The sequence below is a fragment of the Rhizobium aethiopicum genome (assembly GCF_900094625.1).
GTDB lineage: Bacteria > Pseudomonadota > Alphaproteobacteria > Rhizobiales > Rhizobiaceae > Rhizobium > Rhizobium aethiopicum.
Map to the genome: position 1 here is coordinate 280,268 of NZ_FMAJ01000002.1, position 56,220 is coordinate 336,487.

Here is a 56,220-nt window from a genome sequence, read left to right on the forward strand (position 1 = left end):
CCGGGCTCGCTATTCACCACTGTTCGCGACGATCAACCAGTACAAGACTGCGGTTGCCGATATCAAACAGGCGCATGCGCTTGGTGCGATATCTGCCACCGAGATGGCGACTGCGATCAGCCGGGAGCGGCAAGCGGCACTTGCGTCGACGGCCGCTATCAAGGGCCGAAATGCGGCTTTGGCCGCAACACCATCGCAGCACGCCGGCGGCGGCTTCCAGACGGCGAACATAGCGGCGCAGTTTCAGGACATCGCCGTAACCTCTGCGATGGGCATGAATCCCCTGCAGATCGCTCTTCAGCACCCGGCTCGACGGCGCGCCGAGCGTTGGCCGTATTCATGTTCACCGGGCTTCGCCTTTCCGATGCGGCAATCTTGGGCCGGCAGCACTTGGAAAATGGATGGATTCGCATCCGACCAGGAAAGACGCGCAAGTCGAGCGGTGTCGAGGTCAATGTCCCAATCCTGCATGACCTCGCCGCGGAGCTCGACCGAGTACCAGCGGGTCAGATGACCTTCCTTGTAACGGAATACGGCAAACCGTTCTCAGACAAGGGCCTCGGGAACAAAATACGCCAGTGGTGCGACGAGGCCGGACTCTTTCACTGCTCGGCGCATGGCCTTCGAAAGGCAGGCGCCTCGATCGCCGCTGAAAACGGTGCCACGAGCGACCAGCTCAAGGCGATCTTCGGATGGACCACGAGCCAGCAAGCCGACTTGTATACCCGGGCAGCTCGCCGTAAGAAGCTGGCCGGAGCGAGCGCAAAGCTGCTTCTGCCGGACCGGAACGAGAACAAAAGTGTCCCACTTGGTGGGTCACACTCCAAAGAGTGGGACCTTGAAACGAAAGATGGGCAGGAAAAACAAGTGCTTGCAGTAAATAGTGGTGGGCCCGGAGGGACTCGAACCCCCAACCAAGCGGTTATGAGCCGCCGGCTCTAACCATTGAGCTACAGGCCCCTGGCGCCGGTAATGGCACCTTGGTGCCGGATGCCGGCACCGGGATGCCGGGGCAATGGTTCCCACGGCATCGGTTCGCTCTAGCTCAAATTGCACGTAGCCACAAGCGGGCAGGGCAACATCTGTGGATGATGCATATTTCCTGGGCAGTGGCACTGGAACCTTCGCACGGCGGATAACTTAATTCGAATCACAGACCGCATGAAAAGGGCGATTGCAGATGGTGGCTTCGAACAGTGCCGTGGTGCTCATCGTGGAGGATGAACCGCTGATCCGGTTCAATATCCTCGATGTGCTGGAGGATGTCGGGCATGTGGCGCTGGAGGCGGCGAATGCCGATGAGGCAATGGTGGTGCTGAAGGGCAGGCAGGATGTCGATATCCTGTTCACCGACGTCAACATGGCCGGTTCGATGGATGGAATCCAGCTTGCCAAGCGGGTGAGGGCGATGCGACCGAACATCGGCATCATCATCACCTCGGGCATGGTGCGGCTCGATCCGATGGCGCTGCCCGCCAATACTGCCTTCCTGCCCAAACCTTACATGCACGATACGCTGATAACGACGATCGATTCCTTGATGGCGTAACGGACTTCCCTAATGGCGTGACGACCCCGACGAGGTGACGAGGGGCGCGCAGCCGCAAAACGGGGACAGGTTTTGCGGCTGCGCGCGGAGGCGCCGGGAGGCGTGCCCCTTTCAGGCGCGGCGGAGGGGGCCCGCGCCCTCAACCGAAGCTGCTCTTCAGCGCCTCATTCTCATGGTGAGCCTTCTTTTCGTAGATCGTGAACAGCGCCATCGAAAGGAGATAGGAGAGGAAGGGATCCCCTATCTGCGTGGCGATGTCGCGGGATGCGAGAACATGGCGCTCCAACGCGCCGATATCTTTCTGTGTTGCGGTTTCAACGACGCGTTTCATGCTGCCATCTCCAGGAATTGCGTTACGACCGAGCGGGCCGGCACGTGTCTGACATAAAGGGGTAGGGTCAGGCCGAGGGCGGCGCGCATCTTGCGCAGCACGCGGTCCGACACTTCGAAGGCGCCGCAGCAAACAGGGTACTTGCCGTAGCCGTCTGCGCGGCCGAGTTCTTCCACTTCGGCGCCTGCGCGTTTGTAGACGCGCTTGAGGTAGGGTTCGTAGTTGGAAATCATCGTATGGATGCCGTGGTCGAGCGCGCATTCGCACAGCGCAAGCAGCATCATCGAGAAGGCGCGGCCGGCATCGATGTTGGGGAAATCGCTGGCGATCGCTTCCTCGTCGATGCACATGCGCGTGCCTTCCCAGATGCCGGGGGCGACGAGATCGGCGGCAGCCGGAAAGGTCTCACGGAAGACGTCGTAGAGAAGCGTCGGGCCGGTCGTCGGCATCAGACGCATGCCGCCATAAAGGCGCGTGCGGCTGTCGTTGCACCAGACGAGGTAGGCGGGAGACAGCGAATCGTAGCTGTCACGCTCGTAGGGACCGATGACGGGAACGTCCCAGCCGAGCTGGTCGGCGAAGACCTGCTTGCGCAGGCGGAACATCTGGTCGAGTACGGCAGCGTATTTCTGGTACTCATGTGCCTGAATGATAACGAACATTTTGCCCTCCAGCGTTTGCAAGTTCGTGGAGAGCAGAATGGTTCAGGCGGGCCGGATCGGAAATTCCCTCAGATGGGCCCCCCCAGATGGGGGGATTAGCCCAAAAGTATGAGAATTGGCCACGGCACGCCTCGACCAGGCGCGGCCAGGTGGCGCGCCGGGCTTATGAGGCGACGCGCGTGCCCTCGGAAACACTGTTCCGATTTTCAGGCGATTTTTCAGGGATTGATAATGCGCAGCTGCACCGCCCGCGAGGCGGCCGCCGAGATCGTGGCGCAGCCGAGCTTGAAGCGCGCGGTCTTCAGGTAATCGCGCGTCGTATGCTCCGATATGCCGAGAATGACCGAGATGTCCTTGTAATCCTTGCCGAGTGCCGTCCAGTGCAGGCACTCGATCTCGCGCGGCGATAATGTCGGAACCGGATCATTCTCGCCGTGCAGTTCATAGACCGCCTTGCGATGGATCAGATGGGCGATCTCGATCCATTCGTTGCGGCAGCGGCGCACGAGTTCGGACCAGTCGTCGGCCGGTATGCGGGCGTTCAGCGACAGAAGCGCGCGGCGCTGCGCCTTGTCGGCGACAGGAATGGAATAGCCATTGCCGCCGATGCCGTGCTTCTGGGCGTCGACCAGCATGGCGTAGGCTTCCGGCGTCGGCTCGACCTCGCTCCAGTCGAAGGGCAGCTGGCGCTCGAAACCCTGCTTGACGATCGGATCGACCTTCACATAGCTGTTCAGCAGATAGCGCGAGACCCAGGCATCCGGATAGGTGGTGCGCACGAAGGGGGAATCGATCTTGCTCGCGATCGTCTGGGCGAGATGATAGGTAACGAAATCGAGGGCATAGTCCGCCTGCAGAATGCGGATGGCGGCATCCACATTTGCCGCAGCTTTGATCTGTTCGAAAGCGGGTTCGAACTTGTCGCTGTAGTTATTCTCGATCATTTCCAACGTCCCAATTCCCTCAATCCTACCGTGAGGACCGTCTAAAATACAAGGCATCCCCGCATATGCGGGGAATGACAATCCGGCCGCCACCTGCTAGCGCCTTCATGAGGAGACCTCATATGGACAGCAAGAGACCGTTCGAGATTGCCGAGTGCCGACAGGCCGCCAAAGGCCTGAAATCCAGCTGGCAAGACATGGCAGGTTCCGAAGCGTTGATCCGGGCCCTTGTTGCCGAACGCAACGGCGACACCCCGCTGGCGCTGTTCTGGACCGAGGTTCACCGGGCGCTTTGCCAGGAAAACAACGCTTTCTGACATGGCCCGGCCCGGCGGGCGGTTTGAGACTTCCCCCACATTAAAGGCCCGGCCGGCCATCGATCAGCGCCGCGGCCAGATGAAATCATGCTTTGCGCGTGAGCACGGTTCATTCCTATCCCGTTTCGGATTTTGCGAGGAGAGTGTCGAGCGGCAATGTCGCGGGCGGGTGAAAGAAAGACCCGTACTCCATGGATTTGTGCCAACATGCTTGACGAAGTGTTTCAAGCGGGAACAGTGATGTTCAGGGAAGCCGTTGGACTGTGCCATTGTTGACGCTTCACCGTCCAGCCCAATCACCGCCTCCGTCCTTCGAGGCTCCGGCCATGGCCTACGCGCCACAGGATGAGCTGGTGTGCCGTGCGCCTGATTGGGTTGATCGGTTTGCCGTGTGGCAGGTCGGTTGGAGGATAAGCCAACGCGAACCCTCCCTCCGCCCGCATCCTGAGGTGCCCGCAGGGACCGCGAAGGACGAGGCTCCGCCACCACCGCCGCCCGCCTTTACTTGGCCCCGACCGGCCCCCGGCTGGACAAATCCGGCAAGGTCTTGTAGTCCATGGCGATCAGCGCCTCCTTCTGGCGGCGCGACCAGCCCTTGATCTGCCGCTCGCGGGCGATGGCGCCGATGATGCGGTCATGGGTTTTCGGTAAAGACGAGTTCGACCGGGAGGGGCTTGGCAGCGTAGCCGTCATGGGTCCCGGCGTTGTGCTCCCACATGCCTCGATCTCCTGCTTTGCTCAGCCCGGTATTTAGGAGCCGTCGCTCCAGCGGAGGATATAGACAGTGACTTCCATGGCTGCAGGCTAGCACGGGGAGCAAGCACGAACAGCAATCGTGCGGCGCCGGAGTGCTCCCGCCGCCGGGAGGCAAGCCGCACCCTCTCTCCGCCCTCTGAGGCGCCCTGCCGGGGCCTCGAAGGATGAGGCCGGCCACCGGGATCCGGGGATGTATTGTGGTTAAGCGGCCCCGGTCGCTGAAGCCCGATCAGCCAGCCTTGGCCGGGGGAGTGACCCAGCCGTCGCGCGGCAGTTCCGGCCGCTGCGGCTTCGGGCGAAACTTTACCAGGACCTCGCGTCCGTCGACCGAGGCCTGGGTGCGTTCCAGCGCGTCCCGCTCGGCAACCGCCTGGCGCCAATGTTCGCCGTCCCGGCCTTCGGGACGGCCCTGTTCCTCCCAGATCGCATAGGCCCTTTTGCTGATCCATTCGTGGCGTCTGTCAGTCATTTATCCGGTCCGTTCGTAAAGGGCGTTATTCGGCAATTCTGTCCGGCAGAACAGGCGCGCGGCGCTTGGCTGCCATCAGCAAGTCGAGTTCGATCGAGGAAGGCCCGAAGCGGGTGAACAGGCTCTCGGCCTGGTCGCTGCGCAGGCCGTATTTGGAGGCGAATTCATCAAGGCTGTAAGGGCGGCCGCGCAGGACTCGGCTCCGCCGCTCCGGTTCACGGATCTGCGTCATTTGTAGTAACCCCATCTGCTTTTACGAAGTGCGCGAACAAAACAGATTTCAGCCGCAAAAGTTCCGTGATTTTTCAGGGTTTTTTCCGCCTCTTCAGCCGTTTCCGCACGGCTGGCATGGATTTTCAAGAAGAGGTGGTGCTGAGAAAATTTCGCCTAAAACATGCAGGAATTTCATGCCTTTAGGAAAAGGGATGCCATCCCGGGCGAGAAATGGGCTTTATCCCCAGCACGTTACTCTATAGAATCAATCGTGTTATTCGGTCCGCAGGGGCAAAAAAACGCTGTGTTCCCCGCGTTCATGCCGACCGATCAGGAGGAATTTGGCTTAATCCATCAAGAGGAGACAGACATGATGAATGCCCTGCCGCCACTTCACAACGGCCACGCGCCGTTTACCCTCCAGCAGCTGTTTCGCGAAGCACTTTACGCCTTCGAGGAATGGGACAGCGAATTGACCGAACCGATCGTGACCCATGAAGGACGGGTCATTCCGATCAGCTTCGTTTTTGAAGCCATGCGCGAATGCACCGATATCGTGCCGATGAATATCGTCGGCGCCGTCACCGAGCGGCTGACCAAGCCTTGGGAGGGCGAAGGTCCGCTCGATCAAATGACGTTCTCGACGGCGGCCCGCGTCATGCGCGTGCTGGTGCGCAAACGCCTGCTTGCCAACGGGACCGCTGATCTCGTCACCGTCTCGGCACATGCGGCCGAAGAGCAGAGCCGCGACTGACGGGAAAGGATCGCGGCCGGAGCATGTCGCACAAAACTGTGCTGCGGTTTTGATGTCGGCTTGTCTGATCAATAGACCTGAAGCGCAAGGGGCGATCTGAAAGACCGCGATGCGCTTTGGGGGCTGCGATCCTTTTCAGCTTCTTCGGAACCTCCCTTATTTCCAGCCGTTTACTGAATGATCCCAATTCGCACCGAACTGGGAATTATCAGTTATTCGGCGCGTTACAGCGTTCCTGCGCGCCCTGAGAGGCGCGGGCGCTCCAATGCCGCAGTCACAGCCCGCGAGATGACGGGCGAGGAATAACATCATGCTAAGATCCATCGTTCATGAAATCATAGGCGCATCGAGACGTGAGCCGGAACTTCCGCAGTCGCTCGAACAGTTTCGCGATAGCAAACGGGTGCTGATCATCTTCGCTGATGCGCAGGATGACCGGGCGGCAATCCAGGATGAATGGTTGCGCAGCGCTCATATGCGTCTCATCGAGGAAGACGTGGAAGTGTTTCTCATTGCCGGCGGCGGCGCTTTCTCACTGTTTGACGACGCCTGGGAGCTTGATGCAGACGATATCCGCGAGCGGCTGCAGGGGCCGCCCTATAGCGAGTTCGGGCTGATCCTGATCGGGCGTGACGGGACGGTGAAGCTGCGTTCGAGTGAGCCGCGCACGGTCGACGAAATTTTCGCCGCGCTGGACAAGCTGCCGAAGAAGGCGTCGTGATAGCCGCCGCCGGCGCGCCGTTCAGAGTTCGAAGGCTTCCTTGAGACCGAGACTTTTGCGTTCGCGCAGGTCGAGATCGGCCTCGATATGGGCGATGTGATGCAGCATCAGCTGGCAGGCGCGATCGAGTTCGTTGTCTTCGATCGCCGAGATAATGTCGCCATGTTCTGAATGGCCGCAGCTGGAAGCGGTCGACTGGCCGTAGAGCGCGATGACGAGGGATGAGCGGGCGACAAGCTCCTCCATGAAGCGCTGCATGATCGCATTCCCGGAGATTTCCGCCAGCATCAGATGGAAATCGCCGGATGCCTTGATCTCGGCGCGCCGCGCCGTCTGGCCGCGCTCGCTCATCAGCCGGCCTTCTTCCCGCAGCAGCTCTCGCAGGTTCCCGATGTCATCAGGCGTGATCCGCGTCGCCGCCTCGCGCAATATGCCGGGCTCGACGAGGCGCCGGGCGGCAAAGATCTGGCGGGCCTCATCAGGAGAGGGATAGGCGACGAAGGCGCCGCGGTTCTTCTCGACGCTGACCAGGCCCTCATAGGAGAGCGCCTGCAGCGCGGCGCGGGCGAGCGTGCGGCTGACGTTGAAAAGATTGCCGACATCGCTTTCGGAAAGCTTGGTGCCGGGGGAAAGCCTGCGCTCTACGATTGCCTCGCGAATGGCGTCGCGGATCTGGTGCGCGCCGGTTTCGGCGACTTCTTCGGCCTGCATGGCCTTGGCGGCGGATTTCATGAAAACTATTCCCTGATGGCGGGCAAACCATATCCGGCTTCGCGGCAAAAGTTAAACGGAATTTGTGATCGAAACGCTCGGAGGATTGTATACGATTTTTTGCGTAAATTGCAGACAATAGCCTAAATGATGTGCAGGCGATGTTGTGCTCATAAATTGCGCCCGCACGGATTACAAGCCTAATATCCTTTTCTGTCAATGGCTTGGCTGGACTCGGCGGCGATTGGCACGGCAGATGCATCACCCTTTCCGAACAGGGGAAGGCATGATGTCGAAAGCGGCAGAGATCGATATAGTATCCGTTTCGAAGGTCTACGGAACGACAACGGCCGTTCACGGGATTAGCCTGAAGATTCCGGCCGGTTCCTATTGCTGCTTCCTTGGCCCGTCAGGCTGCGGCAAGACCTCGACGCTGCGCATGATCGCCGGTCATGAGAGCATTTCCTCAGGCGATATCAGGCTCGGCAAAACGGTCGTCACCGATCTCCCGCCGGCCAGGCGCGGCACCGCGATGATGTTTCAGTCCTATGCGCTCTTCCCGCATCTTGATCTGATCGACAATGTCGCCTTCAGCCTCAAGATGAAAGGCGTCGACAAGGCGGAGCGGCGGGCAAAGGCGCTCGAGATGCTGAAGCTGATGCAGATGGAGCCCTACGCCAACAGGCGTCCGGCTCAGCTTTCCGGCGGCCAGCAGCAGCGCGTGGCGCTGGCCCGCGCCTTGATCACAGATCCGGAGGCGCTGCTCCTCGACGAGCCGCTGTCGGCGCTCGACCCTTTCCTGAAGATCCGCATGCGCGCAGAGCTCAAGAAGCTGCAGAAGTCGCTCGGCATTACCTTCGTCCACGTCACCCACAGCCAGGAAGAGGCGATGGCGCTCGCCGACGTGATGGTCATCATGAACGATGGCCGGATCGAGCAGGCGGCTGCCCCGCGCGCGGTTTTCGAGAAGCCAGCAACCGCCTTTGTCGCGCGCTTCATGGGCGATCACAATGTGCTCACGGGCCGGGTGACATCGAGCGAAAACGGCGTGCTCGTCATGACCGTGGCGGAAGGCCAGAGCTTTTCCGTGCGGGGCGAGGGCAGGGATGTCGGCGAGCCTATCGATATCGGCATCCGTACCGACCGCGTGCGTCTGCAGGTGGCGACCGAGTGGACGCTCGGCTTCAACGGCATCGTCTCCAACGTCGAATATCGCGGCTCCTCGGTGAAGATCACCGTTTTCGGCGCCGGCAGCGACGACTTCACCGTCATTGCCGATGACGGGGACTATTTCGCCCGGCCGGTCGCCGTCGGCGACGCCGTCTCGCTGAGCTGGGCGCTCGAGGATGCGGTGCTTCTTGGCCGCGCTGCCGCTTAAAGAAGCAAGAACCATCAATTTCAACGTCAAGAAAAGGGGAACTTAAATGACGACTGAAACGACATCGACCAAGGCGGAAAAAGGTCTTTCCCGCCGCACGCTTTTAAAGACGGGTGCCGCGGCTGTCGGCGCCATTGCGGGCTCCGGCGCGATCACCGGCTTTCCCACTATCTGGGCGAAGACAAACATCACGCTTCGTCAGTTCGGCACCGGCGTTTCCAACATCAACGCCATCGCCGAGAAGTGCAAAGCCGACCTCGGTATCACGCTCGAGATGACGGCGACCGATTCCGACGCCGCTGCCCAGCGTGCCGTCACTCAGCCCGACAGCTACGACATCGCCGACATCGAATACTGGATCGCCAAGAAAGTGTTTCCAACAGGCGCGCTGCAGCCGATGGACGTCAAGAAGCTGAAATATTACGACAAGATCGTGCCGCTGTTCATCGATGGCAAGATGAAGCCCGACAGCGTCATCGCCCAGGGCACGGCGCCACACACGGTCGGCTTCGTCGAAGCGCAGGGTTCCAAGAAATTCGCCAAGGAGCCGACGCAGTGGATGACGATGGTTCCTACCATCTACAATGCTGATACGCTCGGCATCCGCCCCGATCTCGTCGGCCGCGACATTAGCAGCTGGGCCGACATCATGGATCCGAAGTTCAAGGGCAAGACCTCGATCCTCAACATCCCGTCGATCGGCATCATGGATGCGGCGATGATCATGGAGGCCATGGGCAACCTAAAATATGCCGACAAGGGCAACATGACCAAGGAAGAGATCGACAAGACGATCGAATTCCTCATCAAGGCTAAGGGCGACGGCCAGTTCCGCGCCTTCTGGAAAAGCTTCGACGAGTCGGTCAACCTGATGGCATCGGGTGAGGTCGTCATCCAGTCGATGTGGTCGCCTGCTGTCGCTGCCGTCCGTTCCAAGGGCATCGCCTGCAAATACCAGCCGCTCAAGGAAGGCTACCGCGCCTGGGGCGGTGGCCTCGGCCTGGCCTCGCATCTCAAGGGCGCGGAGCTCGACGCGGCCTATGAATACATCAACTGGTATACGTCGGGCTGGGTCGGCGGCTACCTCAACCGCCAGGGTTACTATTCCGCCTGCATGGAAACCGCCAAGGGTTTCATGACGGCAGACGAATGGGGTTACTGGATCGAAGGCAAGCCGGCGCAGGGCGATATCCTGTCTCCGGAAGGCAAGGTCATGGAGAAAGCCGGTGCGGTGCGCGACGGCGGCTCCTTCGAAGCCCGCATGGGCGCCGTCGCCTGCTGGAACTCGGTCATGGACGAGGACCGCTACATGGTCCGCCGCTGGAACGAGTTCATCGCGGCTTAAGCGCTTCCCGCTTTCCCCTCCCCAACCCTCCCCACAAGGGGGAGGGAGCTCGGAGGCGGTGCGGCAAAGAAACTCCCTCCCCCTTGTGGGGAGGGTTGGGGAGGGGTCTTTTTTGAGTCCTCCCCAACCGACGCAAGGTTTGCGGTGGCCGAGACGCCGCCGCGATTCCTCTTCTCTCCAGCGGGGAGAAGGTGCCGGCAGGCGGATGAGGGGCGACACGCGCCTTCATTCAACCTGCCGTAATCAGAACGGAGAACGGGATATGGCAACCATCGCAGCAGAAACGGAAGAGGGCAGCCACGGCGCCCGCCGCAGGCGTTCTTTCCGTCTCTCCCCCTCCGCCATCTCCTATCTCCAGGCGACCCCGCTGATCGCCATTCTCGGCTTCTTCTTCCTGCTGCCGATCGCGATGATCGCAGTCGTCAGCTTCTGGGATTATGATTTCGCCGGCCTCTATCCCGATTTCCTCACCATGAACTACACCGATACGCTCGGTTCGTGGGTGACGTGGAAGACATATCTCAACACGCTGAAATTCACCGCCATCGTCTGGGCGCTGACGCTCGTCATCGGTTTCTCGGTCGCCTATTTCCTGGCCTTCCACATCCGCAAGACCTCGACGCAGATGATCCTCTTCCTTGTCTGCACCGTGCCGTTCATGACCTCGAACATCATCCGCATGATCTCGTGGATACCGGTGCTCGGACGCAATGGCCTGGTCAATTCGGCGCTGATCGAGATGGGCGTCATCCCGCAGCCGATCGAGTGGCTGCTCTATTCCGATTTCGCCGTCGTGCTCGCCATGGTGCATCTCTATACGCTGTTCATGGTGACGCCGATCTTCAACACGCTGATGCGCATCGACCGGTCGTTGTTCGAGGCGGCGCGCGATGCCGGCGCTTCCGGCTGGCAGGTGCTGTGGAACGTGGTCATTCCGCTCGCCAAGCCCGGCATGGCGATCGGCACGATCTTCGTCGTGACGCTCGTGATGGCCGATTTCTCGACGGTGCAGGTGATGTCCGGCGGCCAGAGCGCTTCGGTCGCGCTGATGATGAAGAACCAGATGTCGCTGCTGCAGTATCCGGCGGCGGCCGCCAATGCCGTGGTGCTGCTTGCGGTGGTGCTGTTGATGGTCGCCGCGATCCTGCGCGTTGTCGACATCCGCAAGGAGCTTTGAGATGAACCACGAAAAACGCGGCCTCGAATTCTATCTGCTGGCGATCTTCTTCGCCGTCTTCGTGCTCTTCCTCTACGGCCCGCTCTCGGCGATCCTGATCCTCTCTTTCCAGGGACCGGACGGCGGTCTGACCTTCCCGATGAACGGCGTTTCCACCCACTGGTTCTTCAACCTGTTCGAGAAGCAGGCGGTCGGCGATTTCGGCGCCTCCTTTCGGCGCTCCTTCACCCTGGGGCTGATGGTGATGGTGGTGACCGTCGTCGTGTCGCTGCTTGCCGGCCTTGCCTTCCGTCGCCGGTTCCGCGGCTCAACCGCCTTGTTTTACGCCACCGTCGCAAGCCTCGTCGTGCCCTCGATCATCATCTCACTCGGCATCGGCGTCGTCTTTCAGGAGGGCGGGCTGAGGCCGGCCTGGTATTCGTCGGCTTTCGGCGCGCATCTCACCTGGACGCTGCCCTTCGGCGTGCTGATCATGTTTGCAGTCTTCAACCGCTTCTCCCCGGCCTATGAAGAGGCGGCGCGCGATCTCGGCGCCACCTCATGGCAGACCTTCCGTCACGTCGTGCTGCCGATGATCGCCCCGAGCTTGATCGGCGTCGGCCTGTTCGGCTTCACGCTCTCCTATGATGAATTCGCTCGCACATTGATGACGTCGGGCAGCTACAATACGCTGCCGCTCGAAATCTACGGCATGACGACCAACGTCACGACGCCGGTGCTCTATGCGCTCGGCACGGTGACGACGCTGTTTTCCTTCACCATCATTCTCATCGCGCTCGGCATCATGATGATGCTGGGGCGAAGGCAGGCAAAAAGATAGACAGATATGCGCATCCTCATCGTCAATCCGAATACGACGGCCTCCATGACCGAGAAGGCTGCGGCCGCCGCTCGCGCGGTGGCGGCTTCCGGGACGGAGATCATCGCCGCTACATCGAGCATGGGGCCTGTCTCCATCGAGGGGCATTATGATGGCGCGCTGGCGATCCCCGGGCTGCTCTTGGAACTCAAGGGACGACAGGCTGCTGGTTATGACGCGGCTGTCATCGCCTGTTTCGACGATACCGGGCTCGAAGCGGCGCGAAGCTTCGCCGATGTGCCGATCCTCGGCCTTTGTGAATCCGCCATCGCCACGGCGGGCTTCCTGGCGCAGCGTTTCACCGTGGTGACGACGCTGGAGCGGTCGCGGGTGCTGATCGACAATCTGGTGCGCCGCTACGGCATGGGCGCGCGCGCCAAGGTTCGCGCCTCCGACATCCCGGTGCTGGAGCTGGAGAATGCGGCCTCGGATGCGATCGGCAAGCTCCGGGCCGAGATCGAGCGGGCGCTTGCCGAAGACGGCGCCGAGGCAATCGTGCTCGGCTGCGCCGGCATGACGGATCTCGCGCGGGAACTGCAGGAAATTTACGGCGTGCCCGTCGTCGACGGTGTGGCGGCGGCCGTCAAGCAGGCCGAGGCGCTGGTGTCGCTCGGGCTTTCCACCAGCAAGCGCGGCTCCTATGCCTCGCCGCTGCCGAAACGCTTTATGGGCGCGATGAGCGGTTTCTCGCCGGCGTCGAAGATCGGCTGAGCCATGGCTGTTTCCTTCGATTTCAGGCAGCTTTCGGAGCGCGAGCGTTACAAGCTGATGATCGGCACGATCATCCCGCGGCCGATCGCGCTGGTGACGACGGTCGACGAGCACGGGCGGATCAATGCGGCGCCCTTCAGCTTCTTCAACTGCCTATCGGCCGACCCGCCGATTCTGGCGATCGGCGTCGAGAACAATGCCGACATGTCGTTCAAGGATACCGGTCACAATATCCGCATGACCGAGGTCTTCACCGTCAACATCGTCTCCCTGGCGATCGCCGAGGCGATGCATGTCTGCGGCGCTAAATATCCGCGTGGCGTCGACGAGTTGCAGGAGGCGGGTCTGACGGCAGTGCCGGGCGCGAAGGTGGCGTCGCCCTTCATCGCCGAGGCGCCGGCCGCCTTCGAATGCAGACGGCATGTGACGCTGGAGCTCGGCCGCTCGCGGCAGATCGTCATGGGTGAGATCGTCTACGCGCATTATCGCGCAGGTGTCGTCGATTCGGAACGGCTGCACGTCGATCCGGCGGCGGTCGATGCCGTTGCGAGGCTCGGTGGCGATACCTGCGCTACCATCCGCGACCGGTTCGAGATGCTGACGCCGAAGCTTTGAAGTCCCCATAGCCCCAAGTTCTGCTTTACTTTATTGCTTCCGGCGAGAATGGTCTGCAACGGATCATTGCCGCAGAGGAGCCCCATCATGACCATCGACGACGATCTCAACCGGATCGCGGAGCAGGAACAAGCGTTGAGCTTCGACGCCTTCGATCTCACGACGGCATGGCAGCTCGGCAAGCTCCTGCAGGAACTCGGCACCGAGCGCGGCCTCGGCATTGCGATCGACGTGACGCTGCATTCGATGCCTGTTTTCTATGCCGCGCTCCCAGGCGTCACACCCGACAACGTCAATTGGGTCAGGCGCAAGCGCAACATGGTGATGCGTTATTTCCGCAGCAGTTATGCCTCCGGGCTGAAGCTCCGGAAGGACGGCAAGACGGTCGAGGACAACGGCCTCGACGGCGCCGACTACGCGCCGCATGGCGGCAGTTTTCCGATCAACGTCAAAGGTACGGGGTGTATCGGCGCCGTCACCGTCTCCGGTCTGCCGCAGCGCGACGACCACAATCTCGTGGTCGAAGCTCTGGCGCTGATGCTTGCAAAGGACCTCGACACGTTGCGTCTCTCTGCGCTGTGACGCGGCCGCAGCTGCCGGAACAATCCGAGCGCCGGACGGTCGGCGCCGGAGACTGAAAACAGCTGTCAGAGCCTGCCGCCGGCCTCGGCGATGCCCTTCGTCAGGCTGCCCGTTGCCGGGAAGAGCGGGATGAGGCAGGCCTGCAGCGCGTGATAAATGTCGCCCTTGCCGGGGAAGAGTGCGTGCGAGGGAAGGAGATCCTCCGTCAGCTCCTCATGCCAGCCGCCATTCCTATGGTCGATGAAGGCGCGTTCGATCACGTTCCAGATCTTGCGGTAGCATTCCTCATGATAGTCGCTCGGCAGGTGCTCGTTGAGGAAATGCGCGGCGGCCGCACCCTCGCAGGCCGGCCACCATAGCTTGTTGCGCTTGGCCGGCTTGTCGTCCCAATCGAGCGTGTAGAAGAAGCCGCCCTTGGCGTTGTCCCAGCCGAGCGCCATGGACTGAGCGAAGAGGGCCTTGGCCGCATCCGGCATCCATTCGATTCGTTTGCCGCCAAGCGCCCAGAGCTGCAGGATGAGGCGGGCCCATTCCAGCCAGTGGCCGGGTGTCGTGCCGGCCGGGCGGAACATTTCGTTCGGATGATAGTATTGCTTGTCGAGGTTCCATTCGGCATCGAAGTGCTCGGCGACGCGCCAGTCGACCGAACCGGCCGAACGGCGGATGACGAGATCAGCGATGCTTTCGGCCTTGGTGAGGTAATCCGTGTCGCCGGAGGCTTCGAAGGCGGCCATCAGCGCCTCTGTCAGGTGCATGTTGGAGTTCTGGCCGCGATAGGCGCCACCGTCGAGCGGCTGCCAGTCGGCGGTGAATTCCTCGGCGATCGCGCCGTGGCGCGGCTCCCAGAACTTGGTGTTGAGGATTTCGGTGATATCGGCGAGCATGCCGTCGGCAAGTGGATGGCCGATCGTCTTGGCCGACGAGGCGGCGAGCAGCACGAAAGCATGGCCGTAGCCCTGCTTGTTGGAATCGATCGGGCCGTTGTCATCGAGCGACCAGAAATAGCCGCCATTCTTGCGATCGCGATGGTGATTCCAAAGATAGTCCATGCCGTGATCGACGACGTCGGCGGCGCCGGGACGGCCGAGCAAGGCGCCGATTGCGAAACAATGCACGGCGCGTGAGGCGATATGGATGCTGCGGACTTGACCCGCGGCATCAAGCGGCCCGCCGGTGTCGTCGAGATCGTAGAAGCCGCCCTTGGGATTGATCGAATTGTGCTGGAAGAAGTCGAAGAGGCCATTTGCCTGCGCCAGCAGCCAGCTGCGGTGATAGGGGCGGCTTGCCCAATTTCCAAGCGCGGCGATGCCGGTTGCGGGTGCCATGATACTCCTCCGATTTCGTGCACAAGCGTAGCAAAGGCTATATAGAGGTCGGGCGAGCCTGTCATCGGGCAAGCTGGCAAAGCACGAAATCGATAGCCATATATTGACATAAAGATATCTTTATGTGATCTGGAAGTCTGGTCTTATGACGTCAAGGAGCCCTCCCGTGTTTGACAATCTCTTTGGTCCGGAAACGGGCAAGCGTGACGGCAGTGAAGTTTTCGCCGCTTTGAAAAAAGCCGCGAGCGAGCGCATCCTTGTTCTCGACGGCGCCATGGGCACGCAGATCCAGGGGCTGGGCTATGACGAAGACCAGTTTCGCGGCACGCGCTTCATCGGTTGTGCCTGCCATCAGAAGGGCAATAACGACCTTCTGATCCTGAGCCAGCCGGATGCGATCGAAGAGATCCATTACAAATACGCCAAGGCCGGCGCCGATATCCTCGAGACCAACACCTTCTCCTCGACCCGCATCGCCCAGGCCGATTACCAGATGGAAGGTGAGGTCTATGCGTTGAACAAGGAAGGCGCGGAGATCGTGCGCCGCGCGGCCATCCGCGCCGAACGCGAGGACGGCCGCCGCCGCTTCGTCGCCGGCGCCATCGGCCCGACCAACCGCACCGCCTCGATCTCGCCCGACGTCAACAATCCCGGTTTCCGCGCCGTCACCTTCGACGACCTGCGTGACGCCTATGGCGAGCAGATCGACGGGCTCATTGATGGCGGCGCCGACATCATCCTCATCGAGACGATCTTCGACACGCTGAACGCCAAGGCGGCGATCTTTGCCTGCGAGGAGCGTTTCGAGGCAAAGGGCATTCGCCTGCCGGTGATGATCTCCGGCACGATCACCGACCTTTCCGGCCGCACGCTCTCCGGCCAGACGCCGTCGGCCTTCTGGAACTCGGTGCGCCATGCCAATCCTTTCACGATCGGTTTGAACTGCGCGCTCGGCGCCAATGCGATGCGCCCGCATCTGCAGGAGCTTTCAGGCGTCGCGGACACCTTTATCTGCGCCTATCCGAATGCCGGCCTGCCGAACGAGTTCGGCCAGTACGACGAAACGCCGGAGTTGATGGCGGCGCAGATCGACAGCTTCGCCCGTGAAGGCCTGGTCAATATCGTCGGCGGCTGCTGCGGCTCGACGCCTGAGCATATCAGGGCGATTGCCGAGACCGTGGCGAAATACAAGCCGCGGCCGATCCCCGAGCATCGCCCGTTCATGTCGCTGTCGGGTCTCGAGCCCTTCGAGCTGACCAAGGACATTCCCTTCGTCAACGTCGGCGAGCGCACCAACGTCACCGGCTCGGCGAAATTCCGCAAGCTGATTACCAATGCCGATTACACGGCCGCACTCGATGTCGCGCGCGACCAGGTCGAGAACGGCGCCCAGGTGATCGACATCAACATGGACGAGGGGCTGATCGATTCGGAAAAGGCGATGGTCGAGTTCCTCAACCTGATCGCCGCCGAGCCTGACATCGCCCGCGTGCCCGTGATGATCGACTCGTCGAAATTCTCGATCATCGAATCCGGCCTGAAGCGGGTGCAGGGCAAGCCGATCGTCAACTCTATCTCGCTGAAGGAAGGCGAGGAGAACTTCCTCGCTCAGGCGCGGCTCCTGCGCAATTACGGTGCTGCCGTCGTCGTCATGGCCTTCGACGAGACGGGGCAGGCTGATAATTACGACCGCAAGGTCGAGATCTGCACGCGCGCCTACAAGCTCTTGACGGAAAAGATCGGCTTCCCGCCCGAGGATATCATCTTCGACCCGAACATTTTCGCGGTCGCGACCGGTATCGAAGAGCACAATAATTACGGCGTCGACTTCATCGAGGCGACGAGGACGATCCGTGAGCGCATGCCGCTCGTGCATATCTCCGGCGGCGTTTCGAACCTGTCCTTCTCGTTCCGCGGCAACGAGCCGGTGCGAGAGGCGATGCATGCCGTGTTCCTCTACCACGCCATCCAGGCGGGCATGGACATGGGCATCGTTAATGCCGGCCAGCTCGCCGTCTACGACAACATCGATCCCGAGCTGCGTGAGGCCTGCGAGGACGTGGTGCTGAACCGCCGCGCCGACGGCACCGAGCGGCTGCTCGAGGTGGCCGAGCGTTTCCGTGGCGCTGGCGCAAGGGAGGGCCGCGTCCAGGATCTCTCCTGGCGTGAATGGAGCGTCGAGAAGCGTCTCGAACATGCGCTTGTCAACGGCATCACCGAATATATCGAAGCCGATACGGAGGAGGCGCGCCAGCAGGCCGCCCGTCCGCTGCATGTCATCGAAGGGCCGCTGATGGCCGGCATGAACGTGGTCGGCGACCTGTTCGGTTCCGGCAAGATGTTCCTGCCGCAGGTGGTGAAATCAGCCCGCGTCATGAAGCAGGCCGTTGCCGTCCTTCTGCCTTATATGGAAGAGGAAAAGCGCCTCACCGGCGGCGACGACCGGAAATCGGCCGGCAAGATCCTGATGGCGACCGTCAAGGGCGACGTGCACGACATCGGCAAGAACATCGTGGGCGTCGTGCTTGCCTGCAACAATTACGAGATCGTCGACCTTGGCGTCATGGTGCCGGCGACGAAGATTCTCGACACGGCGATTGCCGAAAAGGTCGACGTCATCGGCCTTTCCGGTCTGATCACGCCGTCGCTCGACGAAATGGTGCATGTCGCCGCCGAAATGGAACGTCAGGGCTTCGACATCCCGCTGCTGATCGGTGGTGCCACGACCAGCCGCGTGCACACGGCCGTGAAAATTCATCCCGGCTATCATAAGGGCCAGGCGATCTACGTCACCGATGCGAGCCGCGCCGTCGGCGTCGTCTCGGCGCTGCTCTCGCCGGAGACGCGGCAGGGTTATGTCGACGATGTAAGAGCTGAATATGCCAAGGTGGCGGCTGCGCATGCCCGGAGCGAAGCGGAGAAGGTGCGTCTGCCGCTGTCGCGGGCTCGCGAGAATGCGCATAAGGTCGACTGGTCAGCCTACAAGCCGACGAAGCCTGAATTCTTCGGCACACGGGTGTTCGAGGATTACGATCTGGCCGAACTCGCGAGATACATCGACTGGACACCGTTCTTCCAGACCTGGGAACTGCGCGGCCGTTTCCCCGCCATTCTCGAAGATGAGAAGCAGGGCGAGGCGGCGCGTGCGCTGTGGGCCGATGCGCAGGCCATGCTCAAGAAGATCATCGACGAGAAGTGGTTCCGCCCGCGCGCCGTCATCGGCTTCTGGCCGGCCGGCGCCGTCGGCGACGACATCCGCCTCTTCACGGACGAAAGCCGCAGCCAGGAGCTTGCCACTTTCTACACACTTCGCCAGCAGCTCTCGAAGCGGGACGGGCGTGCGAATGTGGCGCTTTCCGATTTCGTCGCGCCTGTCACAAGCGGCGTGCGGGATTATGTCGGCGGCTTCGTGGTGACGGCCGGCATCGAGGAAATCGCCATCGCCGAACGTTTCGAGCGGTCGAACGATGACTATTCCTCGATCCTCGTCAAGGCGCTGGCCGACCGCTTCGCCGAAGCTTTCGCCGAACGCATGCATGAGCAGGTGCGGCGTGAATATTGGGGCTATGCGAGGGATGAGCACCTCAGCAACGAAGATCTCATCGGCGAAGCCTATGCCGGCATCCGTCCGGCGCCCGGGTACCCGGCCCAGCCCGACCACACCGAGAAGAAGACGCTGTTCAAGCTGCTCGATGCGGAACACACAGCGGGCGTGAAGCTGACGGAAAGCTATGCGATGTGGCCCGGCTCGTCCGTATCCGGTATCTATATCGGCCACCCCGACTCCTATTATTTCGGCGTGGCCAAGGTGGAGCGGGACCAGGTGGACGATTATGCCAAGCGCAAGGGCATGGAGGTTTCCGAGGTTGAGCGCTGGCTCGGGCCGGTGCTGAATTACGTGCCCCGAAAGGCGGACGAGGAGATTGAGGACGCCGCCTAGGGTCGCTGTCGTTCTTAATGCAATGAATCAAGAGACATTGAAGCCGGAAAGTGATTCACTTTCCGGCTTCATTCTCTTGATACTGCTCGATTATATGCGCTGGCCTACGCCGCCCCGATCGTCAGCTCGGCAACGAAGTCGTAAGCATCGCCGCGATAGAGCGAGCGGGTGAATTCCACGGCGCGGCCGGAGCCGAGATAGGAGATGCGTTCGATGGACAGGCCGGCTGCACCGACGGGCACGCCGAGGAGCTGGGCGTCGGCTTCCTTCATGTTGGTGGCCGAAATGCGCTGTACGGCGCGCACCGGGCGGACGTTGAGGCGTTCGAGTTCAGCGTAGAGCGAATTGGTGACGGCGGACGGGTCGGGCAGGAATTCGCCGGAGACGCTGGCGTTTTCGATCGCCAGCGGCTGGTCGTCGGCGATGCGCAGGCGGGAGAGGCGCGAAACCTTCACGTCTGTGCCGAGGCCGAGGATCATCATCTCGTCGGGCGAGGGGGTATGGACGCCCTTGTGCAGCCATTCTGAGCGGGAGGACATGCCGCGGCGCGCCATGTCCTCGGTGAAGGAGGTAAGTTGCGACAGCCGCTGCTCGACCTTCGATACCGGCTTGGCGACGAAGGTGCCCGAGCCGTGGCGGCGCACCAGCAGGCCGTCGGCGACGAGCTCGTCGATCGCCTTGCGTACGGTGACGCGGCTGACGGCGGCAAATTCGGCGATGTCGCGTTCCGGCGGTAGCGCATCGCCGTGGCCGAGGGTGCCGGTGCGCACGGCTTCTTCAAGTGTGCGGCGCAGCTTTACATAGAGGGGGCCGGTGCCGGCCGCCTGCAGCCGCTGTAGGGACAGGAGGGTGGCGAGATCGTCGGTCATGCCGCACCTCTCTGCTGGTCGTTCAGGAGCTTGACCGCAAGCTCCACCGCGCCCTGCAGCGCATCGTTCTTCGGCCTGGCGAGCAGCGGCTTGTAGCGTTCGGAAAGCCAGGGCGCATAAGCTTCCGCAAGGCCGCCGAGCAGGCAGATCGACGGGCATTCCGGCCAGAGCAGCGCGTCGAGGCTTTCGCCGATCGCCGTTGCGGCGTCCCTAACGATGCCGACCGCAACCACATCACCTTCTGCCGCATGTTTGAAGACCATGGGCGCGTAACCGGCAAAATCCGTCGGCCGTGCCGTATGGGCGAAATTGACGATCTGCTCAGGGTCGTCTCCGTATTCGGCCATGACGGCTTCTGTGATCGGCGATGCCGGGCGCACCCTGTCATGGGCGAGCAGCGACCGTTCCATGAGATCACGACCGAGGCGGGCCCCGCTTGCCTGGTCGCCGACGATGAAGCCCCAGCCGCCTATGCCGTTCAGTCGGCCATCCCTCCGCGCATTATAGACCGAGCCGGTGCCGAAGGCGCCGACGATGCCGTCGGCATCGCCGAGCGCGCCTTGCAGGGAGATCAAGGCGTCGGTGACGACACGGCCTTCGGCAAAGGGTAGGGCCCTTTCGATTCGTTGGCCGTAGTCCATGACATTGGCGCCGGCAACGCCGACGACCGATACAACCGAAGAAACGGCTTCAGCGCCGAGACCGGCGTCGCTGAGTGCCTGCCGGGCGGATTCGATGATGTTAACAAGAGAGTTTTCAAGGTCGGACAGGATGTTGGCAGGACCGGCCTTGCCGCGGCCGAGGACATTGCCGTCTTTATCCGCGACCGCTGCCCGGCAGCTCGTTCCGCCGCCGTCTATGCCGATTACAAGCTCCTTCATCGGGCCTCCGATACGCCGTTCCCTCTGGTTTTTCTTACAATACCAAAAAAATACCATTTACCAAGTGCGAATGATGGCAAAAATCAATCATTTTATCTACTTGATTTTATTAGATAATAATTTTTGATGAATTTTTGCGGTCCGAAAAGTTAAATTTGGCTGGACAATTGGTATTTTTTTGGCCTTAATTCGATAAAAGGGAACAGCAGTTCGGAGCCCACGAAAACCGGCGGTAAAGCCAAGCCGGAGCCGCTTCGAGGATGATCAAGGAATAATCCGCCGGCTTGCCACGCCGGCCGCGAATTCCAATGATCTGTCGGCTTTCCCATTTCATTCGCCGCGCCGGGTGCAGGCCACCATGCATGGCGCGCAATTCGGCCGCAGGCGATCCGCCTTCGCGTCCGTCGAGCTTTCGGGGCCGGCAGTTGCTGGCGGCCCTACAAGGGGCATTGGGTGTTTCCTCAGACGCGCCAATTGCTTGTTTCAGAATCGAAAACGGCGCCTTCCGGCGCTAAAAACAGGAGAGGGAAATGAAAAACACTGCTCTGAAAAGCTTGCTGCTTGCCTCAAGCCTGCTGACCTCGGCAGGTCTCGTCCATGCCGCTGACGTCACGCTGACGGTCGAAAGCTGGCGTAACGACGACCTACAGATCTGGCAGGAGAAGATCATTCCGGCGTTCGAAGCCAAGAACCCGGGCATCAAGGTCGTCTTCTCGCCGACTGCGCCGACCGAATATAACGCTTCGCTGAACGCCAAGCTCGATGCCGGTTCCGCAGGCGACATCATCACGTGCCGTCCGTTCGATGCCTCGCTCGAACTCTTCAACAAGAAGCAGCTCGTCGACATCACCAGCCTGCCCGGCATGGAGAACTTCTCGCCGGTCGCCAAGGCTGCCTGGACGACCGACGACGGCAAGTCGACCTTCTGCGTACCGATGGCTTCGGTCATCCACGGCTTCATCTACAATAAGGATGCCTTCGACAAGCTCGGCATCTCCGTGCCGAAGACGCAGGACGAGTTCTACGCCGCCCTCGACAAGATCAAGGCCGACGGCACTTACATCCCGCTCGCCATGGGCACGAAGGATCTCTGGGAAGCCGCCACCATGGGCTATCAGAACATCGGCCCGAACTACTGGAAGGGTGAGGAGGGCCGCGAAGCGCTCATCGCCGGCAAGCAGAAACTGACCGATCCTGAATGGGTCAAGCCCTATGAAGAACTTGCCAAGTGGAAGCCCTATCTCGGCGACGGTTTCGAAGCCCAGACCTATTCGGACAGTCAGAACCTCTTCACGCTCGGCCGCGCCGCCATCTACCCGGCCGGTTCCTGGGAGATCGCGCTCTTCAACACGCAGGCGCAGTTCAAGATGGGCGCCTTCCCGCCGCCAGTTCCGAAGGCCGGCGATACGGGCTACATCTCGGATCATCCGGATATCGGTGTCGCCCTGAACGCGAAGAGCACGCACCAGGAAGAGGCCAAGAAGTTTCTCAGCTGGGTCGCTTCGCCCGAGTTCGCCGACATCTATGCCAACGCGCTGCCGGGCTTCTTCAGCCTGAACTCCAATCCGGTCAAGATGTCCGATCCGCTTGCTCAGGAATTCGTCTCCTGGCGCGGCCCGTACAAGTCGACCGTGCGCTCCACCTACCAGATCCTGTCGCGCGGCACGCCGAATCTCGAAAATGAGACCTGGGTGGAATCGGCCAACGTGATCAACGGCACCGATACGCCTGCAGTTGCTGCCGAGAAGCTCCAGAAGGGCCTCGACAGCTGGTACAAGCCGGCCAAGTGACGTGGTGAGGGCGGCGTTTGCAGCCCCTCATCCGGCCTGCCGGCCACCTTCTCCCCGCTTGCGGGGAGAAGGAGACTCGCAGCGACCTCCCATCCCGATAGAGCATATCAGGGCGTTCCTCTCTTCCCAGGGCAGAGAGATGGGGTGAGGCGCAATGTTTTCTATCTGCGTCCGCAAGATTGCGGCCAGGCGACAAGAACAGGCAAAAGCCATGAGCCAACCTGACAACGCGGCCGAAATCGTCCCGATCAAGCGCGCGGTGCGCTGGCACATCTTCGTCTTCATGCTGCCCGCGGTGATCGTTTATTCCGCCGTCATGGTGCTGCCGCTCATCGAGACGCTGAGGCTCTCGCTCTACAATACGGTCGACGGGCAGCCGGCTTTCGTCGGCCTTGCGAATTTTAAGGTGCTGTTCGGCGATCCGCGCTGGGCGCATGATTTCTGGAACGCGCTCGTCAACAACCTGATCTTCTTCGTCATTCACATGTGCGTGCAGAACCCGATCGGCATTGCGCTCGCAGCCCTGCTTTCGGTGCCGAAACTGCGCGGTGTCGCCTTCTACCGCACGGCGATATTCCTGCCGACGCTGCTCTCCTTCGTCATCGTCGGCTTCATCTGGAAGCTGATCCTGTCGCCGATCTGGGGTGTCGCGCCCTGGATGCTCGATCTCATTGGCTTGAAACTCCTGTTTGCCCCTTGGCTCGGCAAGCCGGGTTCGGCGCTGATCGCAGTGTCGCTGATCTCCAACTGGCAATATATCGGCATTCCGATGATGCTGATCTATGCAGCGCTCCTCAGCATCCCCGAAGAGGTGATCGAGGCTGCCGAATGCGATGGCATCACCGGCTGGGCGCAGTTCTGGAAGATCAAGCTGCCGCTCATCCTGCCGGCGATCGGCATCATCTCGATCCTGACCTTCGTCGGCAATTTCAACGCCTTCGACCTGATCTACACCGTGCAGGGGGCGCTTGCCGGGCCTGACATGTCGACCGACATTCTCGGCACACTGCTCTACCGCACATTCTTCGGTTTCCAGCTGCAGCTCGGCGACCGTTCGATGGGTGCGACGATCGCTACCGTGATGTTCCTCATCATCCTCGCCGGCGTCTCGCTTTATCTCTTCGTAATCCAGCGGCGCATGCGTCGCTACCAGTTTTGAGGAGCGCGCATGTCCAAGGCACGCACATCTCCCATCCGCACCGGCCTCGTGCACCTGGCGCTCGGCGCCTATACGCTGGTCGCGCTGTTTCCGGTGTTCCTGACCATCGTCAACTCGTTCAAGGATCGTGCCTCGATCTTCCGCGAACCGCTGATGATCCCGACTCCGTCGACCTTCAGCCTCGTCGGCTACCAGACAGTGCTCGGCCAAGGCGATTTTGCCACCTATTTCCAGAACAGCTTCATCGTCACGATCGTCTCGATCCTGCTGGTGCTGCTCTTCGGGGCGATGGCGGCCTTCGCACTGTCGGAATATCGTTTCCGCGGCAATATGCTGCTCGGGCTCTATATGGCGATCGGCATCATGATCCCGATTCGTCTCGGCACGGTGGCAATCCTGCAGGGCATGGTGGCGGCCGGCCTCGTCAATACACTGACGGCACTGATCCTAGTCTATACCGCGCAGGGCATTCCGCTCGCGATCTTCATCCTGTCGGAATTCATGCGCACGGTTTCTGACGATCTGAAGAATGCCGGGCGAATCGACGGGCTCTCCGAATATGCGATCTTCTTCCGTCTGGTGCTGCCGCTGGTGCGTCCCGCTATGGCGACGGTTGCGGTCTTCACGATGATCCCGATCTGGAACGATCTCTGGTTCCCGCTGATTCTGGCGCCGGCTGAAAGCACCAAGACCGTGACGCTCGGTTCGCAGATCTTCATCGGCCAGTTCGTCACCAACTGGAATGCGGTGCTGGCGGCGCTCTCGCTCGCGATCCTGCCGATCCTCGTCCTCTACGTCATCTTCTCGCGGCAGCTGATCCGCGGCATCACGTCGGGAGCCGTCAAATGAACCAGGAGAAACCGATCCGCGTCCTCGTTGCCGGGCTCGGCAACATGGGCCGCAGCCATGCGCTTGCCTATCACAACAATCCCGGTTTCGAGATCGTCGGCCTCGTCAACCGATCGACGCCGGAGCTGGAGCCCGCGCTGCAGGGTTATACTGTTCACCCCGACTTCGCGGCGGCGCTTGCGGAACTGAAGCCGGACCTTTGCTCGATCAATACCTATTCCGACAGCCATGCCGACTACGCCGTCGCCGCCTTCGAGGCCGGCTGCCATGTGTTCGTAGAAAAGCCGCTGGCGACCACGGTCGCCGATGCCGAGCGGGTCGTCGCAGCAGCGAAGAAGGCGGGCCGCAAGCTGGCGATCGGCTATATTCTTCGCTATCACCCGTCCTGGATGAAGCTGATCGAGGAGGCGCGCAAGCTCGGTCCGCCCTACGTCTTCCGCATGAACCTTAACCAGCAGTCCAGCGGCCCGACCTGGGCGACGCACAAGTCGCTGATGCGCACGACTTCGCCGATCGTCGATTGCGGCGTGCATTATGTCGACGTCATGTGCCAGATCACCGACGCGAGGGCCGTGGAGGTGCGCGGCATGGGGCTGCGGATGTCCGACGAGATCGCCGCCGACATGTATAATTACGGCCACCTGCAGGTGCTCTTCGAGGACGGTTCGGTCGGCTGGTACGAGGCCGGCTGGGGACCGATGATCTCGGAGACCGCCTTCTTCGTGAAGGATGTGATGTCGCCGAAGGGCGCGGTGTCGATCGTCATGGATCCGAACGCCAAGTCCGATGATATCGACACGCACACCAAAACCTCGGTGATCCGTCTGCACACGGCGGAGACCGGCCCCGACGGCAGGTTTATCCAGCCAGACCAGGACATGAGGATGACGGGTGAACCCGGTCATCAGGCGCTCTGCGACCTGGAACAGGCCTTCATGCTGAGGGCGATCCGCGAGGATCTGAACCTCGACCGCCATATGGCGGATGCGGTGGCGTCGCTGCGCATCTGCCTTGCCGCCGACGAGAGCGTGCGCACCGGCCAGCCGGTCAGATTGTAAGGGAAAGATAGTGGGATCGCTTCAACTCAAATCCATCCGCAAGACCTATGGCACGCATGAGGTGCTGAAAGGCATCGATCTCGAGGTCAAAGACGGCGAATTCGTCATCTTCGTCGGGCCGTCGGGCTGCGGGAAGTCGACGCTATTGCGCAGCATCGCCGGACTCGAGGACGTCACTTCGGGCGCCGTCGTCATCAATGGCCGCGACGAGACGCTGACGCCGCCGGCCAAGCGCGGCATCGCCATGGTGTTCCAGTCCTATGCGCTCTATCCGCACCTGACGGTCAAGGACAATATGGGGCTCGGCCTGAAGCAGGCGGGAACCCCGAAGAACGAGATCGACAAGCGGGTCGGCAAGGCGTCCGGCATGCTGTCGCTTGCGCCATATCTCGCGCGGCGACCGGCCGAGCTATCAGGCGGCCAGCGTCAGCGCGTGGCGATCGGCCGCGCCATCGTGCGCGAACCGGAACTCTTCCTATTCGACGAGCCGCTGTCGAACCTCGATGCGGCGCTACGCGTCCAGACCCGGCTCGAAATCGCCCGGCTGCACCGTAGTCTGAAGGCGACGATGATCTACGTCACGCACGATCAGGTCGAGGCGATGACGCTTGCCGACAAGATCGTCGTGCTGAATGCCGGCGCGATCGAGCAGATCGGCTCGCCGATGGAGCTCTACAACCGCCCGGCCAATGTTTTCGTCGCCGGCTTCATCGGGTCGCCGCAGATGAATTTCATTGCGGGCGAGAAGGTCGGCGATCACAGCGCCAAGACGATCGGCGTTCGTCCGGAACATATGACGCTGTCGCGCGAGCAGGGAAACTGGGCCGCGAAGGTCGTGCATGTCGAGCATCTCGGCGCTGACACGATCATCTATCTGGAATCCGAGCAGTGCGGCCTGCTGACGGCTCGCCTGTTCGGCGAGCATCAATACGAGCCTGACGAAATCGTCTATGCGACGCCTGACCAGACGCGTGTGCATCGCTTCGATGCGGACGATCGGGCGATCCGCTAAGTGGTTTCCTTCTCCCTGGCCGAAGCGAGACAGATCTGACAAGGCTGCCCGTCTCCTCCATTACTCCGAATAACAATAAGGCGCCGTTTCGCGGCGCCTTTTTCGTGAGTCTATCGGTACATTCAATCGCTGATGACGAGCAGATCGGCGGCCATGAAGCGCAGCGTCACGGTTTCGCCGGCCTGCGGCGGGGTGACGCCCGGGCTGTTGAACATGTCGAAGGAGATGACGTTGCCGCCGACATTCATCCGGGTGCGGATGACCGAGCCGAGGAAGTGAGCGGAGACGACCTGGCCGGTCAGCGCCGTATCGCTTTTGGCGGTGTCGGAGAGGGAGCCTGCTTCCGGACGCAGCGCCAGCGAGATGATCTCGCCGGCCTTCTGGGCTGCGACCGATTGCTTCAGCGTGATCTTCTGATCGCCGATCTGAATAAGGTTGGCGTCGGGATCGACGACCTTGGCTTCGATCAGATTCAGGGTGCCGACGAAGGAGGCGACAAAGCGCGTGGCCGGCTTGTTGTAGATCTCGAAGGGCGAGCCGATCTGGTCGGCCTTGCCGGCATTCATCACGACAATGCGATCGGATATCGACAGCGCCTCTTCCTGGTCATGGGTGACGAAGACAGTGGTAATGCCGAGCTGCTGCTGGATCTGACGGATTTCCTCGCGCAGCGACACTCGGATCTTGGCGTCGAGGGCCGAGAGGGGCTCGTCGAGCAAGAGCACCTGTGGTTTGACGGCGAGCGCACGGGCAAGCGCGACGCGCTGCTGCTGCCCGCCCGAGAGCTGATAGGGGTAGCGATCGGCCAGGTGATCGAGCTTGATCAGTCCGAGCATTTCCTTAACGCGAGCGTCGATCTCGGGCTTCGGCGCGCCGGCAACCTTGAGACCGAAGGCGACGTTGTCGTTCACGGACATATTGGGGAAGAGAGCATAGGCCTGGAAGACCATGCCGATATTTCGCTGGTTCGGCTTCAGCGCGCTCTGGTCCTTGCCATTGATGGTCAATGTGCCGCCGGTCGGTGTTTCGAAGCCGGCGATCATGCGCAGGACGGTCGTCTTGCCACAGCCGGACGGCCCGAGGAAGGAGATGAACTCACCCTTCTCGATGTTCATGTTGAAATTCTTGACGACCTGAACCGGGCCGAAAGACTTCTGAATGTTGTTCAGTGTGAGAAAAGACATGGCCGGTTACCTTAAGCCTTTGCCGGGCGGGCTTTGCCGAAGCGGGAAACGAGGTTGAGGAGGCCCATGCTGAGCCAGGTGATCGAAAAAGCGATGACGGCGAGCGCCGAAGGCTCATAGGCCTTGTTGGCGCCGACGAGCTGCAGGTAGGGGCCGAAGGCCGGGCGGTTGAGGAGGGCGGCGAAGGTAAACTCGCCCATGACGATCGCGAGCGTAATGAAGGCGCCGGAGAGCACACCGCTCATCACGTTCGGGAAGATGCAGCGGAACATGATGGTCGTCCAGCGGGCGCCGAGGCTTTCGGCCGCTTCCGTCAGCGTGCGGACATCGATGGCGCGCATGGCGGTATCGACGGCGCGGTACATGTAGGGCAGCGACAGCGTGATATAGGAGAAGACCAGTAGAGCGTTGGTGCCGGTTGTCGAACCAGTCAGCGGCAGATAGGACGACGAATTGTACATTCTGAGATAGCCGAAGACGATCACGATAGCCGGAATGACGAGCGGCATCAGCGTGATGAATTCGACAACCGGGCGCATCTGCGGCAGGCGCAGCCGCACCCAATAGGCCGTTGGCACCACGAGCAGCATGCCGAAGACGATCGTCAGAAGCGCCATCAGCATGGAGTAGCCGAAGGTTTCGCGGAACTGAATGTCCGAGAAGACTGATGTATAGGCGTCCAGGCTGTATTCACCGCGACGCATGCGCAGCGAAAACTCGACGGTGCCGATCAGCGGGATGATGAAATAGGATGCGCCGAGAAAGATGGCGATCCAGGCTCCCAGGCGTTGCGTTTTCATTTTTGCCACCGCTCGGCGCGCATGCGCAGCATGAGGTAAAGGATGTTGGACACGCCTGTGATGACGATCATGCCGAGGGCGATGGCGTAACCGAGGTTGGGATTGTGCAACACGTCGCCGCGGATCTGCGCGTAGAGCAGGATCGGTACGATGTTCAGCGAGCTGCCGGTCAGCGCGAAGGCGGTGGCGATGGCGCCGAAGGCGTTGGCGAAGAGCAGCAGCGTCGTGCCGAGCAGGCTCGGCCAGAGGATCGGCAGCGCGACCATCGTCCAATATTGGCGGTTGGTGGCGCCGAGAATTTCGGAGGCCTCGCGCCATTCCTTCTTCATGCCATCCAGCGCCGGCGTCAGGATCAGCACCATCAGCGGGATCTGGAAATACATGTAGGTGATCGTAAGGCCGAAGAAGGACAGCAGGTTGAAGCCGGTGCCGTAGAGATTGAAGCCGAACCATTCCCGCAGGAAAACCGTCACGAGGCCGGTGCGGCCAAGCGTGGCGAGGAAGGCGAAAGCGAGCGGCACGCCGGCGAAATTCGAGGCGACGCCGGAGAAGGTCAGAAGCGTCGAGCGCACCGAGGCGGGCAGGCCGCCGAGGACGACGGCCCAGGCAAGGAAGAAGCCGATCAGTGCGCCGCCCAGGGCGGAGGCCACCGAGACCCGGATACTGATCCAGTAAGCGCTCATGATCGATGGAGTAAAGAGATCGCCGATATTCTTCAGCGTAAAATTGCCCTCGGGCGTCAGGAACGCGCCCACCACCAGATAAAGCGTGGGGATGATCAGGAATAGCAGAGAGAAAATGATGAAGGGCGTAATTCCCAGCCAGTCGATCACACGGTCTTTGTTGATCAGGGGAGCGCTGCTCACCATTGGCGTTGAAACGGTACTCATGAAAAGCTCATCCTGGGGCGTCGGAGTGAGAACCTCCCCGCCTTGGAGGCGGGGAGGCCGGATCTGATGTTACTGAACGTTGGCGCCGACGACGGAATCCCAGTTCTTGGTGATAACTTCCTTGCCGGCGGCCTGCTCTTCGAGCGTCGGGAAGACAGCCTTTTCGTAGGCTGCTGCCGGCGGCAGCTTGTCGAGCAGTTCCTTCGGGATCTTGTTGTTCTTGGCAAGATCGTTGAAGCGGATCGGGTGGCAATAGCCCTTCAGCCAGCCAAGCTGACCTTCGTCGGAATAGAGATATTCCATCCAGAGCTTGGCAGCATTCGGATGCGGAGCGAAGGCGGAAATCGCCTGGACGTAGACGCCGGCAACGACGCCGGTCTTCGGGACGACGACTTCGAACGGCGGGTTGCCCTTCAGGCTTTCGCCCCAGGACATTGCGTTGTAGTCCCAGGCGATGATGATCGGCGTGGAGCCCTGTGCGAAGGGAGCAGCCTTGCCGACGACAGGCACGAAATTGCCGTTCTTGTTGAGCTCGGCGAAGAACTTCAGACCCTCTTCGCCCGCCTTGGCGGCGTCACCGCCGGATGCGGAAAGACCAGCTGCATAAACGCCCTGAACAGCCTGGTTGGCACTGCGCGGATCGCCTGCGAGCGCGACGCTGTTTGCATAGTCGCTCTTCTTCAGATCTGCCCAGTCGGCCGGCGATTCCTTGACCAGGTCCTTGTTCACGAGGAACGATAGAACGCCGTAATAGTCGCCGTACCAGTAGCCTTCGGCATCCTTGGCGCTATCCGGGATCGAATCCCAGGTGGAAACCTTGTAAGGCTGGATCAGGCCGTCTTTCTTGGCGGACGGGCCGAAGGAGAGGCCGACGTCGATGACATCGGGGGCCTGCGGGCCGGTGTTGCCCTTGTTGGCCTTGATCGCTTCGATTTCGTCGCCCGAGCTTGCGTCCGGGTTCAACTCGTTGACTTCGATGCCGTACTTGGCCTTGAAGCCGGCGATAACGTCACCATAGCCGCACCAGCTGTGCGGAAGAGCGATCGTGGTCAGCGTGCCTTCCTTCTTGGCAGCGGCGATAAGTTCTGCGCTCGGTTCAGCTGCGGCGATCGCGGTCGAAGCCACGATGATCGCAGTAGAAAGCGACAGCAGTCGAGAAATGTTAGAGATCACTGTTGTTCTCCTTCGGGTTTTCAGTGTCTGGCGATGCTGTTAATGAGCTTACATGAAGCTTGTGTGACGGCTGCATGACGGTGGTTTTGCATGAATAGCAGGCGCTTGTGACAGATGTTTCATCTGCGTCAGCGCGGTCTGTTTCCGCAAAAATCCGCCATTGTTTTTCCTCCCTTGATCTTGTCCTCCTAGCCCGGTTTGCGGAAGAGTTTGGTCTGCTCGAACAAGCCCTCCAGTGTCTTCATGCGTTCCTTCGTCTCATCCCAGGTGGAGTTCTGAACGGCCTCGATCAGCGCCTCGACGATGAAGAGAGTGACGACGGAGGAATCCCAGGCCGAGGGCGCTTCGATCCGGACGCGGAAGGCGTGGCGGGCAAGTTTGGCGGCGGGCGAACCCCATTGATCGGTGAAGACGACGATTTCGGCGCCGCGCTTTCGGGCGGCGGTGGCGAGGCTCACCATCTCCTGCTCGTAGCGGCGGATGTCGAAGATGATCATAATGTCGCCGGCATTCATGTTGAGGACATATTGCGGCCAGCTGCTGGAATTGGATGACAGCAGCGTCGTTGCCGGCCGGATGACCTGCATATGGGTGAAGAAATATTCGGCAAGCGCGCCGGTGATGCGGCCGCCGACGAAATAGAGGCCGCGCTTGCGGTTGGAGAGCAGCGAGGCGACGCTGTCGAAAGTCGCCGTATCGAGATCGCTCAGCGTCTGGCGCAGATTACCCATGATGGCATCGGCGAAACGGTTGAGAATATGGGTGCCTGGCGCGTTCTGCGCCCAGCGGTCGTGCTTGGCGATGGGGTTAGAGATCGTCGCCTCCACCTCCAGATGCAGATGCGCCTGAAAGTCGGGATATCCCTTGAAGCCGAGCTTTTGCACCATGCGCACGACGGTCGGCGTCGAGACGCCGGCATTCTCGGCGATGGTGGTGATGCTGCCGAGACCGGAGACCGGATAATTGTCGAGAAGGCTTTCGGCTAGTTGCTTTTCTGCACGCGTCAACAGCCCGAAATGCGAGTGTATGACGTCCGAAACGGTCTTCGACGCAACTGTCACCTAATCTGCTCCCCGGGATGGTCTGGCGCCATTTCCCCAATCGAAGTTAACAACGCTGTCACAATCCATGTCAACTACTGTCATGAAAAGAAATTTTCAGAGAATGCTTGACACTCGTCGGAACCTGAAGAATTCTTTTCTTATAAGGAATTTGTTAAGGAGTGGCGCCTTTGGTGCTTGCCCGGCCGAAAATCCTCAGTGAAGCCGACGGCGATTGCGTCGGGATCGAGCGCACCGGCGGCCGGAGCCCGGTGCTTCTCGTCTGTGAGCATGCTTCAAACACGCTTCCCGTCCAATTCGGCAATCTTGGCCTGCCAGGTGAAGCGCTCGCGAGCCATATTGCATGGGATCCGGGGGCGCTTTCGGTCGCCCGCGGCATATCGCAGGGGCTCGATGCGACACTCGTCTACCAGCGTTTCTCCCGGCTCATCTACGATTGCAATCGACCGCCGAGCTCGCCAGGCGCCATGCCTGAGAAAAGCGAGATCTATGCCATTCCCGGCAACAAGGATCTGACCGCCGAGGAAAAGCTTGCGCGCACCGACGCGCTCTACGTGCCCTTTCACGACGCCGTTCGCGGGCTGATCCGCGATCGCCGGGCGAGGGGGCAGGACAGCGTCATCGTGACAATCCATAGCTTCACACCGGTTTATCACGGCCGCGAACGTGCCGTGGAGCTCGGCATATTGCACGACGAGGACAGCCGGCTTGCCGACCGCATGCTGGACGCCGCCGCCGGAGCGCCGCTCTACAGGACGGAACGCAACCAGCCTTACGGACCCGAGGATGGCGTGACCCACACGCTGATCCTGCACGGGCTTTCGAACGGCTTGCGCAATGTAATGATCGAGGTCCGCAACGACCTCATTTCAGACGATGTCGGCCAAGGGGTCATGGCCGACTATCTAAAAGGGCTGCTCCAGCAAAGCCTGGACGCCTGATAAAAAAGAAGACCCGAGGGAGCAGTTTAACTGCGGACGTCCGCATGGCGAAAATGCCGCGGGCAATTGGCACTGGACCGGCCCGCAATCCCGCGGCCGATCGTGAACAGGGGGAAGTCATGTCGGACTATACCGAACTGGACAAGAAGCAGGATGTGCACATCCTACATTCGATGGGCTATGCTCAGGAACTCGAACGGCGAATGAGTTCGTTCTCGAATTTCGCAATCTCGTTTTCGATCATCTGCATTCTTTCCGGCGGCATCAATTCGCTCGGGCAGGCAACGGCGGGAGCAGGCGGAGCGGCGATCGGCATTGGCTGGCCGCTTGGCTGCCTGATTTCGTTTATCTTTGCATTAGGCCTTGCACAGATTGGCTCCGCCTATCCGACAGCAGGTGGCCTCTATCACTGGGGCTCGATCCTCGGCAACCGCTTTACCGGCTGGCTGTCGGCCTGGCTGAACCTGCTCGGGCTCGTGACCGTGCTCGGCGCCATCAATGTCGGCACCTTTTATTTCTTCTTCGGTGCCTTCGGGCCGCAATTCGGGATCGAGGACACGCTTCTTCACCGGGTCGCTTTTGTGGCGATCATCACAGCGCTGCAGGCGGGTATCAATCATTTCGGCATCGGCCTGACCGCCAAGCTTACCGACTTCTCGGGATATCTGATATTCGCAACGGCGATCCTACTGACTATCGTCTGCCTGGCGGCCGCACCGAGCTGGGATATTTCACGGCTCTTCACCTTCGCCAACTATACAGGCACCGAAGGTGCATCGCTGGTCTGGCCGGTGACCGTCTCCACCGGCATGGCATTCCTGCTCGGCTTGCTGTTGCCGGTCTATACGATCACCGGCTACGACGCGTCGGCGCACACGTCGGAGGAGACGCTGAAGGCGGCCGTCTCCGTGCCCCGGGGCATGGTTTCCTCGGTCCTCTGGTCGGCGCTCTTCGGCTATCTCATGTTGTGCGCTTTCGTGCTCATGATCCCGAACATGGACGATGCTGCAAAGCAGGGCTGGAACGTGTTCTTCTGGGCGATGGAGTCGCAGGTCAACCCGACGATCAAAAGCATTCTCTACGTGCTGATATTCATCGCGCAGTTCCTGTGCGGGCTTGCCACAGTCACCTCGGTCTCGCGGATGATCTTCGCCTTCTCGCGTGACAAGGGTCTTCCGGCATCCTCGACCCTCTCCAAGGTCAGCCCGAGCTTCCGCACGCCGGTCGCTGCCATTTGGACTGGTGCGATCCTTGCTGTCCTCTTTGTCTGGTTTACCTCGGCGATCACAATTGCCGGGACGCCTGCCTATTCCATCGTCGTATCGTGCACGGTCATCTTCCTTTTCCTGTCCTTCGTCGTGCCCATCGCTCTCGGTCTCATTTCGATCGGAACGGCGAAATGGCCAACAATGGGCCCATGGAATATGGGAGTCGGGCTGTACAGGGTGGTTGCCGTCCTCGGTATCCTGGCAATGGCGCTGATTTTCTACATCGGCATTCAGCCACCGAACGACTGGGCGCTGGAAATTACCGTCGGTTTCCTCGTGTTGACCGCTATCGTGTGGTTTGCATTCGAGAACCGCCGCTTCAAAGGTCCGCCGATCGGCGACGCCATTGCAAAGCGTCAGGCTCAGATCGCGGCCGCGGAGGCGGCTGTCGGCGAGGCCTGAGAAACAAACTTGCCTCTAATGGCGGGGCCGCATCGTGCGGCCCCATCACCGGTTCAACGAAAAGGCATCGGACTGCGGCACAAAGCTGAGCGCATGCGATTTCGTTGCCTCGATTTATTCAATCCCTATCCAGGCGGACCAATCATGAGCAGCAGCTACACAATCGACGATCTCAGGAAGGATGTTGCCGAGGGGCGCATCGATACGGTTCTCGCCTGCCAGGTGGACATGCAGGGCCGGTTGATGGGCAAGCGGTTCCAGGCGGAATATTTTGTCGAGAGCGCCTGGAAGGAAACGCACAGCTGCAACTATCTGATCGCCACCGACATGGAGATGGAGACGGTCTCCGGCTACAAGGCGACCAGTTGGGAAAAGGGTTACGGCGACTATACGATGAAGCCGGATCTCGCGACGCTGCGCCGCATTCCCTGGCTCGAAGGCACAGCGCTGGTGCTCTGCGACGTGCTCGACCATCACACCCACGAGGAAGTGGCCCATTCGCCGCGGGCGATCCTGAAGAAGCAGGTGAAACGCCTCGAAGATATGGGCATGAAGGCCTACATGGCTTCCGAGCTCGAATTCTTCCTGTTCGACCAAAGCTACGAGGCCGCTCACGCGTCGGGCTACCGCAATCTGAAGCTCGCCAGCGCCTATAACGAGGACTACCACATCTTCCAGACCACCAAGGAGGAAGAGGTGATGCGGGCGATCCGCACCGGGCTGCAGGGTGCGGGCATTCCGGTCGAGAACTCCAAGGGCGAGGCCTCCGCCGGCCAGGAGGAGATCAATGTGCGCTATGCCGATGCGCTCGCCATGGCCGACCGGCATGCGATCATCAAGAACGGCTGCAAGGAAATCGCCTGGTCGAAAGGCAAGGCCATCACCTTCCTTGCCAAGTGGAACTACAATGCCGCCGGCAGTTCCTCGCATATCCACCAGTCGCTCTGGAGCCTGGAGGAGAAGCCGCTGTTCTTCGACCATACCGGCAAATACGGCATGTCGCCGCTGATGCATAATTACGTTGCCGGGCTTCTCGCCCATGCCAGCGAGATCACCTATTTCCTGGCGCCCTACATCAACTCCTACAAGCGCTTCATGGCCGGCACCTTCGCGCCGACCAAGGCGATCTGGAGCAAGGACAATCGCACTGCCGGCTACCGCCTCTGCGGCGAGGAAACCAAGGGCATCCGCATCGAATGCCGCGTCGGCGGCTCCGATCTCAATCCGTATCTCGCCTTCGCCGCGCTGCTTGCCGCCGGCATCGACGGCATCGAGAACAAGCTGGAGCTGGAAGCTCCCTTCGTCGGCGACGCCTATGGCGGCAAGGATATTCGCGAAATCCCGCGCACGTTGCGCGCGGCGACGGCGGCGATGACGGAATCGGCAATGCTGCGCAAAGCCTTCGGCGACGAGGTGATCGACCATTACACCCGCGCTGCCGAATGGGAGCAGGAAGAATACGACCGCCGCATCACCGATTGGGAAGTGGCGCGCGGATTCGAAAGAGCTTAATAGCATTTGCGGGTTGCTGCCCCTCACCCTAGCTTACCGGGGCCGAGCCGCGGGTCTCGACCCGTCCTTCGGACCCCCCTTTTTACGGGGAGAGGGGACGCGCCCTGCGAGATGCAGGCCGAGGGACGGAGAGGCTGCGGCGTACCCCTTCGCCCCGTTTACGGGAGAAGGTGCCGGCAGCCGGATGAGGGGCTACGGCCCCGACGGAGTTTTTGATCAATACGAGGACGAAATCGATCATGGCAATGATCCAATGCATTTCACCGGTCGACGGATCGGTTTACGCGGAGCGTCCGGCGCTTTCGCTCGACGCTGCCAAGGACGTGGTGGCGCGTGCCCGCAAGGCGCAGAAGGCCTGGGCGAAACGGCCGCTCGAAGAGCGCGTGCAACTGGTGCTGAAGGGCGCCGCACGCCTGAACGAGATGTCCGACGTCGTCGTGCCGGAGCTTGCCTGGCAGATGGGCCGGCCGATCAAGTACGGCGGCGAATATAAGGGTTTCAACGAGCGCTCCAACTATGTCGCTTCGATCGCGGCGGATGCGCTCGCCCCGCTCGTCGTCGAGGAGAGCGACCGTTTCGAGCGCCGCATCGAGCGCGAAGCGCATGGCGTCGTCTTCGTCATCGCCCCTTGGAATTACCCCTACATGACGGCGATCAACACGATCGCGCCGGCGCTGATGGCCGGCAATACCGTGGTGCTGAAACATGCTTCGCAGACATTGCTTGTCGGTGAGCGGCTGGTGCAGGCCTTCATCGAGGCGGGCGTTCCCGAAGACGTCTTCCAGAACGTCTTTCTCGATCACCAGACGACGTCGGCACTGATCGCCGCCGGCAGCTTCAATTTCGTCAACTTCACCGGCTCGGTCGAAGGCGGGCGATCGATGGAGCGGGCCGCCGCCGGCACTTTCACCGGCCTCGGCCTTGAACTCGGCGGCAAGGATCCGGGTTATGTCATGGAAGACGCCGATCTCGATGCGGCGGTCGATACGCTGATGGACGGCGCCACCTACAATTCCGGCCAATGCTGCTGCGGCATCGAACGCGTCTACGTGCACGAGTCCCTATACGACGACTTCGTGGAGAAATCGGTCGCCTGGGTGTCGAACTACAAGCTCGGCAATCCGCTCGATCCGGAAACTTCGCTTGGGCCGATGGCGAACAAGCGCTTCGCCAAGGTGGTGCGCGAGCAGATCGCCGACGCGGTTTCCAAGGGCGCTAAGGCGCTTGTCGACCCTAAGCTTTTCCCACAGGATGACGGTGGCGCCTATCTCGCGCCGCAGGTTCTCGTCGATGTCGATCATTCGATGACCTTCATGCGCGAGGAGACGTTCGGGCCGGCAGTTGGCATCATGAAGGTGAAGAGCGACGGGGAAGCACTCGCTTTGATGAACGACAGCCAGTACGGGCTGACGGCATCGCTCTGGACCAAGGATGCCGAGCGGGCAGCGCGGCTCGGCCGCGATATCGAAACCGGCACCGTGTTCATGAACCGCGCGGACTATCTCGATCCGGCGCTCTGCTGGACCGGAGTCAAGGAGACCGGCCGCGGCGGCTCGCTGTCGATCATCGGCTTCCAGAATCTGACTCGCCCCAAATCCTTCCACCTGAAGAAAGTGACAGCATGAGCAGCAGCAACATCACCGCAAACTGGAGCTATCCGACATCGGTCAAGCTCGGCCGGGGCCGCATCAAGGAACTGGCTGATGCCTGCAAGAGCCTCGGCATCAAAAAGCCGCTGCTCATCACCGACCGCGGCCTTGCCTCTATGGCGATCACCAAGACCGCGCTCGACATTCTCGAAGATGCCGGTCTCGGCCGAGCGATTTTCGCTGATGTGGATCCGAACCCGAACGAGAAGAACCTCGAGGCCGGCGTCAAAGCCTTCAAGGATGGCGGTCATGACGGCGTCGTCGCCTTCGGGGGCGGCTCGGGTCTCGATCTCGGCAAGTGCGTCGCCTTCATGGCCGGCCAGACGCGGCTCGTCTGGGATTTCGAGGACATTGGCGACTGGTGGACGCGTGCAAGCCTTGAGGGCATCGCGCCGATCGTCGCTGTGCCGACGACTGCAGGCACCGGTTCGGAAGTCGGGCGCGCCAGCGTCATCACCAATTCCGAAACGCATGTGAAGAAGATCATCTTCCATCCGAAATTCCTGCCGGGCGTCGTCATTTCCGATCCGGAGCTGACGGTCGGCATGCCGAAAATCATCACCGCCGGCACCGGCATGGATGCCTTTGCCCATTGCCTCGAGGCCTATTCCTCGCCCTTCTATCACCCGATGTCGGCCGGTATCGCGCTCGAAGGCATGCGGCTCGTTAAGGAATTCCTGCCGCGCGCCTATAGGGAAGGCACCGATCTCGAAGCCCGCGCCAACATGATGTCGGCCGCCGCCATGGGCGCGGTCGCCTTTCAGAAGGGGCTCGGCGCCATCCATGCGCTGTCGCACCCGATCGGCGCGGTCTACAACACCCATCACGGCATGACCAATGCGGTGGTCATGCCGGCGGTCCTGCGCTTCAACCGCGCAGCGATCGAGGAGAAGATCGGCCGGGCGGCCGCCTATCTCGGCATTTCAGGAGGTTTCGACGGCTTCTACGACTACGTCCTGAAGCTCCGCTCCGATCTCGGCGTGCCAGAGACGCTGACGGCGATGGGAATCGCTCCCGACCGCATCGACGAATTGTCGGCCATGGCGATCGAGGATCCGAGCGCCGGGGGCAATCCGGTTGCGATGACGCTCGAAAACACTAAGACGCTGTTCAGGGATTGTTTCTGAGGTCTTAAAGCGAAGCTGCTGACTGGCCCGGAAACTCGGCTTTCCGGGCTTTTCTGTTTTGCGGCGTCCCCAATTTTAGGGATATGAAAAGTACAGGCTGCAATTTCGGCGGGCGTCTTTAGGGATTTGTTAACCATGACGGTAAAGGATGGGTTAACCGCACGATGCTCCGACAGTGCGCAAAAGAGCGATGCCGGCTCGCGCCAACTCCCGAGGACCGACCATGCCAGTCATTACTTTCGCAAATACCAAGGGCGGCGCCGGCAAGACGACCGCTGTTCTGCTGCTCGCGACCGAGCTTGCCCGTCAGGGCTATCGCGTGACCATTCTGGACGCCGATCCGCAGCATTGGATTTCACGCTGGCACGAGATATCAGGGCACGTGCCCAATATTTCGGTGATCGATTTCGTGACGACCGCCTCGCTGCCGCAGCATATCAGCGAGAACAAGCATAATACCGACTATTTCATCGTTGACCTGCCGGGGGCGCGCAACCCGCTGCTCGCTACCGCCGTCGGCCTTTCCGACCATGTGCTGATCCCGATCCAGGGCTGTGCGATGGATGCGCGCGGCGGCGCGCAGGTGCTCGAACTTCTGCAGTATCTCGACGAGAAGGCGGGCATCAAGATCGGCCATTCAGTGGTGCTGACCAGGGTCAATTCGATGGTGACGACGCGGGCTCTGCAGCTCGTCAAGTCGCTGCTCAGCGAACGGCACGTACCGGTATTGGACACGGCGATCATCGAACGCTCGGCCTTCCGCGACATCTTCGACTGTGGCGGCACGTTGCAGACCATGGACCCCACGCGCGTCAGCAATCTCGATAAGGCGCGTGAGAACGCCACCTGTTTTGCCGAGGAGATGATGCGCAAGCTGCCGGTGCGGCTGACAGTCTCGGCACAGATGGCGACGGCAGCCTGAGGCGCATTTCAGGCCTTAGCCGCCTGGGAAGCCGCATGCGAGGGCGCATGGGGCGACGGCCTTGCCCGTGCAGCATTCTGAGTGAGGAAGGATGCGATCAGCACGACCAGCCCGACGAGTGCCGGAACGGACCCCTGATAGTCGGACGTGTTCAAATGCGCCGATAGCGCCAGCAGCAGGTGAAAGAACATGCCGGAATAGGCAAGGTCGGAAAGCGCGACACTGACGCGCGAGAGGATCGCAGCGACGCCCAAGAGCTTGGCCACGATCAGGAGCGGCACGAGGTAGCCGGGAAAGCTCAGTTGCCCAAGGAGTTGGCGTACCGTGTCCCCTTGGGTGAGGTAGAAGGTGGCGGACATCAGATAAAGCGCGGAAAGAAGCGCGGTGCTGATCAGGTAGGTGTATTTGCGGGCCATGTTCGAAGTCCTCACGACTTCGACGCCGCGATGACATCGCGGAAGCAGGCGGGCGCACGTCCCGATAGCCGCTCGACGTCATGGGTCAAAACATCGAAATAGCCTTCAACGAAGGTCTTTTTGATGTCAACAAAGGCATTGATCACGATATCCGGCAGTCCTGCTTGGCCCAGTCCGCCTCGAAGCTGCTCTTCGGTAATGGCGGCAAAGCTTAGCGAGTTGCCGAGTGCATCCGAGGCAATGGCGGCGACATCATGCCCGGTCAGGGATTCCGGTCCGGTCAGATTGTAGATCGCGCCGGCATGGCCATCGCCCAGAACTGCTCCTGCTGTCGCTGCAGCCACGTCATTTCGGGAGACATAGGCGACGCGGTCCTCGCTGAGCCCTGCGAGTATCCCTTGCCCCTGCGACATCATAATCTCGTCGATCATGGACTGGGTGTAATAGTTCATGCGCAGGATCGTCCAACGGGGGGCAATGCGGATCAGGTGCTGCTCGCCCGTCCAGTAGGCCTCGCCGAGTGCGGGTACTCGGGCTTGGCGCGTCCCCGCCGCCGACAGCAGGAACACATGTTGCACGCCTGCCTTCACCGCTGCATCGATGGCGGACTTGAGCTGTGTGCCGCGCACTCCCGGACGCAAGTCCGCGCTTGGGATCAGCACAAGTCGGTCGAGCCCGGCATAGGCATGGAGGAGCGTATCGGGCTGGTCGTAGTCGCCCTTGCGTGCCTCGGCCGCGCCGCCCGCCTTTTCCGGCGAGCGCGAGATCGCCACGATCTGGTGGCCACCTCCGCGTGCGCCCAGTTCTTCGATGATGGCCCCGCCGAGCTTCCCGCTTGCCCCGTTTACCCCGATCTTCATGTTATCGTCCTTTTGATACAACGAACAAAATGTACGTGACGATATGATCGATATCGGGTATCGGCACAAGAATGCACATTAAAGTGCGCCACGCACACGGATGTGCGTACCCGGATGGAGCCTCTTATGAAAAACGCCGCCGTGATGCACCCCAAGGACCGGCCTGAGGGCTCCGAGCACAACGAGTGCCGAGCGCTCGGGCAAATTCTGGACCGCGTTGGCGACAAGTGGACCATAATGGTCGTCGGCGTCCTGTCGCGGGGCCCGTTTCGCTTCAACCAGTTAATGCGTGAGATCGGCGGCGTGTCCCACCGCATGCTGACCCTCACGCTTCGCAGTCTGGAGCGCGATGGGCTTGTATCGCGGACGGCCTATGCCACCATCCCGCCGAAGGTAGAATATGCCCTCACCGACGCGGGGCGATCGCTGATCGAGCCTTTGCGGATACTCAGCAACTGGGCAATCGAATTCCGCCCTGTGATCGAGAAAGCACGGGCGGAGTTCGATAGCCGGCAGGTGTGAGGCAGGAAGCTACGACGGACGTTTTTGACCTCCATCAGGTGGGGTCTCCTGATCTCCGTTTACCGTTTTGCGGCCTTGGCTTTGCTCAATCCACGAATTCGACCGTCACACCGGGCTTCACCATCTTGGCGAGCTCGGTTGCGTCCCAGTTGGTCAGGCGGATGCAGCCGTGGCTTTGGGTGCGGCCGATCTTGGAAGGATCGGGCGTGCCGTGAATGCCGTAGGTTGGCTTGGAGAGCGCCATCCAGACGGTGCCGACCGGGCCGTTCGGGCCGGGTGGAATGTTGAGGATCTTGTCGTTGGCGCCCTGCTGGAAATTGATCTTCGGGTTATAGGTATAACCGGGATTAAGGGCGACGCGCTCGACCGTCACTGTGCCTGACGGGGAGGGCGTATCGGTGGACCCGATCGACGCCGGGTAGGCGGCGATGAGATTGCCGGCGCCGTCATAGGCGAAGACCTGCTTGCGACCCTTGTCGGCGATGATGCGGGCGACCTCACCGGTCTTCGCGTCGCCGGGATTGACGACCTTGATCACCGTGCCGGGGACGCTGAAATCAGCGCCGGGGTTCATTTCCTTGAGGAAGGCCTCGTCCATGTGGAAGCGCTCGGCGAGCATTTCGGTGGTCGAGGTATAGGCAAGCGACGGCAGCAGCGCCTTATGCGCGTAGTCTTCCGGGATCTGTGCGACGAATGGGCCGGCGGCATCGGCCGGCGTGATCGTGTAGCTGACGACCGGCAGACCGCCGGTCATGCGCAGCTCTTCGAGAATGGCTTCGGTGTTGTTCGGATCGAGCTTGGAGCCGGTCATCTGGTCATAGGCGTAAATCGCCTTGGTGACATTCGAGCCCATATGGCCGTCGATGACGCCCGGAGAGATGCCGGCGCGATCGAGAAAGACCTGCAGTGCGACGATCTCGGGTTTCGACTTGTCCTTCAGCGTAATGACGGGCTCTTCAGGCGCGGTCCTCGGCGCGTCGGCTGGCGGAATCTGCTGGTCGGGATCGATCGAGGCGTAATCGTCGCCCGACTGCGGATTGCCGATGCTGTTGTCGTCCGGATAAGGCTGCTCGCCGAGGGGCTGGCGTTCGATTGCTGCGTCGCGCGGAATGCCGCCGGTGACGGCGCCGCGCTCGGAATAGCGCGTCTCGCCATAGGGATTGTCGTCGGCATAGTAGGGATCATTGCCGAATTGGTCGCTATAGACCTCACGCGAGCCGGGGCGCGGCGGATAATAGCCGCGGGCGCGCATCTCGGTGGCGACGATATTGCCGAAGCCATCGATCAGCACACGGTTGCCGCTGCGGTCGCGGGCGTAGATGAATCCAGGCGGGACATAGTCGAGGATTTCACCGTTCGGCGTGACCAGCACGATATCGCTCTGGCGGCGGTCGCGGAATTGCTGCGCACTTGCCTCTGGCGCGGCCAGCGCAAGGGATGCCAAGAGGGCGGCAAGCGAAAATGCCGATTTCAGAAAGCGACTCACGTCTCAAACCTCGAACAGTGACTGGGCAGACACACACCCGCCAATCTTGACGCTAGTGTGGAATTTATGAAACCGTGCTGAACAAAATATGAAAATCACCAAGATTTCCTTTTACTCATAAACGTTTGCGTCTCTCTGTCAGTTCCGCAAAATCCACGGTTGCGGCAAAAGCGCAAGAGGAGAATGGCGCCGATTGACGAAAGACTGCGGGAAACCTAACGCTAGGGCGGGCGATAGGCCTGAGGAGACCCGAGATGATCGAATTTGCCGCTGCAAGCGGGCCGCGCCTGATGCTCGATGAAACATCGGTGCTTGATATCGGCGGGTGTATCGTCAACGGCGTCGACATCGCGCCTAAACGCGCCATTCCCGACGACGGCGATCCGCGAATCGATCACTCGCTTGAGGGCTTCCTCTTCACCTGCGGCCCCGACCATATACGACACCGCCAGCCAATTCCCGGCAGGGATGACGGCAAGGTCTATCCGCTGCACGGATCGGCCTCCGGCCATTCGGCCAAGGTCCTGTGGACGAAATACGAAAACGGCAATGCCGAATGCCGCGCCGATATAGACATCGTGACGGTCGACGGACTGCAGCAGCGCATCGAACGGCTGTGGCGGATCGATGGGGCGACCGGCGAGGCGCGGCTCGAAGACCGGGTTATCAATGCAAGCGACGAGGTGGTGCCGACCTTCCTGATGTATCATATGAATGTCGGCGGCAAATGGCTGGACGAGGGCACGCGGCTCGAAGGCCGGATGCTGGAGAATGGCGGCTCGCCCTGGGCCTTCGGCGAGGAGCCGGGCGGCATCTTCTGCGTACCGGCTCCGGCGACGGAGGAGGGCTTTGCGGAGGTTCGCCTCGGACCGATCGCCGCAATCGGCGGCAGGACGCTCAGCCTGCGCTTCCGCGCCGATACGCTGCCCTTTCTCCAGATCTGGCGGAACCAGAAGGCGCCGGCCCATATTATCGGCATCGAGCCGGCGTCGCATCGCTGGGTCGCGCGCGACGAACTTGAGGCGGCCGGTGAGTTCAACATGCTGGCGCCCGGTGAGAGCCGCAGCTATGCCCTGAGCTTTGCCTTCCTGTGAGCGAAGTTTTGTTGACGCTCGGCGGCCTCCCGTCGTAGACCTTCAAGCCATGATTTTTGAGGAGACAGAACGATGGATATTCGCCAGATCGACGATGAATATTCGGTATCGGGCCAAATCACGCTCGAGAACCTCGACGAGATCAAGGCGCTGGGATTCAAATCGATCGTCTGCCACCGCCCCGACCATGAAAGTCCCGACCAGACATCATTCTCCGTCATCGAAGCTCGTGCCAAGGAGCTCGGACTCGATATCGCCCATGTGCCGGTTGGTCCGATGGGCGTGACCGAGGAGGCGGTGCAGGGGATGGTCGATGCGCTCGATGAATTCCCGCGGCCGATGCTCGGCTATTGCCGGTCGGGTGCGCGCTCGACGGCGATCTACCAGAAGACCCATCATATCCGTAGCTAGGCGCCCGTTCCAGCTACCGGTTTTCCGGCGCTGCCTCGGCAGCGCCGCCACTTCCATTTACTCAGGAGACGATAATGAGCATTAAGCGTATCGACGTCGGTGCACGCATGAGCGGCGCCGTCATTCACGGCAACACGGTTTATCTGGCGGGCCAGGTCGGCGAGGGCGAAAGCGTCACCGATCAGTGCAAGTCCTCGCTCGCCGAAGTCGACCGCCTGTTGGCGGCCGCCGGCAGCAGCAAGTCGAAGATCCTGCAGACGATCGTCTATCTCTCCGACATCGCTTATTTCGCCGAGATGAACGCTGCCTGGGAAGCCTGGATCGATCCGGCAAACCCGCCGGCCCGCGCCACCAGCGAAGCCAAGCTCGCTGCGCCAAAGTACAAGGTCGAGTTCATCGTCACGGCCGCGCTCGACTAGAGCATGCGGCGCAAAAGTGTGCAGCGGTTTTGCGGCAAGGACATGCGTAAAAACAAAGACCTAAAGCGCGCGGAGCGAATCTGAGAGATCGCGACACGCGCTTTAGGGTTGCTGCAATCCTGTCTCAGAAAGCCGGTGGCGAACTTACCGGCTTTTTGTTTGCGCGATTTCCGAAAGTGTTCTGGTCGGCGTGATCGCTTCAGGATCGAGCTTCACCTCAATGATCGCCGGCTTACCGCTTTGCCGCGCCCGCTCGAAGGCCGGGGCAAACTCCTCCGTCCGTTCCACGGTCTCGCCGTGGCCGCCATAGGCGCGGGCGAGGGCAGCGAAGTCCGGATTGGTCAGATCCGTGCTGCTGACGCGGCCGGGATATTCGCGCTCCTGATGCATGCGGATGGTGCCGTACATGCCGTTGTTGACGACGATTGCGATGATCGGCAGGCCGTAGCGGATGGCGGTGGCGAATTCCTGGCCGTGCATCAGGAAACAGCCGTCGCCGGCAAAGCAGATGACCTCACGCTCGGGAAAGAGCCGCTTGGCGGCAACGGCGGCCGGCAGGCCATAACCCATCGAGCCGGAGGTGGGGGCGGCCTGGGTGTTGAAGCGGCGGAAACGATGGAAGCGATGCAGCCACGTGGCATAGTTGCCGGCGCCGTTGGTGAAGATCGTGTCTGGCCAGGTATTGGCCTCCAGCCATTCCATGATCGGCCCCATATGGACGGCTCCCGGGCCTGTCGCCGGCGGCTTCGACCAGGAAAGATAGGCCTGGTGCATGCGCTCCGTGCGCTCCACCCAGTGCGGCTCGGCCGGAGCTTCAAGATCGGCGAGTGCCTCGATGAAATCAGCAGGGGCGGCGCAGATGGCGAGGTCTGGGCGGTAGATACGGCCGAGCTCGGAAGCATCGGGATAGACGTGGACCAGCGATTGCTGGGGGTAGGGGATGTCGAGCAGCGTATAGGAGGAGGAGGGCATTTCCGACATGCGGGCGCCGAGCAGGATCAGCAGGTCGCTCTCCTTGATCTCCTTGGCGAGCGCCGGATTGATGCCGATGCCGACATCGCCGGCATAACAGGGGTGGAGATGATCAAACAGCATCTGCCTGCGGAAGGAGCAGCCGACGGGAAGCTGGAAACGTTCGGCGAAATTCTGAAACCCGACGACGGCATCGGCGTCCCAGCGCGTGCCGCCGAGAATCACCATCGGCCTCTCGGCCTTCAAGAGTCTGATATAAAAATCGTCGATCTGGCTGCGGCCGGGGTGGGCCTCGACGCCGGCATATCGCTTGGCGCGGGGCGCCTCGACCTCGTCGCGCAGCATGTCCTCGGGCAGCGTCAGCACCACCGGGCCGGGACGGCCGGAGGTGGCGACTGCAAAGGCGCGGGTGACGAATTCAGGAATGCGGGCGGCATCGTCGATCTCGCCTACCCATTTCGCGAATTCGGTGAAGGCGCGGCGAAACTCGACCTCCTGGAAGGCCTCGCGCTCGCGCGCCTCGCGCTGCACCTGGCCGATGAAGAGGATCATCGGGATCGAATCCTGCTTGGCGATGTGCAGACCGGCGGAGGCATTGGTGGCGCCGGGGCCGCGGGTGACCATGCAGATGCCGGGTTCGCCGGTCAGCCTGCCCCAGCAGTCCGCCATCATCGCCGCACCGCCCTCCTGCCGGCAGACGAGGACGTCGATATCGCTGTCGCGCAGCGCGTCGAGAACGGCAAGGAAACTTTCGCCGGGTACGCAGGACAGACGCTTGACGCCATTCGCCTTCAGCGCCTCAACGATCAATTCTCCGCCCGTCCTTTTCACGATGACGATGCCTTCCTCTCGCGCTCGGCGAGTTCCGCCAGAATTTCTTCCCTGTGCTCGCCGAGACGCGGGCTCGGCCTGATGTAATGCAACGGCGTTTCCGACAGCACCACGGGCGTCCTGACCCCTGGGATGACGGTGCCGGTTGCATCGGCAAGGTCGATGCGCAGACCGCGGGCCTGCACCTGCGGATCGGCGAACATTTCCTCGATCGTGTTGATCGCGCCTGATGGAACCGCGTTCGCCTCGCAGGCCTTCAGGAGATCCGCCTTCTGCCATTTCAGCGTCTCGGTGGAGATGAGGCGGCGTACCTCGCCGCGATTGCCGACGCGGGCCTTGTTGGTGGAGAAACGTTCGTCAGTGGCCATGGCCTCCAGGCCGAGGATGATGCAGAGGCGCCGAAACTGGCCGTCGTTTCCGACGGCCAGGATGAGGTAACCGTCGGCTGCCGGCACGACTTCATAGGGCGAGATGTTGGGATGGGCGTTGCCGAGGCGGGTCGGTGCGGTGCCGGAGATCAGGTAATTCATGTTCTGATTGGCGAGCACGGCCGACTGCACGTCGAGCAGCGACATATCGATCGACTGGCCTTCGCCCGTTTTCAAGGCGTGGATCAGGGCGGCCTCGATTGCCGCGACGGCATAGATGCCGGTAAAGATGTCGGCGATCGCCACCCCCGCCTTCATCGGCTGGCCGTCCGGCTCGCCTGTTATCGACATGAAGCCGGACATGCCCTGGACGATGTAATCGTAGCCGGCGAGCCCGGCATAGGGGCCGGTCTGGCCGAAGCCGGTAATCGAGCAATAGACGAGTCTGGGGTTCAGCTTGTGCAGGCTTTCGTAATCGAGCCCGTATTTGGCGAGACCGCCGACCTTGAAATTCTCGATCACCACGTCGGCGGTGGCGACGAGACGGCGAACGAGGTCCTGGCCTTCGGGGCTCTTCAGGTCGGCGGTGATCGAGCGTTTGCCGCGATTGGCGGCATGGTAATAGGCGGCGGAAAGATTTTCGCCATCCGCGGCTTCGACGAAGGGCGGGCCCCATTGGCGGGTATCGTCGCCGCCGTCGGGATTTTCGACCTTGACGACATCGGCGCCGAGATCGGCGAGCATCTGTCCCGCCCAGGGGCCGGCCAGCACGCGGGCAAGCTCGATCACCCGGATACCGGCAAGCGGCGGCTTTTTTGTCGTGGTCTCGGTCATTTTCCTCCCGTCAATGTCTACGGCGCCAGCGTCACCTCAGATGTATCGGATACCGGCTTTGAAGCAAAGCGGCGCTCGCGCCAGAGGATGTACAAGCCCGACGCCATGATGATCGTGATGCCGAGCCATTTGACCGCATCCGGAAAGTCGCCGAAAACAAGCCATGCGAAGATCGTCGCCGAAACGATCTCGAAATATTGCAGCGGCGCCAGCGTCGACGCCGGTGCCGCGCGATAGGCATAGACGCCGAAGATGCCGGCGATCGCGGCCATGGCGCCGACGCCGGCGACGTAGAACCAGGCGCTGCCTACCGGCATGACGGGGTCGAAGAGATCGGAGCCGCTTCCCTCGCCGATAAAAAGCAGGATGGCGCAGAAGAGCAAGCCCCAAATACCCATCTGGAACTGCATCGACCAGGGGTCTTCCCTGTGCGAGAGGACGCGGGTCATCAACACGAAGATTGCGATGCAGAGCGCACTGACGACGGGCAGAAGCGCGATGTAGCCGACCTCCTCGAAACTCGGCTGGATGATCAGCATCGCCCCGAAGAAGCCGACGCCGCAGGCGGTATAGCGCCGCCAGCCGATCGTCTCCTTGAGGAAAATGCCGCCGAGGATCGTCACGATGATCGGCTCGACGAAGAAGATCGCGATCGCGTCGGCGACGGCCATATATTTCAGCGTGGTGACAAAAGAGATCATCGAGATGGTGATGATCAAGCCGCGGATGGCATGGAAGAGGTTCTGGCGCCAGGAGAAGTCGGCAAAGCTGCGCCGCCATATGACGATCGGCAGCATGCAGAGCGCCTGCACGACGAAGCGGCCGGCGGTAACCTCGGCGGAGGGGACAGTGACGACGGCAAGCTTGGCGAAGATATCAATGAGCGGCGAGAACATCACCGAAAGAAACATCAGCGCAAGCCCCGTCGTCACCTCGGAGGCGGACGAAGCGGGGCGGGCGGAGGTGCTGCTCATGATGGATCTCTCTGGCTCAGGATCTCGCGACGGCCTTGTCGCACCAGTCCGCAAAGGCTGCGACCGCCGCATCGGCGCCGATCTCGTTCAGCGTTTCGTGCCGCATGTCCTGATATATCTCGGTGCTGATACGGGAGAAACCTTGGGCTTTCAAATGGTTTGACAGCCAGAGGATGGCTTTTCCACGCTCGGTCGCCGGATCCTCTGCCCCGCCGACCAGATGGATCGGCATCTCGCGCCGCAGCCGGTCGAGATGGAGCTTCTGCGGCGCGCGAAACGTCAGTTCGAAGAGATCGAGCCAGAGCGAGACCGAAGCGTCGAAGCCGCAGAGGGGATCAGCGACATATGCGTCGACTTCATCGGCAAGGCGCGTCAGCCAGTCGAACTCGGTGCGGCGGCCCGGGATCGATTTTCCCCAAGCGCCGAAGGTGAGCTTGGGCAACAAGCTGCTCGGCACGTCGGAGCCCTTCAGCATACGTTCCGCAAGCAGGATCGCCTGAGCGGCGCGGCCGGCAAGGCCGACGGCGAAATTCGAATTCCAGACGGCAACAGCGTCGAAGTCGGCCGGAGCGGTGACGGCGGCATTGAGCGCGACGAGGCCGCCCATCGAATGGCCAAAGAGGATCACCTTCAGGCCAGGATGGCGCGAGGCCGCATGGGTGCGCATGGCGATGACGTCACCGATCACCCTTTCGACGCCATTTCGGCCGGCGAAACGGCCGATCGGCGCGTCGGGCACCGTCGTCTCGCCGTGGCCGCGGTGATCATGGGCATAGACGTGATAGCCGCGCGCCGCCATCGCCTCGGCTAAGCGGCCGTATCGCTTCGAGTGCTCCGCCAGGCCATGCGATATCAACAGGATGCCGCGTGCCGGGCCGGCGGCCTCGGCATGGTGATAGGCCAGCGACGCTTCCCCGATGGCGAGCCTTTGCGTTTCAGAAAACATCGGGATCCTCCCTGCCGCAACAGAGCAGATCGCTACTGCATAATTCCTTAAAGCGGAATCGATTTCAGGAATTATCCTGCAGCGCCAAGTGCGATAGTGTCCTTGTGCTGCTCTAAAGCGTGAGGTTTCGGGAAACCGTCGGACGTCTTCCGACAATATACGATCGGGGAAATTTCAGACCTGTTGCGATTCAGGGTTGCCGTTGTTTACTCTTTGTGCTTATCTGTTCGTGCATTGTTCTCCTTTTGGGGGTTGAAATGAGCAGCATGCAGTTGCGTACCTTTACGTTCGCCGTGTCGATGGTCCTTGCTGGCGCCGCCATGGCGCAGGAGGCCGACGGCCGTACCCGTTTCATTCTTGCGGCGAGCTGGCAGCCCGCCTTCTGCCAAACGAACCAGAAAAAGGCCGAATGCGCCAGCCAGACCAGCGAGCGGCATGACGCGACGAACTTCTCGCTGCACGGCCTCTGGCCGATGCGGCAGGATTATTGCGGCGTCAGCGACGACCAGAAGGCCGCCGACAAGGACGGCAAATGGGGCACGTTGCCGGCAGTTGCGCTTTCGGCTGAGACGCAGGCGGCGCTTGCAAAGGCGATGCCCGGCACGCAGTCTGGCCTCGAGCGGCACGAATGGACGAAGCACGGCACCTGCACGAAAATGAGCGTCGAAGACTATTTCGGCGTCAGCGTCAATCTGGTGGATGCGCTCAACGCATCGGCCGTGCGCGATCTCTTCGCCGCCAATATCGGCAAGACGGTCAAGGCCGAGGCAATCAAGGCTGCCTTCGACAAGAGCTTCGGACCGGGCGCGGGCGATCGCGTCAAGATGAGCTGCCGGCGGGCCGGCAATGTCAGGATGATCAGCGAGTTGACGATCGGCCTGTCTGCGGATGCGGGAACGGCAACGGCGAAAAGCGCGAGCCTTGCCGATCTGATCCGGGGGGCGGGAAAAACCTCCTTCGGTTGTGACGAGGGTGTTGTCGACGCCGCGGGCTTCTGACCCGAATCCTGCGTAAACCGGGTTTCGGCGTTGCTCACAGGCGCTGTTTCGCCTACATAGCGGCACGAAACGAAGTTTCCCGCCCGGAGCAGCGCAGCATGGCACGTCAATTCATCTATCATATGTCCGGCCTCAACAAGGCCTATGGCAACAAGAAGATCCTGGAGAACATCCACCTTTCTTTCTATCCGGATGCCAAGATCGGCATCCTCGGGCCAAACGGCGCCGGTAAATCCACTGTGCTGCGCATCATCGCCGGCCAGGACAAGGAGTATACCGGCGAAGCCTGGCTCGCCGAGGGTGCGACGGTCGGCTACCTCGAGCAGGAGCCGAAACTCGATCCCAGCAAGACCGTGTTCGAGAATGTCATGGAAGGTGTTGCCGCCAAGACGGCCATCGTCGATCGTTACAATGAATTGATGATGAACTATTCCGACGAGACGGCGGAAGAAGGCGCCAAGCTCCAGGACATTATCGACAGCCAGAACCTCTGGGACCTGGAAAGCCAGGTCGAGATGGCGATGGAAGCGCTGCGCTGCCCGCCGCGCGACGCAGAAGTCACCAGCCTTTCCGGTGGTGAGCGCCGCCGCATCGCGCTCTGCCGCCTGCTGCTATCGCAGCCGGACCTGCTGCTGCTCGACGAACCGACCAACCATCTGGACGCCGAGACCATCGCCTGGCTGGAAAAGCATCTCCGCGACTATCCCGGCGCCGTCATGATGATTACCCACGACCGCTACTTCCTGGACAACGTCACCGGCTGGATCCTGGAACTCGACCGCGGCCGCGGCATCCCCTACGAAGGCAACTACTCCGCCTACCTGCAGGCCAAGGCCAAGCGCATGCTGCAGGAAAACCGCGAAGAAGCTTCACGCCAGAAGGCGATCAGCCGCGAACAGGAATGGATCGCTTCCAGCCCGAAGGCCCGTCAGGCCAAGTCCAAGGCGCGTATCAAGTCCTACGAGCAGCTGGTGGAAGCGGCCGAGAAGCAGCGTCCCGGCGACGCGCAGATCATCATCCCGGTCAGCGAGCGCCTCGGCCAGGTGGTCATCGAGATGGAAGGCATCACCAAGGGCTTCGAGGGCCGAACGCTGATCAACGACCTGTCGATCAAGCTGCCGCCGGGCGGCATCGTCGGCATCATCGGCCCGAACGGCGCCGGCAAGACGACGCTGTTCAAGATGATCACCGGCCAGGAAAAGCCCGATGGCGGCTCGATCCGTATCGGCGAGACCGTGCATCTCGGTTATGTCGACCAGAGCCGCGACGCGCTGGCTGCCGATAAGACAGTCTGGGAGGAAATCTCCGGCGGCGCCGAAATCATCAAGCTCGGCAAATTCGACATGAATTCCCGTGCCTATTGCGGCGCCTTCAACTTCAAGGGCGGCGACCAGCAGCAGAAGGTCGGCAATCTCTCCGGCGGCCAGCGCAACCGCGTGCACCTTGCCAAGATGCTGAAGGCAGGCGGCAACGTTCTGCTGCTCGACGAACCGACCAACGACCTCGATACGGAAACGTTGGGCGCTCTCGAAAACGCGCTGGAGAATTTTGCCGGCTGCGCCATCATCATCAGCCACGACCGCATGTTCCTCGACCGTCTGGCGACGCATATCCTCGCTTTCGAAGGCGAGGGCCATGTCGAATGGTTCGAAGGCAATTTCGAGGATTACGAGCAGGACAAGATCCGCCGCCTCGGCCCGGATGCGCTCAACCCGGGCAGCCAGGCCCATAAGCGCCTGACACGCTGATCCTACTTCGCTTCTGCTTCCGAAAGCCCCGGTTCCGGGGCTTTTTCATGTCAGGCCCTGTCGCAATTTGAGCAGGCAATTTCGCGGAGAGTGCGAATTGTCGCTTGCCACCGGTTTTCAAATCACATAAAGATATCTTTATATCTTGATTGGGCCGATGATGAGCGAACCCTTGAAGCTTGGACTGGATGGGCTGGTGGACGTCTTGAAGGCGGCGGGCGAACCGACGCGCCTGCGTCTTCTGGCGCTTCTCGACGGGGGCGACCTGACGGTGACCGATCTTACCGAAATCCTCGGCCAGTCCCAGCCTCGCATATCTCGCCACCTGAAGCTGCTCGGCGAAGCCGAACTGATCGAACGCTATCAGGAAGGCGCGTGGGCCTATTTCCGCCTCAAGCAGGACGGCAAGGCGGCCATGCTCGTGCGGGCGCTGCTGAAACACGTCTCCCAGAACGATCCGACCATCCTTCGCGATGGTGAGCGTCTTTCGCAGGTCAAGCGCCAGCGGGCCGAGCGGGCGCAGGCCTATTTCAGCCGCAACGCCGCGGAATGGGACGAGCTTCGTCGCCTGCACGCGGCCGACGAAGAGGTCGATGCTGCGGTCATCCGGCTGCTCGGCAACCAGCCGATCGATTCACTGCTTGATCTCGGCACCGGGACCGGCCGCATCCTCGAGCTCCTGTCCGGTCTCTATCGTCGTGCTGTCGGAGTCGATGCCAGCCGCGACATGCTGAGTGTGGCGCGCGCCAATCTCGACAAGTTCCGCATCACCAAAGCGACGGTCCGCCACGCCGACATTCTGAACCTGCCGTTCGAAGGACAGGATTTCGATCTTGTGACGATCCATCAGGTGCTGCATTTCTTCGACCAGCCGGAGATTGCGATCGCGGAAGCGGCGCGCATGCTGCGGCCTGGCGGCCGGCTGGTGATTATCGACCTTGCGCCGCACACGCTCGAATATCTCCGCGACGAGCATGCTCATGTGCGTCTCGGTTTTTCGCACCAGTCGATGTCCGATTGGCTGCGCAAGACCGGGCTCGATGTCGAGCAGGTCATCGATCTTCATCCGGGGCAGCAGGGCGGGCAGGGGCTGACGGTCACCGTCTGGCTCGCGCGCGATCCGAGGCGCCTCATGGCTTCGCAGACGAGCGAAGGCGCCGAACCTACATTTGCCGGGAGAATATGACATGGCTTTGAAAAACGAAGCACGCGGGCGCAACATCGGGATCTCCTTCGAATTCTTCCCGCCGAAATCGGAAGAGATGGAAGGCCAGCTCTGGGAGACCGTCAGCAAGCTGCAGGATTGGGACCCGGATTTCGTCTCGGTGACTTATGGCGCCGGCGGCACTACCAAGGCGCCGACGCTCTCGACCGTCACGCGCTTCCTGGCGCAGACGCCGCTTGCCACCGCCTCTCATTTGACCTGCGTTGGTGCGACGAAGGAAGAGACGCATCAGGTGATCGATACCTTCCGCAATGCCGGCGTAACGCATTTCGTGGCCTTGCGCGGTGATGCGCCCGGTGGCGCTGGGGCTCCCTACGCGCCGCATCCCGGGGGGTACGCCAACGCGGCCGAGCTGGTGGCGGGGCTCAAGGAGATCGGAAATTTTGAGATCTCGGTCTCCGCCTATCCGGAAAAGCATCCTGAGAGCCGCGACACGGCCGCCGATATCGAGATGCTGAAGCGCAAGGCCGATAACGGCGCCGATCGGGCGCTGACGCAGTTCTTCTTCGACAACGACAATTTCGAGCGTTATCTGGAACGGGTGCGCGCTGCCGGCGTCTCGATTCCGGTCGTGCCCGGCATCATGCCGATCCAGAACCTGACTCAGCTGAAGCGTTTTGCCGGCGCCTGCGGCACGGTCATCCCCGCCTTCCTCGACGAGCGTTTCGCTGGCTACGACGATAAGCCCGAGGAACGGGCGAAGGTCGCGGCAGACGTTGCGGCCGAACAAATTGAGGATCTCGTCCGGCGCGGCATCGACGAGTTCCATCTCTATACGATGAACCGCGCGCCGCTGGTTTCAGCAGTGCTCGACAATCTTGGCTTCTCCCGCCGGGCGACAAAGAGCGCGGGTGCGGCGGCCTGATTTTCTCGAATGTTCAAACATGAAAAAGCGCATGTCGGGCGGGACATGCGCTTTTTGTTAGCGGATTGATCAGGGGAGTTTAGGCACTATCAGCGTAATGCGTCCGCCATCTCCGCTCAAATGAAGAGCATGGACAGGACGAAAGCGAACGCTGCACTGACCAACAGAACATTCAAGGATTGCGTGAGTCCCATGTCTGTCTCCTCGCGTTAACCGGCCAATATTATGTCTGAAATATGTCGGTTGGAAAGCGGATTCTATGCTGCGCCGCCGAAATAGGTGGTGGATAAGTCGAAGACCGTTTTCGCAAACTCTTGAATCAAAACGATAATATCCCTGCAATTTTTGTTCACACATTTTAACGCGGCGTTAAATCAGGCGATTGCCAGTTTACCGATGAGCCTAAACCATGGCAGGCGTGCAATCGGTTGAAAACGCATGGAAATTGCAACCGATGGTCAGGCAGGTTTCATCAGCAAGCGATAGGCGCGGCCATCGAGGATGACGAGGCCGAAACCGATCAGCCCCATGCCACCGAATTCGCTCAGGCTGAGCCTTTCGCCGAGGAAGAGCACACCAAGAAGGATGGCGCTCGGCGGCACCAGCAGTGTGACGAGCGAGGCGTTAGTGGCGCCAGCCGTCGAGATGACCCTGAAATAGAGAATATAGGCGAAGGCGGTTGACAGCAGCGCCAGCGCCAGAATGGCAAGCAGCACTTCGAGCGGCGGTATGGTCAGTGCCCAAGGTCGATCGGCCAGCAGCGACAATGGCAGCGCGATCAACGAGGAGGCGGTCAACTGGCCGGCGGCGGTGACAGGGGCGGGGACGCCCTTGAAACGTTTGCCGTAAGTGCCGGCAAAACCGTAGGAGACGGCGGCGAGCACCGGAAACAACAGCGCCCAGAGCGGAGCTTCGCTGCCGGTGGAGATGCCGGGGCCAATCAACACGATCGTTCCGAGGAGACCCACGAGGCAGCCGGCGATCTTGGCCGAGGTGAGCTTCTCGTCCGAGGTGAGGTAGTTGGCGATGAGCACGGTCCAGATCGGCGTCGTCGCGTTCAGAATCGCCGCAAGGCCGGCGCCGAGGCGGGTCTGTCCGAAGAAGATCAATGCATGCGGCAGGACATTGTTGATGATGCCGAGGATCAGGAATTCGCGCCAGCGGGCCTTGAGGATCGAATAGATGTCGAAACGGCCAGCGACATAGACATGCAGAGCGAGCGCTGCGAGCAGCAGCCGGAGGGAGACGAGGGTGAGCGGCGGTACGTGCTGGACGGCGATACGGGCAAAAAAGAAGGAACCGCCCCAGATCAGGCCGAGCAGGATCAGCAGACCCCAGGTCCAGG

53 protein-coding genes, 1 tRNA gene and 2 pseudogenes (1 of these 56 running past the window's edge) are annotated in these 56,220 nt (G+C 61.2%); 32 read left to right on the top strand and 24 right to left on the bottom strand.

Annotated elements, in window-relative coordinates:
* Positions 1–339: 339 nt before the first annotated feature.
* A pseudogene (locus GA0061105_RS33275) lies at positions 340–675 on the top strand (tyrosine-type recombinase/integrase); the annotation flags it as partial.
* A gap of 209 nt (positions 676–884) precedes the next feature.
* Here the strand turns inward: GA0061105_RS33275 and GA0061105_RS05690 are convergent.
* A tRNA-Ile gene (locus GA0061105_RS05690) sits at positions 885–960 on the bottom strand.
* A gap of 220 nt (positions 961–1,180) precedes the next feature.
* Between GA0061105_RS05690 and GA0061105_RS05695 the strand changes: the two genes are divergently transcribed.
* Complete coding sequence (locus GA0061105_RS05695; RefSeq protein WP_064694761.1) at positions 1,181–1,549, top strand: response regulator; 369 nt, start codon at positions 1,181–1,183, stop codon at positions 1,547–1,549.
* A gap of 139 nt (positions 1,550–1,688) precedes the next feature.
* On the opposite strand, the gene GA0061105_RS05700 is transcribed toward GA0061105_RS05695, so the two are convergent.
* The 3 genes from GA0061105_RS05700 to GA0061105_RS05710 all read right to left on the bottom strand — a co-directional run bounded on the left by GA0061105_RS05700 (position 1,689) and on the right by GA0061105_RS05710 (position 3,486).
* Entirely contained in the window at positions 1,689–1,880 is a 192-nt protein-coding gene (locus GA0061105_RS05700; protein ID WP_064694760.1) for a hypothetical protein, read from the bottom strand.
* On the bottom strand, positions 1,877–2,542 hold the full coding sequence (locus GA0061105_RS05705; protein ID WP_064694759.1) for an acyl-homoserine-lactone synthase: 666 nt from the start codon (positions 2,540–2,542) through the stop codon (positions 1,877–1,879). Before GA0061105_RS05705 ends, GA0061105_RS05700 begins: the two co-directional genes overlap by 4 nt.
* Positions 2,543–2,760: 218 nt before the next feature.
* The gene (locus GA0061105_RS05710; RefSeq protein WP_064694758.1) at positions 2,761–3,486 is read right to left on the bottom strand and encodes a LuxR family transcriptional regulator; all 726 of its coding nucleotides are present in this window, start codon (positions 3,484–3,486) and stop codon (positions 2,761–2,763) included.
* Between the two features lie 122 nt (positions 3,487–3,608).
* Here GA0061105_RS05710 and GA0061105_RS05715 point away from each other — a divergent pair, with 122 nt between their 5' ends.
* Positions 3,609–3,803 (top strand): hypothetical protein, encoded by a 195-nt coding sequence (locus GA0061105_RS05715; RefSeq protein ID WP_020921837.1) that lies wholly within the window; start codon positions 3,609–3,611, stop codon positions 3,801–3,803.
* Between the two features lie 501 nt (positions 3,804–4,304).
* On the opposite strand, the pseudogene GA0061105_RS05720 reads toward GA0061105_RS05715, so the two are convergent.
* From GA0061105_RS05720 to GA0061105_RS05730, 3 genes and pseudogenes are all read right to left on the bottom strand, one after another.
* A pseudogene (locus tag GA0061105_RS05720) lies at positions 4,305–4,598 on the bottom strand (GIY-YIG nuclease family protein).
* A gap of 190 nt (positions 4,599–4,788) precedes the next feature.
* Positions 4,789–5,028, bottom strand: coding sequence for a DUF2934 domain-containing protein (locus GA0061105_RS05725; protein ID WP_092748654.1), 240 nt, complete (start codon positions 5,026–5,028; stop codon positions 4,789–4,791).
* A 25-nt stretch (positions 5,029–5,053) separates the two neighbouring features.
* Entirely contained in the window at positions 5,054–5,260 is a 207-nt protein-coding gene (locus GA0061105_RS05730) for a hypothetical protein (RefSeq protein ID WP_064694756.1), read from the bottom strand.
* A gap of 351 nt (positions 5,261–5,611) precedes the next feature.
* On the opposite strand from GA0061105_RS05730, the gene GA0061105_RS05735 reads away from it, so the two are divergent.
* Positions 5,612–5,995, top strand: coding sequence for a BRA0787 family protein (locus GA0061105_RS05735; RefSeq protein ID WP_064694755.1), 384 nt, complete (start codon positions 5,612–5,614; stop codon positions 5,993–5,995).
* A gap of 310 nt (positions 5,996–6,305) precedes the next feature.
* Positions 6,306–6,716, top strand: a complete 411-nt coding sequence (locus GA0061105_RS05740) for a DUF4174 domain-containing protein (RefSeq protein WP_092748656.1) — start codon at positions 6,306–6,308, stop codon at positions 6,714–6,716.
* 21 nt (positions 6,717–6,737) lie between these two features.
* On the opposite strand, the gene GA0061105_RS05745 is transcribed toward GA0061105_RS05740, so the two are convergent.
* Positions 6,738–7,448: a GntR family transcriptional regulator gene (locus tag GA0061105_RS05745; RefSeq protein WP_092748658.1), complete on the bottom strand. Its 711-nt coding sequence runs from the start codon at positions 7,446–7,448 to the stop codon at positions 6,738–6,740.
* A 268-nt stretch (positions 7,449–7,716) separates the two neighbouring features.
* Here GA0061105_RS05745 and GA0061105_RS05750 point away from each other — a divergent pair, with 268 nt between their 5' ends.
* The 7 genes from GA0061105_RS05750 to GA0061105_RS05780 all read left to right on the top strand — a co-directional run bounded on the left by GA0061105_RS05750 (position 7,717) and on the right by GA0061105_RS05780 (position 14,094).
* Positions 7,717–8,805: an ABC transporter ATP-binding protein gene (locus GA0061105_RS05750; protein ID WP_092748660.1), complete on the top strand. Its 1,089-nt coding sequence runs from the start codon at positions 7,717–7,719 to the stop codon at positions 8,803–8,805.
* Between the two features lie 46 nt (positions 8,806–8,851).
* Positions 8,852–10,150: an ABC transporter substrate-binding protein gene (locus tag GA0061105_RS05755; RefSeq protein ID WP_092748662.1), complete on the top strand. Its 1,299-nt coding sequence runs from the start codon at positions 8,852–8,854 to the stop codon at positions 10,148–10,150.
* Between the two features lie 262 nt (positions 10,151–10,412).
* On the top strand, positions 10,413–11,327 hold the full coding sequence (locus GA0061105_RS05760; RefSeq protein ID WP_092748664.1) for an ABC transporter permease: 915 nt from the start codon (positions 10,413–10,415) through the stop codon (positions 11,325–11,327).
* Position 11,328: 1 nt separating this feature from the next.
* Positions 11,329–12,147, top strand: coding sequence for an ABC transporter permease (locus GA0061105_RS05765; RefSeq protein ID WP_092748666.1), 819 nt, complete (start codon positions 11,329–11,331; stop codon positions 12,145–12,147).
* A 6-nt stretch (positions 12,148–12,153) separates the two neighbouring features.
* On the top strand, positions 12,154–12,897 hold the full coding sequence (locus GA0061105_RS05770) for an aspartate/glutamate racemase family protein (protein ID WP_092748668.1): 744 nt from the start codon (positions 12,154–12,156) through the stop codon (positions 12,895–12,897).
* Between the two features lie 3 nt (positions 12,898–12,900).
* A complete protein-coding gene (locus tag GA0061105_RS05775; protein ID WP_092748670.1) occupies positions 12,901–13,512 on the top strand; it encodes a flavin reductase family protein in 612 nt (203 codons plus the stop codon).
* Positions 13,513–13,599: 87 nt separating this feature from the next.
* Positions 13,600–14,094: a heme-degrading domain-containing protein gene (locus tag GA0061105_RS05780; protein WP_064694747.1), complete on the top strand. Its 495-nt coding sequence runs from the start codon at positions 13,600–13,602 to the stop codon at positions 14,092–14,094.
* 65 nt (positions 14,095–14,159) lie between these two features.
* On the opposite strand, the gene GA0061105_RS05785 is transcribed toward GA0061105_RS05780, so the two are convergent.
* Positions 14,160–15,419, bottom strand: a complete 1,260-nt coding sequence (locus GA0061105_RS05785; protein WP_092748672.1) for an AGE family epimerase/isomerase — start codon at positions 15,417–15,419, stop codon at positions 14,160–14,162.
* A 166-nt stretch (positions 15,420–15,585) separates the two neighbouring features.
* On the opposite strand from GA0061105_RS05785, the gene metH reads away from it, so the two are divergent.
* The gene (gene metH / locus GA0061105_RS05790; RefSeq protein WP_092748674.1) at positions 15,586–19,359 is read left to right on the top strand and encodes a methionine synthase; all 3,774 of its coding nucleotides are present in this window, start codon (positions 15,586–15,588) and stop codon (positions 19,357–19,359) included.
* Between the two features lie 104 nt (positions 19,360–19,463).
* Here metH and GA0061105_RS05795 read toward each other — a convergent pair whose 3' ends face one another.
* Positions 19,464–20,228, bottom strand: a complete 765-nt coding sequence (locus GA0061105_RS05795; RefSeq protein ID WP_092748676.1) for a GntR family transcriptional regulator — start codon at positions 20,226–20,228, stop codon at positions 19,464–19,466.
* On the bottom strand, positions 20,225–21,109 hold the full coding sequence (locus GA0061105_RS05800; RefSeq protein ID WP_092748678.1) for a glucosamine kinase nucleotide-binding domain-containing protein: 885 nt from the start codon (positions 21,107–21,109) through the stop codon (positions 20,225–20,227). Before GA0061105_RS05800 ends, GA0061105_RS05795 begins: the two co-directional genes overlap by 4 nt.
* Positions 21,110–21,639: 530 nt before the next feature.
* On the opposite strand from GA0061105_RS05800, the gene GA0061105_RS05805 reads away from it, so the two are divergent.
* The 5 genes from GA0061105_RS05805 to GA0061105_RS05825 all read left to right on the top strand — a co-directional run bounded on the left by GA0061105_RS05805 (position 21,640) and on the right by GA0061105_RS05825 (position 26,977).
* Positions 21,640–22,899, top strand: coding sequence for an ABC transporter substrate-binding protein (locus GA0061105_RS05805; protein WP_064694742.1), 1,260 nt, complete (start codon positions 21,640–21,642; stop codon positions 22,897–22,899).
* Between the two features lie 211 nt (positions 22,900–23,110).
* On the top strand, positions 23,111–24,058 hold the full coding sequence (locus GA0061105_RS05810; protein WP_092749049.1) for a carbohydrate ABC transporter permease: 948 nt from the start codon (positions 23,111–23,113) through the stop codon (positions 24,056–24,058).
* A gap of 9 nt (positions 24,059–24,067) precedes the next feature.
* Complete coding sequence (locus GA0061105_RS05815) at positions 24,068–24,907, top strand: carbohydrate ABC transporter permease (RefSeq protein WP_064694741.1); 840 nt, start codon at positions 24,068–24,070, stop codon at positions 24,905–24,907.
* Complete coding sequence (locus GA0061105_RS05820; RefSeq protein WP_064694740.1) at positions 24,904–25,965, top strand: Gfo/Idh/MocA family protein; 1,062 nt, start codon at positions 24,904–24,906, stop codon at positions 25,963–25,965. The genes GA0061105_RS05815 and GA0061105_RS05820 overlap by 4 nt, the downstream gene beginning before the upstream one ends.
* 10 nt (positions 25,966–25,975) lie before the next feature.
* Positions 25,976–26,977, top strand: a complete 1,002-nt coding sequence (locus GA0061105_RS05825; protein WP_064694739.1) for an ABC transporter ATP-binding protein — start codon at positions 25,976–25,978, stop codon at positions 26,975–26,977.
* A 122-nt stretch (positions 26,978–27,099) separates the two neighbouring features.
* Here the strand turns inward: GA0061105_RS05825 and GA0061105_RS05830 are convergent, their stop codons facing one another.
* The 5 genes from GA0061105_RS05830 to GA0061105_RS05850 all read right to left on the bottom strand — a co-directional run bounded on the left by GA0061105_RS05830 (position 27,100) and on the right by GA0061105_RS05850 (position 32,085).
* The gene (locus tag GA0061105_RS05830; RefSeq protein WP_092748680.1) at positions 27,100–28,161 is read right to left on the bottom strand and encodes an ABC transporter ATP-binding protein; all 1,062 of its coding nucleotides are present in this window, start codon (positions 28,159–28,161) and stop codon (positions 27,100–27,102) included.
* Between the two features lie 11 nt (positions 28,162–28,172).
* The gene (locus GA0061105_RS05835; protein ID WP_064694737.1) at positions 28,173–28,961 is read right to left on the bottom strand and encodes an ABC transporter permease; all 789 of its coding nucleotides are present in this window, start codon (positions 28,959–28,961) and stop codon (positions 28,173–28,175) included.
* The gene (locus GA0061105_RS05840) at positions 28,958–29,851 is read right to left on the bottom strand and encodes an ABC transporter permease (RefSeq protein WP_064694736.1); all 894 of its coding nucleotides are present in this window, start codon (positions 29,849–29,851) and stop codon (positions 28,958–28,960) included. The genes GA0061105_RS05835 and GA0061105_RS05840 overlap by 4 nt, the downstream gene beginning before the upstream one ends.
* A gap of 69 nt (positions 29,852–29,920) precedes the next feature.
* Positions 29,921–31,024 carry an ABC transporter substrate-binding protein gene (locus GA0061105_RS05845; RefSeq protein WP_064694735.1) on the bottom strand — a complete coding sequence of 368 codons (1,104 nt, stop codon included), beginning with the start codon at positions 31,022–31,024 and terminating at the stop codon, positions 29,921–29,923.
* Between the two features lie 188 nt (positions 31,025–31,212).
* On the bottom strand, positions 31,213–32,085 hold the full coding sequence (locus tag GA0061105_RS05850) for a MurR/RpiR family transcriptional regulator (RefSeq protein ID WP_064694734.1): 873 nt from the start codon (positions 32,083–32,085) through the stop codon (positions 31,213–31,215).
* 170 nt (positions 32,086–32,255) lie between these two features.
* Between GA0061105_RS05850 and GA0061105_RS05855 the strand changes: the two genes are divergently transcribed.
* The 6 genes from GA0061105_RS05855 to GA0061105_RS05880 all read left to right on the top strand — a co-directional run bounded on the left by GA0061105_RS05855 (position 32,256) and on the right by GA0061105_RS05880 (position 39,906).
* Positions 32,256–33,026, top strand: coding sequence for an N-formylglutamate amidohydrolase (locus GA0061105_RS05855; RefSeq protein ID WP_064694733.1), 771 nt, complete (start codon positions 32,256–32,258; stop codon positions 33,024–33,026).
* Positions 33,027–33,145: 119 nt separating this feature from the next.
* Positions 33,146–34,696 carry an amino acid permease gene (locus GA0061105_RS05860; RefSeq protein WP_092749051.1) on the top strand — a complete coding sequence of 517 codons (1,551 nt, stop codon included), beginning with the start codon at positions 33,146–33,148 and terminating at the stop codon, positions 34,694–34,696.
* Positions 34,697–34,840: 144 nt separating this feature from the next.
* On the top strand, positions 34,841–36,208 hold the full coding sequence (locus GA0061105_RS05865; protein WP_092748682.1) for a glutamine synthetase family protein: 1,368 nt from the start codon (positions 34,841–34,843) through the stop codon (positions 36,206–36,208).
* Positions 36,209–36,447: 239 nt separating this feature from the next.
* Positions 36,448–37,833 carry an aldehyde dehydrogenase family protein gene (locus GA0061105_RS05870; RefSeq protein ID WP_092749053.1) on the top strand — a complete coding sequence of 462 codons (1,386 nt, stop codon included), beginning with the start codon at positions 36,448–36,450 and terminating at the stop codon, positions 37,831–37,833.
* Positions 37,830–38,984: an iron-containing alcohol dehydrogenase gene (locus GA0061105_RS05875; RefSeq protein WP_092748684.1), complete on the top strand. Its 1,155-nt coding sequence runs from the start codon at positions 37,830–37,832 to the stop codon at positions 38,982–38,984. The genes GA0061105_RS05870 and GA0061105_RS05875 overlap by 4 nt, the downstream gene beginning before the upstream one ends.
* A 223-nt stretch (positions 38,985–39,207) precedes the next feature.
* Positions 39,208–39,906, top strand: coding sequence for a ParA family protein (locus GA0061105_RS05880; RefSeq protein WP_092748686.1), 699 nt, complete (start codon positions 39,208–39,210; stop codon positions 39,904–39,906).
* An 8-nt stretch (positions 39,907–39,914) separates the two neighbouring features.
* Here GA0061105_RS05880 and GA0061105_RS05885 read toward each other — a convergent pair whose 3' ends face one another.
* Both GA0061105_RS05885 and GA0061105_RS05890 read right to left on the bottom strand, forming a co-directional pair.
* The gene (locus tag GA0061105_RS05885; RefSeq protein ID WP_092748688.1) at positions 39,915–40,322 is read right to left on the bottom strand and encodes a DoxX family protein; all 408 of its coding nucleotides are present in this window, start codon (positions 40,320–40,322) and stop codon (positions 39,915–39,917) included.
* An 11-nt stretch (positions 40,323–40,333) separates the two neighbouring features.
* Positions 40,334–41,203: an SDR family oxidoreductase gene (locus GA0061105_RS05890; RefSeq protein ID WP_245304221.1), complete on the bottom strand. Its 870-nt coding sequence runs from the start codon at positions 41,201–41,203 to the stop codon at positions 40,334–40,336.
* Positions 41,204–41,308: 105 nt separating this feature from the next.
* Between GA0061105_RS05890 and GA0061105_RS05895 the strand changes: the two genes are divergently transcribed.
* A complete protein-coding gene (locus GA0061105_RS05895; RefSeq protein WP_245304222.1) occupies positions 41,309–41,704 on the top strand; it encodes a winged helix-turn-helix transcriptional regulator in 396 nt (131 codons plus the stop codon).
* A gap of 85 nt (positions 41,705–41,789) precedes the next feature.
* Here GA0061105_RS05895 and GA0061105_RS05900 read toward each other — a convergent pair whose 3' ends face one another.
* Complete coding sequence (locus tag GA0061105_RS05900; protein WP_092748692.1) at positions 41,790–43,190, bottom strand: L,D-transpeptidase family protein; 1,401 nt, start codon at positions 43,188–43,190, stop codon at positions 41,790–41,792.
* Between the two features lie 254 nt (positions 43,191–43,444).
* Between GA0061105_RS05900 and GA0061105_RS05905 the strand changes: the two genes are divergently transcribed.
* The 3 genes from GA0061105_RS05905 to GA0061105_RS05915 all read left to right on the top strand — a co-directional run bounded on the left by GA0061105_RS05905 (position 43,445) and on the right by GA0061105_RS05915 (position 45,114).
* Positions 43,445–44,284 carry an aldose 1-epimerase family protein gene (locus GA0061105_RS05905; protein WP_092748694.1) on the top strand — a complete coding sequence of 280 codons (840 nt, stop codon included), beginning with the start codon at positions 43,445–43,447 and terminating at the stop codon, positions 44,282–44,284.
* A gap of 72 nt (positions 44,285–44,356) precedes the next feature.
* Positions 44,357–44,695, top strand: coding sequence for a protein tyrosine phosphatase family protein (locus GA0061105_RS05910; protein WP_064694724.1), 339 nt, complete (start codon positions 44,357–44,359; stop codon positions 44,693–44,695).
* Positions 44,696–44,769: 74 nt separating this feature from the next.
* Positions 44,770–45,114, top strand: coding sequence for a RidA family protein (locus GA0061105_RS05915; RefSeq protein ID WP_064694723.1), 345 nt, complete (start codon positions 44,770–44,772; stop codon positions 45,112–45,114).
* A gap of 144 nt (positions 45,115–45,258) precedes the next feature.
* On the opposite strand, the gene GA0061105_RS05920 is transcribed toward GA0061105_RS05915, so the two are convergent.
* Genes GA0061105_RS05920 through GA0061105_RS05935 form a run of 4 tightly spaced genes read right to left on the bottom strand, consistent with a single transcriptional unit; the run spans position 45,259 to position 50,039 of the window.
* On the bottom strand, positions 45,259–46,917 hold the full coding sequence (locus tag GA0061105_RS05920; RefSeq protein WP_064694722.1) for a thiamine pyrophosphate-binding protein: 1,659 nt from the start codon (positions 46,915–46,917) through the stop codon (positions 45,259–45,261).
* Positions 46,914–48,119: a succinate--glutarate CoA-transferase gene (gene caiB / locus GA0061105_RS05925; protein ID WP_092748696.1), complete on the bottom strand. Its 1,206-nt coding sequence runs from the start codon at positions 48,117–48,119 to the stop codon at positions 46,914–46,916. The genes GA0061105_RS05920 and caiB overlap by 4 nt, the downstream gene beginning before the upstream one ends.
* 17 nt (positions 48,120–48,136) lie before the next feature.
* Positions 48,137–49,093, bottom strand: coding sequence for a DMT family transporter (locus GA0061105_RS05930; protein WP_064694720.1), 957 nt, complete (start codon positions 49,091–49,093; stop codon positions 48,137–48,139).
* 16 nt (positions 49,094–49,109) lie between these two features.
* Complete coding sequence (locus tag GA0061105_RS05935; protein WP_092748698.1) at positions 49,110–50,039, bottom strand: alpha/beta fold hydrolase; 930 nt, start codon at positions 50,037–50,039, stop codon at positions 49,110–49,112.
* 257 nt (positions 50,040–50,296) lie between these two features.
* Between GA0061105_RS05935 and GA0061105_RS05940 the strand changes: the two genes are divergently transcribed.
* The 4 genes from GA0061105_RS05940 (at position 50,297) to metF (ending at position 54,875) form a co-directional block, all read left to right on the top strand.
* On the top strand, positions 50,297–51,037 hold the full coding sequence (locus GA0061105_RS05940; protein ID WP_092748700.1) for a ribonuclease T2 family protein: 741 nt from the start codon (positions 50,297–50,299) through the stop codon (positions 51,035–51,037).
* A gap of 98 nt (positions 51,038–51,135) precedes the next feature.
* Positions 51,136–52,785, top strand: coding sequence for an energy-dependent translational throttle protein EttA (gene ettA / locus GA0061105_RS05945; protein WP_064694717.1), 1,650 nt, complete (start codon positions 51,136–51,138; stop codon positions 52,783–52,785).
* 160 nt (positions 52,786–52,945) lie between these two features.
* Positions 52,946–53,971 (top strand): ArsR/SmtB family transcription factor, encoded by a 1,026-nt coding sequence (locus GA0061105_RS05950; RefSeq protein WP_092749057.1) that lies wholly within the window; start codon positions 52,946–52,948, stop codon positions 53,969–53,971.
* A 1-nt stretch (position 53,972) separates the two neighbouring features.
* A complete protein-coding gene (gene metF, locus GA0061105_RS05955; protein ID WP_064694716.1) occupies positions 53,973–54,875 on the top strand; it encodes a methylenetetrahydrofolate reductase [NAD(P)H] in 903 nt (300 codons plus the stop codon).
* A 458-nt stretch (positions 54,876–55,333) separates the two neighbouring features.
* Here metF and GA0061105_RS05960 read toward each other — a convergent pair whose 3' ends face one another.
* Positions 55,334–56,220: the 3' portion of a DMT family transporter gene (locus tag GA0061105_RS05960; protein ID WP_092748702.1), read on the bottom strand. The gene runs 19 nt beyond the window's last position; 887 of the gene's 906 nt are visible here — the last part of the coding sequence; its start codon lies off the right edge, out of view — the gene reads right to left on this strand; it ends in the stop codon at positions 55,334–55,336.

Excerpts from the sequence above, each read along its gene's own strand:
- GA0061105_RS05695 (WP_064694761.1), top strand. The coding sequence starts at position 1,181 with ATGGTGGCTTCGAACAGTGCCGTGGTGCTCATCGTGGAGGATGAACCG.
- GA0061105_RS05700 (WP_064694760.1), bottom strand. The coding sequence starts at position 1,880 with ATGAAACGCGTCGTTGAAACCGCAACACAGAAAGATATCGGCGCGTTG.
- GA0061105_RS05705 (WP_064694759.1), bottom strand. The coding sequence starts at position 2,542 with ATGTTCGTTATCATTCAGGCACATGAGTACCAGAAATACGCTGCCGTA.
- GA0061105_RS05710 (WP_064694758.1), bottom strand. The coding sequence starts at position 3,486 with ATGATCGAGAATAACTACAGCGACAAGTTCGAACCCGCTTTCGAACAG.
- GA0061105_RS05715 (WP_020921837.1), top strand. The coding sequence starts at position 3,609 with ATGGACAGCAAGAGACCGTTCGAGATTGCCGAGTGCCGACAGGCCGCC.
- GA0061105_RS05725 (WP_092748654.1), bottom strand. The coding sequence starts at position 5,028 with ATGACTGACAGACGCCACGAATGGATCAGCAAAAGGGCCTATGCGATC.
- GA0061105_RS05730 (WP_064694756.1), bottom strand. The coding sequence starts at position 5,260 with ATGACGCAGATCCGTGAACCGGAGCGGCGGAGCCGAGTCCTGCGCGGC.
- GA0061105_RS05735 (WP_064694755.1), top strand. The coding sequence starts at position 5,612 with ATGATGAATGCCCTGCCGCCACTTCACAACGGCCACGCGCCGTTTACC.
- GA0061105_RS05740 (WP_092748656.1), top strand. The coding sequence starts at position 6,306 with ATGCTAAGATCCATCGTTCATGAAATCATAGGCGCATCGAGACGTGAG.
- GA0061105_RS05745 (WP_092748658.1), bottom strand. The coding sequence starts at position 7,448 with ATGAAATCCGCCGCCAAGGCCATGCAGGCCGAAGAAGTCGCCGAAACC.
- GA0061105_RS05750 (WP_092748660.1), top strand. The coding sequence starts at position 7,717 with ATGTCGAAAGCGGCAGAGATCGATATAGTATCCGTTTCGAAGGTCTAC.
- GA0061105_RS05755 (WP_092748662.1), top strand. The coding sequence starts at position 8,852 with ATGACGACTGAAACGACATCGACCAAGGCGGAAAAAGGTCTTTCCCGC.
- GA0061105_RS05760 (WP_092748664.1), top strand. The coding sequence starts at position 10,413 with ATGGCAACCATCGCAGCAGAAACGGAAGAGGGCAGCCACGGCGCCCGC.
- GA0061105_RS05765 (WP_092748666.1), top strand. The coding sequence starts at position 11,329 with ATGAACCACGAAAAACGCGGCCTCGAATTCTATCTGCTGGCGATCTTC.
- GA0061105_RS05770 (WP_092748668.1), top strand. The coding sequence starts at position 12,154 with ATGCGCATCCTCATCGTCAATCCGAATACGACGGCCTCCATGACCGAG.
- GA0061105_RS05775 (WP_092748670.1), top strand. The coding sequence starts at position 12,901 with ATGGCTGTTTCCTTCGATTTCAGGCAGCTTTCGGAGCGCGAGCGTTAC.
- GA0061105_RS05780 (WP_064694747.1), top strand. The coding sequence starts at position 13,600 with ATGACCATCGACGACGATCTCAACCGGATCGCGGAGCAGGAACAAGCG.
- GA0061105_RS05785 (WP_092748672.1), bottom strand. The coding sequence starts at position 15,419 with ATGGCACCCGCAACCGGCATCGCCGCGCTTGGAAATTGGGCAAGCCGC.
- GA0061105_RS05795 (WP_092748676.1), bottom strand. The coding sequence starts at position 20,228 with ATGACCGACGATCTCGCCACCCTCCTGTCCCTACAGCGGCTGCAGGCG.
- GA0061105_RS05800 (WP_092748678.1), bottom strand. The coding sequence starts at position 21,109 with ATGAAGGAGCTTGTAATCGGCATAGACGGCGGCGGAACGAGCTGCCGG.
- GA0061105_RS05805 (WP_064694742.1), top strand. The coding sequence starts at position 21,640 with ATGAAAAACACTGCTCTGAAAAGCTTGCTGCTTGCCTCAAGCCTGCTG.
- GA0061105_RS05810 (WP_092749049.1), top strand. The coding sequence starts at position 23,111 with ATGAGCCAACCTGACAACGCGGCCGAAATCGTCCCGATCAAGCGCGCG.
- GA0061105_RS05815 (WP_064694741.1), top strand. The coding sequence starts at position 24,068 with ATGTCCAAGGCACGCACATCTCCCATCCGCACCGGCCTCGTGCACCTG.
- GA0061105_RS05820 (WP_064694740.1), top strand. The coding sequence starts at position 24,904 with ATGAACCAGGAGAAACCGATCCGCGTCCTCGTTGCCGGGCTCGGCAAC.
- GA0061105_RS05830 (WP_092748680.1), bottom strand. The coding sequence starts at position 28,161 with ATGTCTTTTCTCACACTGAACAACATTCAGAAGTCTTTCGGCCCGGTT.
- GA0061105_RS05835 (WP_064694737.1), bottom strand. The coding sequence starts at position 28,961 with ATGAAAACGCAACGCCTGGGAGCCTGGATCGCCATCTTTCTCGGCGCA.
- GA0061105_RS05840 (WP_064694736.1), bottom strand. The coding sequence starts at position 29,851 with ATGAGTACCGTTTCAACGCCAATGGTGAGCAGCGCTCCCCTGATCAAC.
- GA0061105_RS05860 (WP_092749051.1), top strand. The coding sequence starts at position 33,146 with ATGTCGGACTATACCGAACTGGACAAGAAGCAGGATGTGCACATCCTA.
- GA0061105_RS05865 (WP_092748682.1), top strand. The coding sequence starts at position 34,841 with ATGAGCAGCAGCTACACAATCGACGATCTCAGGAAGGATGTTGCCGAG.
- GA0061105_RS05870 (WP_092749053.1), top strand. The coding sequence starts at position 36,448 with ATGGCAATGATCCAATGCATTTCACCGGTCGACGGATCGGTTTACGCG.
- GA0061105_RS05875 (WP_092748684.1), top strand. The coding sequence starts at position 37,830 with ATGAGCAGCAGCAACATCACCGCAAACTGGAGCTATCCGACATCGGTC.
- GA0061105_RS05880 (WP_092748686.1), top strand. The coding sequence starts at position 39,208 with ATGCCAGTCATTACTTTCGCAAATACCAAGGGCGGCGCCGGCAAGACG.
- GA0061105_RS05885 (WP_092748688.1), bottom strand. The coding sequence starts at position 40,322 with ATGGCCCGCAAATACACCTACCTGATCAGCACCGCGCTTCTTTCCGCG.
- GA0061105_RS05895 (WP_245304222.1), top strand. The coding sequence starts at position 41,309 with ATGAAAAACGCCGCCGTGATGCACCCCAAGGACCGGCCTGAGGGCTCC.
- GA0061105_RS05905 (WP_092748694.1), top strand. The coding sequence starts at position 43,445 with ATGATCGAATTTGCCGCTGCAAGCGGGCCGCGCCTGATGCTCGATGAA.
- GA0061105_RS05910 (WP_064694724.1), top strand. The coding sequence starts at position 44,357 with ATGGATATTCGCCAGATCGACGATGAATATTCGGTATCGGGCCAAATC.
- GA0061105_RS05915 (WP_064694723.1), top strand. The coding sequence starts at position 44,770 with ATGAGCATTAAGCGTATCGACGTCGGTGCACGCATGAGCGGCGCCGTC.
- caiB (WP_092748696.1), bottom strand. The coding sequence starts at position 48,119 with ATGACCGAGACCACGACAAAAAAGCCGCCGCTTGCCGGTATCCGGGTG.
- GA0061105_RS05930 (WP_064694720.1), bottom strand. The coding sequence starts at position 49,093 with ATGAGCAGCACCTCCGCCCGCCCCGCTTCGTCCGCCTCCGAGGTGACG.
- GA0061105_RS05935 (WP_092748698.1), bottom strand. The coding sequence starts at position 50,039 with ATGTTTTCTGAAACGCAAAGGCTCGCCATCGGGGAAGCGTCGCTGGCC.
- GA0061105_RS05940 (WP_092748700.1), top strand. The coding sequence starts at position 50,297 with ATGAGCAGCATGCAGTTGCGTACCTTTACGTTCGCCGTGTCGATGGTC.
- ettA (WP_064694717.1), top strand. The coding sequence starts at position 51,136 with ATGGCACGTCAATTCATCTATCATATGTCCGGCCTCAACAAGGCCTAT.
- GA0061105_RS05950 (WP_092749057.1), top strand. The coding sequence starts at position 52,946 with ATGAGCGAACCCTTGAAGCTTGGACTGGATGGGCTGGTGGACGTCTTG.
- metF (WP_064694716.1), top strand. The coding sequence starts at position 53,973 with ATGGCTTTGAAAAACGAAGCACGCGGGCGCAACATCGGGATCTCCTTC.